41 protein-coding genes, 1 tRNA gene, 1 other RNA gene and 6 pseudogenes (2 of these 49 cut by a window edge) are annotated in these 57,671 nt (G+C 39.1%); 34 read left to right on the top strand and 15 right to left on the bottom strand.

What is annotated here, in order from left to right; translation table 11 throughout:
- The 4 genes from AT575_RS07805 to msr(I) form a co-directional block, all read left to right on the top strand.
- Positions 1 to 149, top strand: the 3' end of a protein-coding gene (locus tag AT575_RS07805; protein ID WP_102777860.1) for a site-specific integrase. It extends 982 nt beyond the left edge of the window; the window shows 149 of its 1,131 coding nt (coding positions 983-1,131); its start codon lies off the left edge, out of view; its stop codon occupies positions 147 to 149.
- Positions 150 to 171: 22 nt separating this feature from the next.
- A complete protein-coding gene (locus AT575_RS07800) occupies positions 172 to 291 on the top strand; it encodes a hypothetical protein (RefSeq protein ID WP_004347051.1) in 120 nt (39 codons plus the stop codon).
- Between the two features lie 339 nt (positions 292 to 630).
- Positions 631 to 1,824 (top strand): MFS transporter, encoded by a 1,194-nt coding sequence (locus AT575_RS07795; RefSeq protein WP_004347048.1) that lies wholly within the window; start codon positions 631 to 633, stop codon positions 1,822 to 1,824.
- 113 nt (positions 1,825 to 1,937) lie between these two features.
- Positions 1,938 to 3,395, top strand: a complete 1,458-nt coding sequence (gene msr(I), locus AT575_RS07790; protein ID WP_004347046.1) for an ABC-F type ribosomal protection protein Msr(I) — start codon at positions 1,938 to 1,940, stop codon at positions 3,393 to 3,395.
- Between the two features lie 215 nt (positions 3,396 to 3,610).
- Here the strand turns inward: msr(I) and AT575_RS07785 are convergent.
- The 3 genes and pseudogenes from AT575_RS07785 to AT575_RS07775 form a co-directional block, all read right to left on the bottom strand.
- Positions 3,611 to 3,683 (bottom strand) — tRNA-Lys (locus AT575_RS07785).
- 6 nt (positions 3,684 to 3,689) lie between these two features.
- Positions 3,690 to 3,885: non-coding RNA, 6S RNA (gene ssrS, locus AT575_RS07780), on the bottom strand.
- Positions 3,886 to 3,978: 93 nt separating this feature from the next.
- A pseudogene (locus AT575_RS07775) lies at positions 3,979 to 5,249 on the bottom strand (replication-associated recombination protein A).
- 571 nt (positions 5,250 to 5,820) lie between these two features.
- Between AT575_RS07775 and AT575_RS07765 the strand changes: the two are divergent.
- Entirely contained in the window at positions 5,821 to 6,000 is a 180-nt protein-coding gene (locus tag AT575_RS07765; protein ID WP_129587073.1) for a hypothetical protein, read from the top strand.
- Between the two features lie 402 nt (positions 6,001 to 6,402).
- Here the strand turns inward: AT575_RS07765 and AT575_RS07760 are convergent, their stop codons facing one another.
- The 3 genes from AT575_RS07760 to AT575_RS07750 all read right to left on the bottom strand — a co-directional run bounded on the left by AT575_RS07760 (position 6,403) and on the right by AT575_RS07750 (position 7,405).
- Positions 6,403 to 6,684, bottom strand: coding sequence for a hypothetical protein (locus tag AT575_RS07760; protein WP_129587072.1), 282 nt, complete (start codon positions 6,682 to 6,684; stop codon positions 6,403 to 6,405).
- Between the two features lie 50 nt (positions 6,685 to 6,734).
- Complete coding sequence (locus tag AT575_RS07755) at positions 6,735 to 7,013, bottom strand: hypothetical protein (protein ID WP_102777857.1); 279 nt, start codon at positions 7,011 to 7,013, stop codon at positions 6,735 to 6,737.
- 197 nt (positions 7,014 to 7,210) lie between these two features.
- Positions 7,211 to 7,405: a hypothetical protein gene (locus AT575_RS07750; protein ID WP_102777856.1), complete on the bottom strand. Its 195-nt coding sequence runs from the start codon at positions 7,403 to 7,405 to the stop codon at positions 7,211 to 7,213.
- Positions 7,406 to 7,618: 213 nt separating this feature from the next.
- Between AT575_RS07750 and AT575_RS07745 the strand changes: the two genes are divergently transcribed.
- The 6 genes from AT575_RS07745 to AT575_RS07720 all read left to right on the top strand — a co-directional run bounded on the left by AT575_RS07745 (position 7,619) and on the right by AT575_RS07720 (position 14,091).
- The gene (locus tag AT575_RS07745; RefSeq protein ID WP_102777855.1) at positions 7,619 to 8,089 is read left to right on the top strand and encodes a DUF3013 family protein; all 471 of its coding nucleotides are present in this window, start codon (positions 7,619 to 7,621) and stop codon (positions 8,087 to 8,089) included.
- A 9-nt stretch (positions 8,090 to 8,098) separates the two neighbouring features.
- Positions 8,099 to 9,052 carry a 50S ribosomal protein L11 methyltransferase gene (gene prmA / locus AT575_RS07740; protein WP_102777854.1) on the top strand — a complete coding sequence of 318 codons (954 nt, stop codon included), beginning with the start codon at positions 8,099 to 8,101 and terminating at the stop codon, positions 9,050 to 9,052.
- Positions 9,052 to 9,795 (top strand): 16S rRNA (uracil(1498)-N(3))-methyltransferase, encoded by a 744-nt coding sequence (locus AT575_RS07735; RefSeq protein WP_102777853.1) that lies wholly within the window; start codon positions 9,052 to 9,054, stop codon positions 9,793 to 9,795. The genes prmA and AT575_RS07735 overlap by 1 nt, the downstream gene beginning before the upstream one ends.
- 40 nt (positions 9,796 to 9,835) lie before the next feature.
- Complete coding sequence (locus AT575_RS07730; protein WP_102777852.1) at positions 9,836 to 10,828, top strand: LacI family DNA-binding transcriptional regulator; 993 nt, start codon at positions 9,836 to 9,838, stop codon at positions 10,826 to 10,828.
- 181 nt (positions 10,829 to 11,009) lie between these two features.
- Positions 11,010 to 13,190, top strand: a complete 2,181-nt coding sequence (locus AT575_RS07725; protein ID WP_102777851.1) for a PTS transporter subunit IIBC — start codon at positions 11,010 to 11,012, stop codon at positions 13,188 to 13,190.
- 76 nt (positions 13,191 to 13,266) lie between these two features.
- Positions 13,267 to 14,091: an endonuclease/exonuclease/phosphatase family protein gene (locus tag AT575_RS07720; RefSeq protein ID WP_102777850.1), complete on the top strand. Its 825-nt coding sequence runs from the start codon at positions 13,267 to 13,269 to the stop codon at positions 14,089 to 14,091.
- A gap of 13 nt (positions 14,092 to 14,104) precedes the next feature.
- Here AT575_RS07720 and AT575_RS07715 read toward each other — a convergent pair whose 3' ends face one another.
- The 4 genes and pseudogenes from AT575_RS07715 to AT575_RS07700 form a co-directional block, all read right to left on the bottom strand.
- A complete protein-coding gene (locus tag AT575_RS07715; protein WP_102777867.1) occupies positions 14,105 to 14,608 on the bottom strand; it encodes a kinase in 504 nt (167 codons plus the stop codon).
- A gap of 19 nt (positions 14,609 to 14,627) precedes the next feature.
- Positions 14,628 to 15,665 (bottom strand): M42 family metallopeptidase, encoded by a 1,038-nt coding sequence (locus AT575_RS07710; RefSeq protein ID WP_102777849.1) that lies wholly within the window; start codon positions 15,663 to 15,665, stop codon positions 14,628 to 14,630.
- A 90-nt stretch (positions 15,666 to 15,755) separates the two neighbouring features.
- Positions 15,756 to 16,216: pseudogene (gene nrdI, locus AT575_RS07705) on the bottom strand (class Ib ribonucleoside-diphosphate reductase assembly flavoprotein NrdI).
- Positions 16,217 to 16,376: 160 nt separating this feature from the next.
- Positions 16,377 to 18,847 (bottom strand): annotated as a pseudogene (locus AT575_RS07700) (bifunctional 2',3'-cyclic-nucleotide 2'-phosphodiesterase/3'-nucleotidase).
- 265 nt (positions 18,848 to 19,112) lie between these two features.
- Between AT575_RS07700 and AT575_RS07695 the strand changes: the two are divergent.
- From AT575_RS07695 to AT575_RS07605, 19 genes and pseudogenes are all read left to right on the top strand, one after another.
- Entirely contained in the window at positions 19,113 to 21,332 is a 2,220-nt protein-coding gene (locus AT575_RS07695; RefSeq protein WP_102777848.1) for a RelA/SpoT family protein, read from the top strand.
- A gap of 11 nt (positions 21,333 to 21,343) precedes the next feature.
- A complete protein-coding gene (gene dtd / locus AT575_RS07690; protein WP_102777847.1) occupies positions 21,344 to 21,787 on the top strand; it encodes a D-aminoacyl-tRNA deacylase in 444 nt (147 codons plus the stop codon).
- A 20-nt stretch (positions 21,788 to 21,807) separates the two neighbouring features.
- Complete coding sequence (locus AT575_RS07685) at positions 21,808 to 22,656, top strand: helix-turn-helix domain-containing protein (RefSeq protein WP_102777846.1); 849 nt, start codon at positions 21,808 to 21,810, stop codon at positions 22,654 to 22,656.
- A 141-nt stretch (positions 22,657 to 22,797) separates the two neighbouring features.
- Entirely contained in the window at positions 22,798 to 23,931 is a 1,134-nt protein-coding gene (locus AT575_RS07680; RefSeq protein WP_102777845.1) for an ABC transporter ATP-binding protein, read from the top strand.
- 85 nt (positions 23,932 to 24,016) lie between these two features.
- Positions 24,017 to 25,624, top strand: a complete 1,608-nt coding sequence (locus tag AT575_RS07675; protein WP_102777844.1) for a glycoside hydrolase family 13 protein — start codon at positions 24,017 to 24,019, stop codon at positions 25,622 to 25,624.
- Positions 25,625 to 25,787: 163 nt separating this feature from the next.
- Entirely contained in the window at positions 25,788 to 26,027 is a 240-nt protein-coding gene (locus AT575_RS07670) for a hypothetical protein (protein WP_102777843.1), read from the top strand.
- A 47-nt stretch (positions 26,028 to 26,074) separates the two neighbouring features.
- A complete protein-coding gene (locus AT575_RS07665; RefSeq protein ID WP_102777842.1) occupies positions 26,075 to 27,154 on the top strand; it encodes a hypothetical protein in 1,080 nt (359 codons plus the stop codon).
- A 178-nt stretch (positions 27,155 to 27,332) separates the two neighbouring features.
- The gene (locus AT575_RS07660) at positions 27,333 to 33,686 is read left to right on the top strand and encodes a pullulanase (protein ID WP_102777841.1); all 6,354 of its coding nucleotides are present in this window, start codon (positions 27,333 to 27,335) and stop codon (positions 33,684 to 33,686) included.
- A 176-nt stretch (positions 33,687 to 33,862) separates the two neighbouring features.
- Positions 33,863 to 34,858, top strand: a complete 996-nt coding sequence (gene galE, locus AT575_RS07655) for a UDP-glucose 4-epimerase GalE (protein WP_102777840.1) — start codon at positions 33,863 to 33,865, stop codon at positions 34,856 to 34,858.
- Between the two features lie 60 nt (positions 34,859 to 34,918).
- Positions 34,919 to 35,275, top strand: a complete 357-nt coding sequence (locus AT575_RS07650) for a DUF6568 family protein (protein ID WP_102777839.1) — start codon at positions 34,919 to 34,921, stop codon at positions 35,273 to 35,275.
- Between the two features lie 74 nt (positions 35,276 to 35,349).
- Positions 35,350 to 35,754: a preprotein translocase subunit YajC gene (gene yajC, locus AT575_RS07645; RefSeq protein WP_102777838.1), complete on the top strand. Its 405-nt coding sequence runs from the start codon at positions 35,350 to 35,352 to the stop codon at positions 35,752 to 35,754.
- A 173-nt stretch (positions 35,755 to 35,927) separates the two neighbouring features.
- Positions 35,928 to 36,676, top strand: a pseudogene (locus AT575_RS07640) (isoprenyl transferase).
- A gap of 12 nt (positions 36,677 to 36,688) precedes the next feature.
- Complete coding sequence (locus tag AT575_RS07635) at positions 36,689 to 37,483, top strand: phosphatidate cytidylyltransferase (RefSeq protein WP_102777837.1); 795 nt, start codon at positions 36,689 to 36,691, stop codon at positions 37,481 to 37,483.
- Positions 37,484 to 37,512: 29 nt separating this feature from the next.
- Entirely contained in the window at positions 37,513 to 38,772 is a 1,260-nt protein-coding gene (gene rseP, locus AT575_RS07630; protein WP_102777836.1) for an RIP metalloprotease RseP, read from the top strand.
- A gap of 23 nt (positions 38,773 to 38,795) precedes the next feature.
- Entirely contained in the window at positions 38,796 to 40,649 is a 1,854-nt protein-coding gene (locus AT575_RS07625) for a proline--tRNA ligase (RefSeq protein WP_102777835.1), read from the top strand.
- Positions 40,650 to 40,933: 284 nt separating this feature from the next.
- A pseudogene (locus AT575_RS07620) lies at positions 40,934 to 45,336 on the top strand (PolC-type DNA polymerase III).
- 106 nt (positions 45,337 to 45,442) lie between these two features.
- Positions 45,443 to 45,868 (top strand): MarR family winged helix-turn-helix transcriptional regulator, encoded by a 426-nt coding sequence (locus tag AT575_RS07615; protein WP_102777834.1) that lies wholly within the window; start codon positions 45,443 to 45,445, stop codon positions 45,866 to 45,868.
- Positions 45,869 to 45,978: 110 nt separating this feature from the next.
- On the top strand, positions 45,979 to 46,593 hold the full coding sequence (locus AT575_RS07610) for a nitroreductase family protein (RefSeq protein WP_102777833.1): 615 nt from the start codon (positions 45,979 to 45,981) through the stop codon (positions 46,591 to 46,593).
- A gap of 169 nt (positions 46,594 to 46,762) precedes the next feature.
- Positions 46,763 to 47,365: an NADPH-dependent FMN reductase gene (locus AT575_RS07605; protein ID WP_102777832.1), complete on the top strand. Its 603-nt coding sequence runs from the start codon at positions 46,763 to 46,765 to the stop codon at positions 47,363 to 47,365.
- An 80-nt stretch (positions 47,366 to 47,445) separates the two neighbouring features.
- Here the strand turns inward: AT575_RS07605 and def are convergent, their stop codons facing one another.
- Both def and AT575_RS07595 read right to left on the bottom strand, forming a co-directional pair.
- A complete protein-coding gene (gene def, locus AT575_RS07600; RefSeq protein WP_102777831.1) occupies positions 47,446 to 48,060 on the bottom strand; it encodes a peptide deformylase in 615 nt (204 codons plus the stop codon).
- 85 nt (positions 48,061 to 48,145) lie between these two features.
- Entirely contained in the window at positions 48,146 to 48,781 is a 636-nt protein-coding gene (locus AT575_RS07595) for a phosphatase PAP2 family protein (protein ID WP_102777830.1), read from the bottom strand.
- A 246-nt stretch (positions 48,782 to 49,027) separates the two neighbouring features.
- Between AT575_RS07595 and AT575_RS07590 the strand changes: the two genes are divergently transcribed.
- On the top strand, positions 49,028 to 49,360 hold the full coding sequence (locus AT575_RS07590) for a hypothetical protein (RefSeq protein ID WP_102777829.1): 333 nt from the start codon (positions 49,028 to 49,030) through the stop codon (positions 49,358 to 49,360).
- A gap of 261 nt (positions 49,361 to 49,621) precedes the next feature.
- Here the strand turns inward: AT575_RS07590 and AT575_RS07585 are convergent, their stop codons facing one another.
- The 3 genes and pseudogenes from AT575_RS07585 to AT575_RS07575 all read right to left on the bottom strand — a co-directional run bounded on the left by AT575_RS07585 (position 49,622) and on the right by AT575_RS07575 (position 53,526).
- Positions 49,622 to 51,751, bottom strand: a complete 2,130-nt coding sequence (locus AT575_RS07585; protein ID WP_102777828.1) for an RNA degradosome polyphosphate kinase — start codon at positions 51,749 to 51,751, stop codon at positions 49,622 to 49,624.
- A 17-nt stretch (positions 51,752 to 51,768) separates the two neighbouring features.
- Positions 51,769 to 52,637 (bottom strand): annotated as a pseudogene (locus tag AT575_RS07580) (Ppx/GppA phosphatase family protein).
- A 223-nt stretch (positions 52,638 to 52,860) separates the two neighbouring features.
- Positions 52,861 to 53,526, bottom strand: a complete 666-nt coding sequence (locus AT575_RS07575) for a cyclic nucleotide-binding domain-containing protein (RefSeq protein ID WP_102777827.1) — start codon at positions 53,524 to 53,526, stop codon at positions 52,861 to 52,863.
- An 89-nt stretch (positions 53,527 to 53,615) separates the two neighbouring features.
- Here AT575_RS07575 and AT575_RS07570 point away from each other — a divergent pair, with 89 nt between their 5' ends.
- From AT575_RS07570 to AT575_RS07560, 3 genes are all read left to right on the top strand, one after another.
- Complete coding sequence (locus AT575_RS07570) at positions 53,616 to 54,773, top strand: MFS transporter (protein ID WP_102777826.1); 1,158 nt, start codon at positions 53,616 to 53,618, stop codon at positions 54,771 to 54,773.
- Positions 54,774 to 54,921: 148 nt separating this feature from the next.
- Positions 54,922 to 55,191, top strand: a complete 270-nt coding sequence (rpsO, locus tag AT575_RS07565; protein ID WP_071794466.1) for a 30S ribosomal protein S15 — start codon at positions 54,922 to 54,924, stop codon at positions 55,189 to 55,191.
- A gap of 464 nt (positions 55,192 to 55,655) precedes the next feature.
- Positions 55,656 to 57,671 carry the 5' portion of a BglG family transcription antiterminator gene (locus AT575_RS07560; protein WP_102777825.1) on the top strand. Its footprint extends 36 nt past the window's final position, so the window shows 2,016 of its 2,052 coding nt (coding positions 1-2,016); the start codon lies at positions 55,656 to 55,658; its stop codon lies beyond the right edge, outside the window.

Here is a 57,671-nt window from a genome sequence, read left to right as displayed (position 1 = left end):
GCTTCCTATGGCATAGAGGATATGATTTAGGAATTATTGCGAAAATTCTAGGTCATAAAGATATATCTATGCTAATTGAAGTATACGGTCACACGCTTGAAGAAAAAATTCAAGAAGAGTACAATGAGATTAAACAGTTATGGCAGTAATTTAATTAAGAGGTGCTAATAGATGACAGATGAAGAGTTTTCAGATTTGGTTGAACAAAATAGTATTGGTAAAAAATTAAATATCCATAATAAAGAAGTTATTGAAGAATTTTTTATCACTAGGATTCTGTTATTAAAATAAATATACTTTTTAGATTGGAATAAATCATGAACAAGTTTAGCCGTATTATAAACATTAGAAAAAAATGATTTCAACTGATTTTTGACATATATATAATGTTTATTTATAATTATCTTTAAGACACAAATATCTAACTTTTAAAGTAATTAGTAAAACTACTATATGTAAATTAGAGTGACAAGTGGAAAAACTAATTAGTTAGTGTATTTTAACTCTTGAAATTTGATAAGGAGATATCATTATGATGACGTTACTTTTTTATTGATATGAGTTTTGTTCGCTAAACAAACTCGTATCGATTTATATCGATACATAATTTTTTTGGAGGTATCGATTATAATGGAAAACAACAAATGGAAGCAGAAGTTTTTTGCAATATATACAGGACAATTCTTTTCACTATTAAGTAGTGCGGCCGTTCAATTTGGTATTATTTGGTGGCTAACTGATAAAACTGGTGGTTCACCATTGCTTCTAACACTAGCAGGACTTGCAGGTTTTTTACCACAAGCATTAGTAGGACCTTTTGCTGGCACGATTACAGACCGTTATTCACGGAAGTTTTTGATGATTTCAGCAGATATGACTGTTGCGCTAGGTAGTTTAATTTTATTTTTAATATTGCATTTCTATGAGGCTAATATCATTTTTGTAATTCTGATTTTAGCACTTAGATCATTAGCAACTGCTTTTCATATGCCAGCAATGCAAGCATCAATTCCTTTACTTGCCCCTGAAGAAGCATTGACAAAGGTCGCTGGTTGGGGGCAAATGGTAGCATCCGTTTCTAATATAGTAGGACCAGCTGTAGGGATGTCAATTCTTTCAGTGAGCTCAATTAAATGGGTACTACTTTTAGATATACTTGGAGCTGTAGTTGCAAGTGGGATTTTACTTTTTATAAATATACCTAAAGTACAAAAAACTGAATCTGTTGAACTTACAAGTTTTTTTGTAGAAATGAAAGAAGGGTATAATGCCCTTGTTAATCATCCTATCTTGTTGAAACTTACAATACTTATGACAATCGTAGCAGTCCTATACATACCACTTGGAACTTACTTCCCACTTATGACAAGAAATCATTTTGGGAAAGGTGTTGTTGAAGCTGGTACAGTAGAGATTGCATTTGCTATCGGTTTAATAGTAGGCGGTTCATTGTTAGGCATAATAGGTGATAAATTTGAAAAAGTGAAGACAATGGCAATTGGAATGCTATTGATGGGACTGGCACTATTTTTCTCTGGTCTTCTCTCACCATCACTTTTCTTTATCTTTATAATTTTGTCCGGATTGGTTGGATTTTCAGGACCTTTATTTTCTGCACCATTCTATGCTTATATTCAAACTGAGATTGAGTCACAATTATTAGGAAGAATTTTCAGTTTTGTAACAAGTCTCTCACTTTTAGCCACGCCAATTGGATATGCATTATCTGGTTTACTGATTGAATTTACTAGTGTTTCTATATTGTTTTCAATCATTGGTGTATTAGTAATACTAAGTGGTCTTATTACTTTAAAAGTGAAATAGGAGGACAAACAATATGCAGTTTTTATTATTTTATTGATATGTGCTTAGTTTAATGGCACGTATCGATTAAATGCTATCGATACGAAATCACTAAATTTCGAGAGGTAGCTAAAATGGAACAAATTTGTTTTGAATTAGAAAAAATTGAAGTAACTTATTTAGATAAAAAAGTATTAGAGATAGATCGTTTAGCAGTTCATCAATTTGATAGAATTGGTATTGTTGGAAAAAATGGTGTTGGTAAGAGTACTCTGCTAAAATTACTTGCAGGTCATATTCAACCTACAGTTGGAAAAGTAAAGCGTCAAGTAGAATATGGTTATTTTGAACAGGTAGAAGGTCCTAAAGATATATCAACAGATCCTAAGTTACTTAGCCAATTACATGTTGATGAGAATTCGAAAGGGCTAAGTGGTGGTGAACAAACAAGATTAAAACTTGCACAGTTATTTACGGACTATTATGAATCTTTATTAATTGATGAGCCTACTACACATTTGGACCAAGAAGGTATATCATTTTTAATAGAAGAGTTGAAATACTATTATGGGGCACTGGTATTAATAAGTCATGACCGTTATGTTTTAGATGAACTTGTGACTACAATTTGGGAAGTTGATGATGGGAAAGTAAAAGTATATTCAGGAGATTACAGTGAATATATCGAGCAAAAGAAACTTGAAAGATCAAAACAAACTCAGGCTCATGAACAGTTCTTAAAGGAAAAAAAACGTTTAGAAAAAGCAGCAGAAGAAAAAATGAAAAAAGCAGAAAAAATTGCTAAATCTTCTGCTAAATCAAAAGACTCTAAAGTAAAAGCAAATCGTATGTTTGAATCAAAATCAAAGGGTACAACTCAAAAAGCATTACAACGTGCTGCTAAGGCTGTTGAACAAAGAGTAAAAAAACTTGAAGTTATAGATGCGCCTAAAAAAGAACAAACTATCCGTTTTCATCAAACAAATATCACACTTGAGTTACATAACAAGTTTCCAATTATGGCTGATCAATTAACGATTACAGTAGGAAATAAGATACTTTTAAACAATGTTAACTTTCAATTTGCATTAGGTGAAACGATTGCTATTACTGGTAAAAATGGTTCTGGGAAATCAACATTAATTCACCACATATTACAACGTGAAAAAGGAATTACTATTTCTCCAAAGGCTGTTATAGGCTCTTATGAGCAGATGGGATATCAATTTAAAACTGATGAAACTGTAATGGACTTTATGAAAAATAGAAGCGATTATGGAGAAAGTAAAATACGTTCTGTACTATATGCTATGAGTTTTACTGGGAATGATTTAAAAAAGAGTGTTCAAAAATTAAGTGGTGGCGAGGCGACTCGTTTAGTCCTATGTCAATTATTTCTAGGAAGATACAACATTTTGATTTTAGATGAACCTACTAACTTTTTAGATGTTTTTTGTATTGAAGCTTTAGAAACATTTTTAAAAGGCTATGAAGGAACAGTTATACTAATATCACATGATAAAACATTTTTAGATCGTGTAGCTGATAGTGAATACGTTCTAGAAAATCAGAACCTTAAAAAAAATAGATAGCTGTACATTACTGTGTATCTTACACTTATCATGCAAACATCTGATAAATAATTTGTATATCTTGTTTAATATCTTGTTTGGTTACATGCTAAAAATAAATAATATATTATCAGTTTAAAATTATAGTAAATAATTTCGGGGACAAATGGTGGGACAAGTTCTCTTAATACAAGCGAAAAAGCCTTTAAATAAAGGCTTTTTCTTCTATAGTTTAATGCCCCCTACAGGGCTCGAACCTGTGACCCATAGATTAAGAGTCTACTGCTCTACCAACTGAGCTAAGGAGGCACAAAAAAGAAAGCTGTATTGGCACCGGTGGTTCACGATTTGTATTGACACCGCACATTATGAGCAGGTGGGTAACGTAATTTCTCTTTGCAGTTGCTTCCGCGTGATACGGCTTGCATACTAGAGAAATGCTTTGTTTCCCGAAAATACAAAGAAATAGTCGGTCAACACATTGATGTGAACTCGTATGCCACAGCGATTCTTGTTTTTCTATGCTTTTATCATACCACTTTTTGGGAAAAATTCAAGCTAAAATCCCATTTTTTTGGAAACGGTTGCCTGTTTCCAGTCTTTTTCATGATTGCGACAGTTTGTCAATCCGTTCCTTATTAGCGGCTAGGGCCCGTTCGTACTTGCCGGTCTCATTGGCCTCGAAGTAGTTCTTGTGCACCAACTTATCGGGCAGGTATTGCTGCTTGACCCATTTTTCTGGGTAGGCATGAGGATAAAGGTAGTCTTGGGCATTTCCCAGTTCTTTGCTGCCGGAATAGTGGCCATCGCGAAGGTGTCTTGGAATAGGGAGATTGCCAGACTTTCTCAGATCGCTGAGTGCAGCATCCATAGCGATGTAGGCTGAGTTTGACTTTGGCGATAAAGCCAAGTCAATAACTACGTTGGCGATTAGGATTCGGGCTTCCGGAAAACCAATCTTTTGGGCGGCTTCCAGTGCCGTAACGGTGTGAATTTGTGCGTCTGGGTTGGCTAAGCGATATCTTCATAGGCAATGACGGTCAAGCGTCGAGCTAAACTTGGCAGGTCGCCAGCTTCAACCAAGCGAGCTGCGTAATGGAGACTAGCATTGACGTCGGAGCCACGGATGGCCTTTTGCATGGCAGAGAGAACATCATAGTGGCCGTCACCATTTTTATCCATGGTGATGTAACTGCGTTGGAGACTGTTTTCAACGGTGTCCAAAGTGATATGGCGGAGACCATTGGCATCCGGTTCGGTTGACATGACTGCCAGGTCTAGTGAATTATAGGCAGATCTCAGATCGCCATTTGTGGCAGTGGCTATAAAATCAAGAGCATCCTGATCAAGCTGGATGTCAAAAGCAAAGCCTCTTTCTTTGTCGGAGATAGCTGTCGCGATAGCTTTTTTGATAGCCTCATTGGTCAAAGGCTCCAACTCGAAGATTTGCACCCGGCTACGAATAGCGGGAGTAACCGAGAAGAAGGGGTTTTCGGTGGTGGCACCAATCATGATGATATTACCATTTTCCAAAAGTGGTAAGAGGAAGTCCTGTTTGGTTTTGTCCAGGCGATGGATCTCGTCTAGGAGCAGCACCAGACCACCAGAAAACTTGGCTTCTTCAGCAATTTCTTGCAGGCGCTTTTTAGTGTCGGTCGTGGCGTTGAAGGTCCGGAAGGCAAACTTAGTGGTCCCTGCAATCGCACTAGCAATCGAGGTTTTACCAATTCCCGGCGGTCCATATAGAATCATTGAAGATAGCATGTTTGCGTCGACCATGCGCCGAATAATCTTCCCAGGTCCAACCAGGTGTTCCTGTCCAATGACTTCATCAATAGTTCTGGGACGCATTCTCAAGGCTAAATTATCAGGCATCAGAGCCTCCTTTATCGTGTTCTTTAGGCTCTATTGTATCAAAAAATCCCTTTTCTTTCAGGAAAGGGGGATGTGACTAAGGGAAGATTTGGTATCTAAGCCAGATGATCATCACTAATAAGACGAAAAGGATACTGTTTATAACAATATTTTCTTTAAATGGTGTCATCTGATGAAAGAAGACCGTTTTTTGATAAGGTCACGAGTACCTTTGTATTCTTTGGGGACAAACCACTCTATTAGCCAATAGGTTAATAAGATGATAAAAAATGATAAATTTGCATCTTTTAATAATACAAAAAATATGCCTATAAATAAGATGAAGAATTGACAAATTTTTGCAACTTGTACTTGTCTTAATGTTTTGAGATTTTTCATAGTCTTCTCCTTAGTCTACCTATAGGGTCATTTTACTGCTAAGCTATTCGAAATTCAAGATTTGTTCTTGATTATGAGAAATGTTTTTATCTTTAATCAACGATAGTTTTCTGAGACCGATTTATGCTACAATAGTGTCATTATTAAAGGAATTGAAGAAAAATCTATGAAACGACAAGCAGTGTCCGCGCGAATGGTAAAATCGCTGGGCTGGGAAGATGGGATTATGGAAGTGGAATACATTTCTGGACTGATTCACCAATACCACCAAGTTACCGAGGCAGAATTTGTTCGAGCAACGACGGGAAATATCGATAAAAAAGTTCGTTTAATCGGGAAATCTCACCCCTTTACAAGAGTAGAGAAAGACTAATAGACGCCCTTTGAGGGGCGTCTATTACTTATTGATTGGAGTACTGAATCATTCATTCCCTTGGGACTGATGGTCCTTATAAAGTGAACCACCAATACCACCGAGGAATCCAATTAAGATTAAGAGAATAACGTTACTTATTTTTTTCATCTAAACGTTTCCTCCTATCGATATCATCTTGTAAATTCTTGGCTAGTTTTGACCAAGACCAGGCAAAGACAACTAATAAGATAATGATTACGATTCCCATACATTTTTCCTGATTTCTATTGGATAAGTGCATGATAACACTACCAGCTTAGCCAATCAATGAAAAAGTGGAAAATGTGAAAAGACTATACTTTTAATGAAAACTTAGTGGGCTATACATTACTTTATTTAGAATCTGCAATTTTAAGTTGACTATATCATGGATCCCCATGTTCCACTGATGTCTCGAACAGAAACTTGTTCCTTACTTAGTCCATATTCTTTCCTAAATAATTGTTGGATTTGAGTAAGACTTAATGTGGATTCTCCTTTATAACCTTTCAAGTGGTCGGTATAGGTCCAGTCACTTAGTTTAGCTATTTCTGGGAAATTATCAATTTTGGCATTGTCATCTTTAAAGACAATGAGTAGGCGATGCTTAAATTGTTCTGGCACACCTAATTTTGTAAATAAGTTATTGCTGACTTCAATCATATTTATCACACTTTCTTTTAAGAAAACAGACACCCTTTGGGGTGTCTGTTTTACATTGCTCCTAGGGGACCTGAATTTTGTAATGGGGTTAAAATGACTTGGTTGAGCTCAAGATTATATTCTGACATAATCAATTCACGTAGTTTTTTATCGCTGATGTGAGAAAGAACGGTATAGACATTATTTCCTTTAGCATGTGAAATAATCTTTATATGCTCCATCACAGTAGGATTCTCTGCTAATTCAATAATCTGATCCGTATGTTTGATTGCGATTGAATAATTATAGCCACGCATTTTTGTAGCTGGGATTTGTCCGATAATTGCCATATTTATCACACTTTCTAATAAGCATTTTTTAAAATTGAGATAATTATAAGCTTTCCCCCACTTAAAGTCAATCAAATGAAAGCAGTATAGTTTTTTAGTATAGTAGCGCTAGATGTAGTGGTAATAACATTTTTAAGGTCTACTAATAGTGGTCAATAGCAGACCTATAGGATTGGGCTATAAGGTTGATACTATTTTTAATCATTAGCAAGTACACTTTCTTTTTCTAGCTCATATATAACATCATCAATAGAGTGTTTGACTGGGTTTTCTAGATATTGCTTTAAGGATTTGATCCCTAATTCATAATCTATTTGGTCTTCAATTTCTTCAAATTTTAGTTGATTAATGGTATTGGATGAAGGCAAGCCCTCAATTGTCAACATAGGCATAGATTTTCTCCTCAACTTTTAATTTTAATATTTACTTAAACTAGGGCTTTTTGCAAATCTTTTTATTTCATAAATTGTCTAATATTGAAAATCGAAAGTCAACCTACATTTTTGTCTGCTTTCTACCTCAATCTTAGGCTGACTTCTAAAGAAAAATCACTGCTTTTATGCTACAATAGGGTCAAGTACATTAGAACGGAATAGGTATATTTTATGGCTAAATTTGGCTTCTTATCAATTATTGAAGAAGAAATGGACAAGCATTTTAATTATGACTACGCAATGGATTGGGACAAGAAAAACCATGCGGTGGAAGTGACCTTTGTTTTGGAGGCTCAAAACAAGGCGGCGGTTGAAACCATTGATGACAAGGGTGAGGTATCGCAAGAGGATATTGTTTTTGAGGACTATGTGCTCTTTTACAATCCTGAGAAGAGTCAATTTGATAAGGAAGACTACTTGGTGGCTATTCCTTATGAGCCTAAGAAGGGCTTGTCACGTGAATTCTTGCAGTACTTTGCGCAGTTTCTCAATGATGTTGCGACTGAGGGGCAGAGCGATCTCATGGATTTCTTAGAAGATGATTCTAAGGTTGATTTCGGTCTGGATTGGGACGCGCAAGCTTTTGCCAAGGGGCAAGAGGAGCTTGTCGAGTCTGAATTTTTTGCTTATCCACGTTATTAAGGAGAGTTTATGAATACTTGGCAAGAGTTGACGGTTTCGGTCCATCGTGAGGCTGAGGAAGCTGTTTCTAATATTTTGATTGAGGCTGGTAGTCAGGGTGTGGCTATTAGTGATAGTGCGGATTACTTGGGGCAGGAGGATCGTTTTGGCGAGCTCTATCCTGAGGTCGAGCAGTCGGAAATGGTAGCTATTACGGGCTATTTTCCTGATAATATGGATGTGCAGGCTTTGCGGGCGCAAATTGAGCAAGATTTGCAAGCCTTGAAAGCTTCTGGTTTGGAGACGGGCGAGATTAGCCTGTCTGCTCAGGACTTGGCTGAGGAAGATTGGGCTGACAATTGGAAGAAATACTATGAGCCAGCTCGGATTACCCATGATTTGACTATTGTGCCTTCTTGGACGGATTATGAGGCTAAGGCTGAGGAAAAGGTTATTCGTCTGGATCCGGGTATGGCCTTTGGGACTGGGACGCATCCAACAACTAAGATGAGTCTTTTTGCCTTGGAGCAGGTTCTGCGTGGGGGCGAGACGGTGATTGACGTGGGTACCGGGTCTGGTGTTCTGTCTATCGCCAGCTCTTTATTAGGGGCCAAGGAAATTTTTGCTTTTGATTTGGATGATGTTGCGGTGCGCGTGGCAGAGGAAAATATCGCCTTAAACCAAGGGACGTCTAATATTCATGTGGCTGCTGGTGACCTTCTAAAAGGTGTCGAACAGAAAGCGCAAGTTATTGTTGCTAACATTCTTGCCGACATCCTCATTCATCTGACTGCGGATGCATACCGCCTGGTTGAAGATGAAGGCTATTTGATCATGTCTGGTATTATTTCTGAGAAATGGGACATGGTCCGCAAGTCAACTGAAGATGCTGGTTTCTTCCTGGAAACCCATATGATTCAAGGGGAATGGAATGCCTGCATTTTTAAAAAAACCGATAATAGAGCAGGAGTGATTGGTGGCTAATGCAACAGTATTTTATTAAAGGTCCTTTTCAAAATCCAATTGTGATTGATGACAAAGAAACCTTGAAACACATGTTTCAGGTTATGCGGTTGACGGATGGCGATCAGGTTCACTTGGTTTTTGAAGATGGTATTAAACGTTTGGCCGCTGTTTCTGATAGCGCAGCCCATGCTTTTGCCATTCTTGAAGATCTGGACCAAAACGTTGAGTTGCCGGTTCAAGTGACCATTGCCTCTGGCTTTCCCAAAGGCGATAAATTAGAATTGGTAACGCAGAAAGCGACAGAATTGGGTGCTCATGCCATTTGGGCCTTCCCCGCAGACTGGTCGGTGGCTAAGTGGGACGGCAAAAAATTGGTCAAGAAGCAGGAAAAATTGGAGAAAATCGCTCAAGGAGCGGCGGAACAGAGCAAACGCAATCTGATTCCTGCCATTCAATTATTTGAGCAAAAAGCAGCTTTTCTCAAGACCTTGTCGGACTTTGATCAAATATTCGTAGCCTATGAAGAATCCGCAAAGGCCGGCGAACAAGCTACCCTGGCAAAAGGTTTGAAGGCCTGTCAAGCAGGCGACAAAATCCTCTTCATTTTTGGACCAGAAGGTGGTTTGTCCCCCCAAGAAATCCAAAACTTTGAAGCAGCTGGTGCCCAGCTTGCAGGCTTAGGTCCCCGCATCATGCGGACTGAAACAGCACCTTTGTATGCCTTAAGTGCTGTCAGCTATGCGCTGGAGTTAGATAAATAAAAAGATTCTCAAAAATAGGATTATTAGTGAGAGAGAACATATGGTAACTATTAAAGATGTTGCAAAGTTGGCTGGGGTCTCGCCCTCGACAGCCTCGAGAGCTTTGCATGACAATAATATGATTAGTCAGGCGACCAAGGACAAGGTCAGAAAAGCCATGGAGGAATTGGATTATTCCCCCAATTATTCAGCACAAAACCTAGTCAAAAAACAATCCAATACAGTTGGCATTATTTTACCATTTAGAGGAAATGCTGAAGAACTTGGAGATAACCCATTCTTTATGCAGATTATTCAAGGGATTTCGGAAATTTGCAGTAAAGAAGGCTATTTGGTCAGTCTTGCAACAGGACATTATGAGGAAGAACTTCTAGCAACAGTCCAGAATATGGTTCGAAGTGGACGCATTGCAAAGTTCATTTTTCTCTACTCAAAGACACATGATAAAGTTTTTGATTATATCATGTCTGTAAAAAGTGAATGTGTGGTTGTAGGCCAGTCTTATAATGATGACAATAAGCATGTTCGTTATGTTAATAATGATAACCTTCAGGCAGGTAAGGATGCCACATCTTATCTTTTGAAAAAAGGATACCAACACATTACATATCTCTATACAGATATGGACGAGTTAGTGCAAGCAGAAAGATACATGGGCTACGCTGAAGAGATGAAGAAAAAAGGCTTAAAAGCCCAGACGGCTCATCTGAAAGAATTATTAAGTGAGAGTTCCTCAAGTAATCAGTCATTGAAAGAATACTTAAATCTACATCCGACAGAAGCTTTTGTCACCTGCGATGATATTTCAGCTATTCAATTACAAGGTCTCTTGAATGAAGAAGATGCTTCGAAAGCAATCATTAGTTTCAATAATTCCATTTTGGCAAAAATTGCTAATCCAGCACTAACTTCAGTTGAGATTTTTCCTTATCAGTTAGGAGAGGAAGCAGCTAACCTCCTCTTAAAAGGTGAAACAAATTATCAAAAACCGATTATTGTTTCCCATGCTATAATTGAACGACAATCAAGTTAATCTTTCCCGTTTTTGGGGAAGATTTTTATTTTTTTAAAAAACGTCTTTACAAAAATATAAAAGGAGCATATAATATAGTCAAGGAAACGCAAACGTTTGCGTAAAACGTTTGCATTGTTGTTTATTCTGTGTTTTGTCATTTTTCATGATAAGCACTTTTGAGAGTAATAAGGAGAAAAAAATGAAGACGTCTGTCAAACAGATTTTTAGTTTTGAATTTTGGCAAAAATTTGGCAAATGCTTAATGGTCGTTATTGCAGTAATGCCTGCTGCTGGTTTGATGATCAGTATTGGAAATTCAATTCCAATGATTAACCATGATTCAGCTTTTCTTGCTTCTTTAGGTAATATTGTTGCTCAAATTGGTTGGGCAGTTATTGTTAACTTGCACTTACTTTTTGCTTTAGCGATTGGTGGTAGTTGGGCTAAAGAACGGGCTGGTGGTGCCTTTGCTTCAGGTTTAGCTTTCATTCTCATCAATCGTATTACAGGTGCCTTTTTCGGTATTAATGCTGCCATGTTAGCGGACCCTGCTGCTAAGGTAACGAGTCTTTTTGGGACAGACATGGTTGTTAAGGATTACTTTACTAGTGTCTTAGAAGCACCTGCTTTAAATACTGGAGTATTTGTTGGGATAATTGCTGGTTTTGTTGGAGCTACTGCTTACAATAAATATTATAATTATCGTAAATTACCAGAAGTGTTAACTTTCTTTAACGGTAAACGCTTCGTACCATTTGTGGTAATTTTACGTTCTGTACTAGTAGCCCTAGCTTTAGTTGTTATTTGGCCTCTTATTCAGTCTGGTATCAACGGTTTTGGTAAATGGATTGCTTCATCTCAAGATACAGCACCGTTTTTCGCACCATTCTTATATGGAACTTTAGAACGTTTACTTTTACCATTTGGTTTGCACCACATGCTAACGATTCCAATGAACTATACGGCACTTGGTGGAACTTATGAAGTGATGACAGGTGCCAGTCAAGGATCAAAAGTATTTGGTCAAGACCCACTTTGGTTAGCTTGGGTAACAGACCTTGTTAATTTAAAAGGCACAGACTCAGGTGCTTACCATCAATTAATGTCTGATGTCACACCGGCACGTTTTAAAGTAGGACAAATGATAGGTGCAACAGGAACACTTATGGGTGTTGCTTTAGCTATGTACCGTAATGTTGACCCAGATAAAAAATCAAAATATAAAATGATGTTCTTCTCTGCTGCGGCAGCAGTCTTCTTGACAGGAGTTACTGAGCCACTTGAATACATGTTTATGTTTGCGGCTATGCCTCTTTATATTGTCTATGCTGTTGTACAAGGGGCTTCATTTGCCATGGCAGACTTGGTAAATCTTCGTGTGCACTCTTTCGGTAATATTGAATTATTGACGCGGACTCCTATGGCACTTAAAGCTGGCTTAGGTATGGATTTACTTAACTTCGTATGGGTATCACTCCTCTTCGGAGCGATTATGTACTTTATCTCTGATTTCATGATTAAAAAAATGAACTTGGCAACAGCTGGTCGTTTGGGCAATTATGATTCAGATATGCTAGATGATGACAAAAAGTCGGTTTCTTCAGACACAGTAAATGCTGACGCACAAGTCGTTCAAATCATTAATCTCCTTGGTGGTGCTGAAAATATTACTGATGTAGATGCCTGTATGACACGTTTGCGAGTGTCAGTAAAAGATCCACATGCTGTTGGAACGGAAGATGCTTGGAAAAAAGCAGGTGCTATGGGACTCATCGTTAAAGGTTCAGGGGTCCAAGCTGTTTATGGTCCAAAAGCTGATATTTTAAAATCGGATATTCAAGATTTACTTGACTCGGGTGTCGCAATTCCGCAGTCTGATTTCTCAGCTAAAGCATCAGAAGAAACAAATACTGTTTCAAAAGGTATTTCAGAGGACATCCTTTCGGTGGCTGATGGTCAAGTCATTCCAATCACAGAAGTGAAAGACCAAGTATTTGCTGGTAAAATGATGGGTGATGGATTTGCGGTTGAACCAAGTTCTTCTGAAGTATTTGCTCCGGTTACAGGTACTATTACCAGTATTTTCCCAACTAAACATGCCCTAGGTATCTTAACGGATTCTGGTTTGGAAGTTTTAGTACATGTTGGCTTAGATACTGTCGACTTGGACGGTGTTCCATTTGATTTGCAAGTTGCGCCTGGTCAAAAAGTTGAAGCTGGTGACCTTTTAATCAAAGTTGACTATCAAGCAATCACATCTGCAGGGAAAGAATCAACCATCGTTGTGGTTTTCACTAATCAGGAACTTGTCAAAGAAGTCACATTGACTGCCCAAGGGCAACAAGCTGCTAAAAAACAAGTAGCTACTGTTAAAATGTAAGAGATAATAGAGTCATTCTCACCTCATTTAAAAGGGATGAGAATGACTCTCTTATCCGTTTAGAGAGAGGAAAATGATGGCAAAGTGGTTAACGCTTAATACGCATTCATGGATGGAAGTTAATGCTTTAAAGAAATTATTTGACTTGGCAGAACATATCTTAGCTGAAAAATATGATCTGATCTGCTTACAAGAAATCAATCAGTTAATGACCAGCGAAGTAGCTCCTGAAGACTATTACTATCAAGAAATTCCTGGGACGCCTGAATTGCATAAGGATAATTTTGCTCTCTTATTAGTTAATTATTTAGCAAAGCGGGGCCAAAATTACTATTGGTCTTGGGCTTATAATCATATTGGTTATGACATTTATCATGAGGGCGTAGCGATTCTTTCAAAAAATCCAATTAAGGTTGAAGATCTTTTGGTAACTGAGGCAAACGATGAGTATGATTTCCACACAAGACGAGTCCTTTTGGCAGAGACGATAGTTGAAGACCGTCCAGTTGCTGTGACGTCTCTTCATTTGTCTTGGTTTGGTAAAGGTTTTGAAGAAGAGTGGGCTGTTTTGGAAGGACGCTTAGCTGACCTAGATCTTCCTTTAATGCTGATGGGGGATTTCAATAATCCCACTGATGGTCCGGGTTACCAAATGGTAATGGCTAGTCCTTTGAAGCTGCAAGATAGTCATAAGCTTGCTGAGCATGTCTTTGGAGATCATAGTATTGTGGCTGATATTGATGGTTGGGAAGAAAATGATCAGGCCTTTAAAGTGGACCATGCTTTTATGAGCAAGGATTTTCTGGTTAAAAATTCAGAAATTACTTTTGAAGGTGGTACTGCCCCTGTGGTTAGTGACCATTTTGGCTTATCAGTCGAAACAGAGTGGTTAAGTGATTAAAAAGGTCAGGAAATTATTCCTGACCTTTTTTAATATCTTGCAAAATGTTATTGAGAGCTTCTTGAAGGGTGACTGTTTTGTCAAAAGTCTTTTCGGGGATTATTCCTAGGTAATCTTTTTCATTCCACCACCTTTTCAGAGCCTCCTCGCCAAACTCTTCGGCCTTACTTCTGGCTGAATGGCGCTTTAATGTTTCTTCGAATGGAACATCATAATAATAAGCAAAGACTTGAAGTTGATTTTGTTGGCTGATAAAATCCCAAACAGGAGCGTACCAATCTGCTTTTAGAATACCTTCTAAAATGATATAGTCACAGTATTTAATTCCATAACTTAACAAGGATATTAATAGTGGGATTGTTGGCGTGTCAAAACCATCATGAGCCAGTAACATTTCTCGACGGAGCTTGTCTTGGGAAAGAAGCAAGGTATTCTCGCCCAATTTAGCTTGAAGAACATTAGCCAAACTCGTTTTTCCACTAGCAGAATTTCCTCTTATCAGAATGAGTTTGGTCAATCTATCTTCCTCTTTTCTACTAATCAATCATTTGGCTCTTGAGGTAAGCATCTACTAGTTTTTCAGTTGCTTCAACAGAGTCACGGTGGGTGCGTTCGTATGAGTGGCTTGATTCAATACCTGCTCCGAGGAGGGCGTGTTTGACTTCAGCTCCTGAACGCATGGCTGCTGAGGCATCTGAGCCATAGTATGGGTAGATGTCTAATTGGTAAGGGATATTATTTTCCAAACAAAGGGCTACCATATGTTGTCGTAGCTCATAGTGGTAAGGTCCTGATGCATCTTTGACACAGATAGAAACAGTATATTCATCTGTGGTTTGGTCATCTCCCATTGCTCCCATGTCGACAGCTAGGTACTCAACGGTTTCTTTGGGAAGGCTTGAATTAGCCCCGTGTCCAACTTCTTCAAAGGCTGAGAAGTAGAAGTGAGTGGTGTATGGTAGGGTAATATTATTTTCTTTGTATTCTTTGAGCAATTCAATCAGAATAGCTGCAGACACTTTATCATCTAGGTGACGTGATTTGATAAAGCCTGAGTCTGTGAGAACAACACGTGGATCGAAAGAAATGAAGTCACCCACTTCGATACCTAATGCGCGTGTTTCATCTGCAGTACGAACTTTTTCATCTAGACGAACTTCCATATTTGCTTGATTACGTTCAGCAGTTCCGGCGTCTTTATAGACATGGACTGAGGTTTGGTGAATCAGAATCGTTCCTGAGATTTCTTTACCATTTTTGGCCACATGGACAATACAGTTTTCCCCTTCAATGGCGTTATAGACGAATCCACCTACCAAATCCATCTTGAGACGACCATCAGGTTTAATGGCACGAACCATTGCACCCAATGTATCTAAATGGGCAGTTACCACTCGGTGTTTGCTGTCATCTTGACCTTTGACGGAAACCATGAGGCCACCTTTATTGGTGCGAACAGGTTCATAACCAAAGCTACTTAACTCAGCTGATACATAATCCATGATGGTTTTGGTAAAACCGGTTGGTGATGGGATTTGTGTTAATTTGGTAATGTAGTCAACAGTTGTTTTCATAATTGCTCCCTTTTCATTAGTTCAATACCCCTATTATAACATGCTAAAGCCAAAGACAGAAGAAAAGCCCAGAGATTTTCTGAGCTCTTATTATGGTTGCGATTCAAATGCGGCTTTTCTTTCCAAAATAACCTTGGCTAAGCGCTCGATATCGGAAATGGTACCTCGCAACTCAAAATCGCCAATCATGGGGAAACCAAAGCGTTGTTCATATTGTTTGGCTGTCAGGCAATATTGGTTGTTAAAATTTCGGTTTCCAGATCCGATGATGCCAAAACAGCGTTTGTAGTTGTCGTGGCTTTGATGAAATCACCCAAAGGGTTAGTGAGGATTTCGACATCGCCAGAATCAAGCCCGTTACCCCCTTCAAGGTAGGTTGGTAAGATGGCGACATAATTATCGTCAACTGGGAAAGTTTCATGCTTTAATTCTTTAATATTGATTGTTCTGGTCCCAATACCATGATTTTCCTGTAAATAAAGGCCTAAGCGTTTAACGAAACTTAAGGTGTTACCACTTAAACTGATAAAGACAATGGTTAAATCAGACATTTGCTCTCCTAATACTATATCTTGTAATCTGTTTACTAGTTTAGCACAAGATATAGTTATTAACAAGACAAAAAGAGAAAGCTCCAAACCAATCTTTGGTTAGAACTTTCTCTCTTTTACTTATTTTCTCAATAGAATGGTTGAGTGAGATAAGCTCTCATTATTTGCTTTCTTTTTTGCGTAAGATGCCTGCGAGGCCAAAGAAGCTAAGTCCCATCATGAGAAGTCCACGAGATTCTTTAACGCCTGTGTGTGGCAATTGAGCTTCTTTAGAAGCTTCTGCTTTCGCACTTGTTTGTTGGTAAGCATTTGCTGCCAATTGGTAAACGTATTGACGCTGACTTGGTGTAAGTCCAGTATTTGTTTGGCCAGGTGTTGCTGGTTTTGGAGTTTCAGGTGTTTCAACTGGAGTTGTTGGAACTTCAGGTTTTACATAAGTGAAGACGAAGTCTCCGAATCCTTCAACAGTAGAAGGTGCAACATAGGCAATATCTTTAGCATTTCCGATTAAGTCTTTTGCTTTTTCAGCACTTAAGAAATGAAGGTCAAGACCTTTAATAGTGTCAGCAAAATACCAGTTGTTGTCAGCACTTGGATTAATTGTTTTTTCAGCAACAATGTAATTAATGATGGCTTGACGGTTTTCTAAGTTAAGCAAACGATTAATTGTTGCGTTTTTAACACCAGGGAAAGTACCGCTAGCACGGTAATTGTTGGTAACAACCATGAATTCTTGGTTAGGATCAATGTCTTTACCTTGATATTTCAAGTTGATAACGCGGTTAGCATCTGGGTTAACCAAATTACCTTTGGCATCATATTTATTGGCTTGAGTAACGTCGAATTCGTAAGTGACACCATCGATAACATCGAAGTTGTAAGTACGGTATTGTGTATTTACCAAGTCTTGTGGACCAGCATTGTTAGGGTCGATAGTATTGAATTGTCCAGCAGACATTTCTAACCATTCTTTAATGTCAGCACCAGTTACTTTGAGGATTGCTGTAACGTTATCATAAAGGTAAAGGTCAGCAACGTTTTTAATAGCAATTGGTCCAGCTGGGATATCAGTGTATGCAGTTGGGTCATTACGAGTACCTGCTTTAAATGGAGCAGCTGCTGATAATAATGGTAAGTCTGCTTCAGGAGTTCCTGCTAATTGTTGCTTAGCATACCAAAGTTGAGCATTGTTAACAATTTGAACTGATGGATCATCTTTTACAAGAGCGAAGTAAGAGTTGATTGGAGCTGTTGTTTCACCAACTTGTTGGCGAACGTAATCAATTGTTCCTTTATGTGCTTCTTGGGCAAGGGCAATAATATCAGGATCAGCTACTGTTGATTTAGTATCAATTTTACGGATTTCAGCATGGTTTTGGTCTTTATTAACTGTCCATTGACCACCAGTGAAGGTAAGGTCTAAGTCAATAACACCGATATGGTCGCCGTATTTACCAGCCATTGTAACTGGAGTACCATTGATAAGACCTGAGATTCCATCAACGCCATTGTAAGCTTCGTAGAAACCAGTATCTTGACCTGAAGGGAATTCAGCGTGAGAGTGACCTGTAACAACAGCATCAACGCCTGCTAAGCTAGCAATTTGGTAACCAACGTTTTCTTCGCCAACTTCATAAACATCGTCACCGATACCTGTGTGGCTAGAACGAGAACGATGTCAGCGCCAGCGTTTTTCATTGTAGGAATGATTTCTTGAACAGCTTGAACGGCATCTTTAACGGTAACTTTACCTTCCAGGTTAGCCTTATCCCAAGCCATGATTTGAGGGGGAACAATTCCGGTAATACCGATTTTTACAGTTGCTGCTTGGCCATTCGCATCAGTAAAAGTCTTGGTAATGATGTCGTATGGTTTGAAGAGGTTTTGACCAGTTGCTGCATCGTAGACATTGGCATTAAGAATTGGCAAGCCAGCAGAGGCAATGACGCGTTCGAGGTATGGTAAACCATAATTGAATTCGTGGTTTCCAAGAGTAGAGGCATCAAAACCGAGTTCTTTAAGGGCAGCATACATTGGGTGTACTTCGCCGGCTTGAACTGGGTCAATAAGGGCTGTGTAAGTTCCAAGAGGTGTCCCTTGAAGAATATCACCGTTATCGACAATAACTGTATTAGGATTTTCAGCTTTTGCTTGGTCAATAAGGACCCCAGCTTTTGCTAATCCAATCATTTGTGATTCTTTATCTTGGTAGTAGTCGTAGTTAACAAGGTTTGAATGAAGGTCAGTTGTGGAGATAATACGCACATCGACATTTTGTCCTTCGACAGGAGTTGTAGCTGCTTGTTTGGCTACAGGTGCCAATTGTGTGTTTGTTTTTGTGCTTGTACTTGGAGCTGCTGCTGGAGCAGTTGTTGTCGCTGTGGGTGCTACTGTTGTAGCAGTTTGACTAGTTGTTGCTTCCGCTGCAGGTGCACTTGTTGGAGCTGCCACCGGAGCAGGTGCTACTTCACTTGAAGTAGGTGCAGTAACAGTTGTTGTACTTGCTGCAACAGGACTGGTTGTCGTAGATGCACTTGTAGTAGGAGTTTCAGCTTTTACCATTTGTGCTGAACCAGCTGCAACTAACATAGCTAAAAAAAATGCGCTCTTCGATACGTAATGTTTCTTCATTCCTAAAAAATCTCCTTTAATGTAAAAAGTGGTAAAAAAAGAACTTGGACTTTTATTATAGCTTGAAAAAGGGTTTTCATCAATGGATTTTACGAACGTTTTAACAAAAATTTACAAAAAATATACATTATATTACATGAATTTTCTCATAATTATAAAAATTGAAAAATCAATAATAGGCATTCCATACGATGAAAGTGATTCCTCCTTTTTCTTTTTGATTGAAAGTGTTAAAATAGGGAAAAGAAATTGACTGAGGAAAAGAATGGCAAAAGAAATCAACTTATCTGGTGACGAAGTTGTTGCTTTAGCAGCAAACTATATGACAAAAAAAGATGTGGCCTTTGTACAAAAAGCGCTTGATTATGCCACTGAGGCTCATTTTTACCAAGCACGAAAATCAGGTGAGCCCTACATTATTCATCCCATCCAAGTTGCGGGGATTTTAGCTGACTTACATCTAGACGCGGTCACTGTGGCCTGCGGCTTTTTACATGATGTGGTTGAAGATACAGAAATTACCATTGATGATATTGAAAAAGAGTTTGGCTCAGATGTAAAGGATATTGTTGATGGAGTTACCAAACTTGGTAAGGTTGAATACAAATCACATGAGGAACAATTAGCTGAAAATCACCGTAAGATGTTGATGGCTATGTCTAAAGACATTCGGGTTATTTTGGTCAAATTGGCTGACCGTCTTCATAATATGCGGACGCTAAAACATTTGCGCAAGGATAAGCAAGAACGCATTTCCCGGGAGACCATGGAAATCTACGCTCCTTTAGCCCATCGTTTGGGGATTAGTCGTATTAAATGGGAATTGGAAGATTTAGCCTTCCGTTACCTTAATGAATCAGAATTCTATAAAATTTCACACATGATGCGGGAAAAACGTCGTGAACGTGAAGCCTTAGTTGATGAAATTGTTGATAAAATCATTACCTATACCAATGATCAAGGTCTCTATGGAGATGTTTATGGTCGTCCTAAGCACATTTATTCAATTCACCGTAAAATGCGTGATAAGAAGAAACGATTTGATCAGATTTTTGACTTGATTGCCATCCGTTGTGTCATGGAGACCCAGAGTGATGTTTACGCCATGGTTGGCTACATCCATGAATTATGGCGGCCTATGCCTGGTCGCTTTAAAGACTACATCGCTGCGCCTAAGGCCAACGGTTATCAGTCTATCCACACAACCGTCTATGGACCTAAAGGCCCCATTGAGATCCAAATTCGCACTAAGGAGATGCATCAGGTCGCTGAATATGGGGTTGCCGCTCACTGGGCTTACAAAAAAGGTGTCAAAGGCAAAGTGAGTCAGTCTGACCAAAAGGTCGGCATGAACTGGATTAATGAATTGGTGGAGCTTCAAGATGCCTCCAATGGGGATGCTAAAGACTTTGTCAATTCCGTCAAAGAAGAAATCTTCTCGGAACGCATTTACGTCTTCACGCCAAATGGTGCCGTGCAAGAATTGCCTAAGGAATCAGGTCCTATCGACTTTGCCTACGCCATCCACACCCAAGTTGGTGAAAAAGCGACAGGTGCTAAGGTTAATGGTAAAATGGTGCCCCTTACGGCCAAGTTGAAAACCGGCGATGTCGTTGAAATCGTGACCAACCCAAATTCCTTTGGGCCAAGCCGGGACTGGATTAACTTGGTCAAAACCAATAAAGCCCGTAATAAAATTCGTCAGTTCTTTAAAAACCAAGACAAGGAATTGTCGGTTAATAAAGGGCGCGAGCTTCTGGTCAATTATTTCCAAGAGCAGGGCTATGTTGCTAACAAGTACTTGGAAAAGAAAAAAATTGAAGAAATTCTGCCTCGACTTAGTGTTAAGAGTGTTGAGTCGCTCTACGCTGCTGTTGGTTTTGGTGACCTGAGCCCCGTTTCGGTCTTTAATAAATTGACAGAGAAAGAACGGCGCGAGGAAGAAAGAGCCAAAGCTAAAGCAGAAGCCGAAGAATTGGTTAAAGGTGGCGAAGTTAAGCATGAGAATAAAGACGTGCTTAAGGTTCGCAGTGAAAATGGGGTTATCATTCAAGGGGCATCAGGTCTCTTGATGCGCATTGCCAAATGCTGTAACCCAGTGCCGGGTGATGCCATTGAGGGTTATATTACCAAAGGTCGTGGGATTGCTATTCACCGCGCCGATTGTAATAATATCAAGGGTCAAGAAGGTTACGAACAGCGCCTGATTGAAGTTGAGTGGGACATGGAAAACTCAAGCAAGGATTATCAAGCAGAAATTGATATTTATGGCTTGAACCGTAGTGGTTTGCTCAATGATGTCCTCCAAATCCTTTCAAACTCAACAAAAAGTATTTCTGCGGTCAATGCCCAACCGACAAAAGACATGAAATTTGCCAATATTCATGTTAGTTTTGGTATTCCTAATTTAACCCACCTAACAACAGTCGTTGAGAAAATCAAGGCTGTACCTGATATCTATAATGTCAAACGGACAAACGGTTAAAGGAGTCTAGAATGAAAGTAGTGATTCAAAGAGTCTCAGAAGCTTCCGTTACTATTGATGGTCAAATCGCTGGCGCTATCCAGCAAGGTCTATTGCTCCTTGTGGGCTTTGGACCTGAGGATGGACAAGAAGATTTGAACTATGCGGTGCGGAAAATCACCCAAATGCGGATTTTTTCAGATGCGGAAGATAAAATGAACTTGTCCCTAGCAGATATCCAAGGGTCAATCCTTTCCATCTCCCAGTTCACTCTCTTCGCTGCTACTAAAAAAGGCAACCGACCAGCTTTTACCGGGGCTGCCAAACCTGACTTAGCCAGCGACCTATACGGCCGTTTTAACCACATGTTAGCCCAACACTGCCCCGTAGAAAAAGGTATCTTTGGTGCCGATATGAAGGTGTCTTTGGTAAATGATGGCCCAGTGACTATCATTTTGGATACAAAAGAGAGATAGAGAAAGACAGAAAGGAAGCTATGGACCTGAAAAAGTCATTTCCAGAAATGCAAGAGAGTCATTTTCCGATGGCTGATGATTCTTGGATCAGTATTGAAAAAGATGAACATTATTTACATTTTCCTAAGGATAGCTTGACCGATCGTGAGTTAGAGCTCTTAAAGATGATTGCTCAGGAATCACCTTCTGCTCAGAAAGTGACATCGCCTTGGTATCGCTACTTAGTCAAGCAAGTAGGGTCAGCACCCCAAGAGCTTGCTCATGTTCAATTTCTTTACCTCAACCATCAAGAAGCTCTTTCTGCGGCCTTTCTCCAAGTCTTAGAGGAGATTTTGTCGGAAGCGATAGCTCTTTTTCCAATCTCGCAAAACCGGACAATCCTTTTCTTGGACATTTCTAATCCGTTAGACAGCTTGGCTATTCTCCAAGATATCCTACCAACTTTGGAAAGTGACTTTGGTTTGGCCTTGTCGCTCTTTGTTGGGAATGAGTGGCACCATTTAGACAGTGCGACTTTGCGGGATGTCTTTGAGGAAGAAAATGCTTTGTTTTCGGCTTATTTACTGAAAAAAGGCGGTTCTAAAGTGCAGACTTTTTCGCAATTGATGCTTTGGGCTTTCTTGCAAAATCAGAAGACACCGGTTATTGAAGGACAATTCCAAAGAGTCTTGATGCAAAATAGTGATTTTTCGGCTTTGATAGAAAGTATGTGGGAATCACAGGGCAATTTGGTGCAAACGGCCCAAAAACTCTATATTCATCGCAATTCTCTCCAATACAAATTAGACAAACTTAAAAAGCAGTTAGGCCTTAATCTGAAGGTCCTTGACGACTTGGCTTTTGCCTATCTTTTTATGATGAAACAATAAACTTGTGCAAGGTGCCCAATAAGGTTTGGGCGCCTTGTCTGTATTTTGTAAGCCTTTTCTTTGGTAGAATAGAAGTATCAAAAATGCAGGTGCTTTTCTGGCTAGCTTCAAAGCTAGGAAGCTCAAATCAAGGAGTAAGTCATGGTAGAATTAAATTTAAACCACATTTTCAAAAAATACCCAAATACAACACACTACGCTGTTGAAGATTTCGATTTGGATATCAAAGATAAAGAATTTATCGTTTTCGTTGGTCCTTCAGGATGTGGGAAATCAACAACGCTTCGGATGATTGCTGGTCTTGAAGATATTTCTGAGGGTGAATTAAAAATTGATGGTGAAGTTGTTAATGACAAGTCACCAAAAGACCGTGATATTGCCATGGTTTTCCAAAACTATGCCCTATACCCACATATGACTGTTTACGATAATATGGCTTTTGGTCTCAAATTGCGTAAATATAAAAAAGCTGATATTGACCAACGTGTTAAAGAAGCTGCTCAAATCCTAGGCTTAACTGAGTTCCTAGAACGTAAACCAGCTGACTTGTCAGGTGGACAACGTCAACGTGTTGCCATGGGTCGTGCAATCGTTCGTGATGCAAAAGTTTTCTTAATGGATGAGCCTTTATCGAACTTAGATGCTAAATTGCGTGTGTCAATGCGTGCTGAAATTGCTAAAATTCACCGTCGTATTGGTTCAACAACTATCTATGTTACCCATGACCAAACAGAAGCGATGACTTTGGCTGACCGTATTGTTATCATGTCAGCGACAAAAAATCCTGAAGGTAACGGAACAATCGGTAAAATTGAACAAGTTGGTTCACCGCAAGAATTATACAACCAACCAGCTAATAAATTTGTTGCCGGCTTTATCGGAAGCCCAGCGATGAACTTCTTTGATGTCACTATCAATGGTGCTCGTATTACGAGTGAAGATGGCCTTGATATCGGTATTACTGAAGGCCAAGCTAAAATGCTTAAAGAAGCTGGCTATGATGGCAAAAAAGTGACATTTGGTATTCGTCCAGAAGATATCTCAGCTAACCTTCTTGTTGAAGAAACTTTCCCAAGTGCTAATGTTGAAGCAGAAGTTCTCGTTTCTGAATTGTTAGGTTCTGAAACAATGCTTTATGTGAAACTTGGTGACACTGAATTTGCCTCACGTGTTGATGCGCGTGATTTCCACAATCCAGGTGAAAAAGTTAGCTTAACTTTTAACGTTTCTAAAGGTCATTTCTTCGACTTAGATTCTGAAAAAGCAATCCGTTAATAACTGATTCCTCCTAGAATAATATAAAGTCCTCGAAATCCTGTTTTGAGGACTTTATATCACCCTTATATAGAAAGTGAGACCTATGGAAAAGCATTGGTGGCATCAAGCTACAATCTATCAAATCTACCCTAAATCCTTTATGGACGCTAACGGCGATGGGATTGGTGACTTGCAAGGTATTATTCAAAAGCTAGATTACTTAGAAAAACTTGGGATTACGGCTATTTGGCTATCACCTGTCTATCAATCACCAATGGATGACAATGGCTATGATATTTCGGATTATCAGGCTATCGCAGACATTTTTGGCGATATGGCCGATATGGACCTTCTCCTAGGAGAAGCCCAAAAACGCGGCATTAGAATCATCATGGACTTGGTCGTCAACCATACCTCTGATGAACACGCTTGGTTTGTTGAAGCACGAGAAAACCCGCAAAGCCCAGAAAGAGATTTTTACATTTGGCGAGACCAGCCAAATGGTTTAACATCGACTTTCTCAGGTTCTGCTTGGCAATTAGATGAGGCTTCAGGTCAATATTACTTGCATTTGTTTAGTAAAAAACAACCCGACTTAAATTGGGAAAATGCTGATCTTCGTCAGAAAATCTACGATATGATGAATTTCTGGATTGCTAAAGGCATTGGTGGTTTCCGCATGGATGTTATTGATTTAATCGGTAAAATTCCGGATGCTGAAATTACGGGAAATGGTCCAAAATTACATGACTATCTCAAAGAAATGAACCAAGCTAGCTTTGGCAATCATGATTTACTGACTGTTGGTGAAACTTGGGGGGCAACTCCAGAAATTGCTAAGCAATATTCTCGTCCTGAAAATAAGGAATTATCCATGGTTTTCCAATTTGAGCATATTGGCCTGCAACATGAGCCAAATCGTCCAAAATGGGAATTTGCTAAAGAATTAGATGTACCAGCTCTCAAGGCTATTTTTTCAAAATGGCAGACGGAGTTGAAACTGGGAGAAGGTTGGAATTCCTTGTTCTGGAACAATCATGACCTGCCCCGAGTTCTTTCTATCTGGAGGAATTCGCAAGAACACCGTGTTCAATCTGGTAAAGCCCTAGCCATTTTACTTCATCTGATGCGCGGTACGCCTTATATTTACCAAGGAGAAGAAATTGGCATGACCAACTATCCTTTTGCCTCTTTAGAGCAAGTGGACGATATCGAGTCGGTCAACTATGCTAAAGAAGCTTTGGAGAATGGAGTGGCAGCAGCTGATATTATGGCAAGTATCTGTCAAATTGGGCGCGATAATGCCAGAACGCCGATGCAATGGGATACTTCGACAAATGCTGGTTTTTCAAGTGCGGAGAAGACTTGGTTGCCCGTTAATCCGAATTATCAGGACATTAATGTTCAAGCAGCTTTAGCAGACGAAAATTCCCTCTTTTATACCTATCAGACATTGGTAGCTTTGCGTAAGGAGCAGGACTGGTTGGTGGAAGCTGATTTCCAATTGTTAGAAACTGCAGACAAGGTTTTTGCTTATGAACGCCGTTTAGGACAAGATACCTATTTAATCGTGGTCAACCTTTCTGATCACGAGCAGGATTTTCCTTTGGTCTGCGATACTTATCAAACCATTATTGCGAATAGTGACCCTCAAAAAGTTATTGATTCCGGACGTTTGGCAGCCTGGGATGCCTTCTGTATTAAAAAATAAGTTAATGAGAAGTCTTCATTTTTGAAGGCTTTTTTTCTTGTCATAAACAGAAAAATGACGTCTTTGCTAGATTATTAAAATAAGATTGACAAAACAGACTTGTTTATTATAATTGAATTAGAAAACGTTTTCTGAAGAAAAAAGCAAGAAAGGAGTATTGTTAATGGATAATATTGGTTATTTGTACCTTTCAATAGTACTTCTAATATTGCTATTATTAGAAAATAGATCACGAAAAAAGATAGCAAAAAAATTAACAGGCCTTTTAATCGAGAAGAAAATTCCACTGCTGGAAATTAGAAAATCAATCCATACGGAAGTTGATATTATTAAGGAAATCAATTCAATTTATGGAATTGGAATAAAGAATGCAAAAGAAGTCTATGACTGTTTATATAAATAGAAAGAAGAAACTTGTAGTCTTTTGACGAACTAAAGGTATAAAAATAGATGATTTTTAGTAAAAATAGTATTAGTCGGTTTTTGGTATTAGTGAGTGTGTTCCTACTTTCTGGTTGTCATGCTTATCAGGCAAAAAAGGATTATCAGTTTGCTATCTTTGATAAAAAAGATGTTCAAACGTTTAGTGTATCTAAGGGTCAGTTGCAGCCGTTGGAAAAACTTCGCCGTAAGAATACGAAGTTTTTTGAAAAGGAATCTTTTAAACAAGCGGGTCATCGCTATTTAGCTAAGACTTTGGAAGGTGATGGTTTAAAGGTTTTCTTGGAAAGTATCGATCAGAAAACTTTGGAAGAAAAAATCCAGCCAGCCTTGGGTAATGATGCCTATGCTTCTATTACGGATGGTAAATATTTTTATGCGACAGCTGTTTTTACTGATCGTATTGACTTCTACAAATATGATTTAAACCTGAAAAAAGTTCTCAAGAAGTCCATTCCTAATGATGAGCATATAAACGCCAGTAATCAATTTCTACTGATTGATGATCAACTCTATCTCTTAGTTTCCTATGTGGATAAAGCAAGTGGCCTACCTGGTACCTGTCTTTGGCTGATGGATAAAGCCTTTAACATTAAGGAAAGAATTGATTTAGAAGACACCTCAGCCTATTTGCGAATGGCCAATGTCGGACATACCTTGTATTTACCAGCATCTTTCAGGGGAAGAGATGCTAATGGAGAGCCTTTGTCTGGTCGACAAGTTATGGTCTTTGATCTTGATTCTAGACAAAAATACTATTTTCCTTCATCCGCAAAGTACCCTAAATCTATTTTTTATCATCAAGGTAGCAAGCAACTGATTATTGAAAATGATGCTTTCTATAATAAAGATTTTTCTTGGACACTTATTGAAATAAGTGCCATGAAGGAAAAAATGGTTAAGATAAAGCCACAAGGGAAGAGGGATTATTTACCGCCTTTTTTGGCTAATGATAAATCAAGACTTTATTTTCTATTTTCGGATCAATTGCTCGATTACCATTTGAATACTGGTAAATTAAAGCGGACGGATTTAAAGCTTTTCGGCATCAAGGATGCCCATGCTTTGATAATAAAAAAGAAAGAGTGATTTAAAAGACCATATGCTTTTAAGTGGTAAAATAAGGCAATTCATGACAAGCGATTGCACTACCTTAATTACACAAATATGGCTCACTGTATAATTGTTTATAATTATTTAAGAAAACGGTTGCATAAATGGTTTTTCCTTTGTATACTAGTTATGAAAAGGATCAAAGGAGGATCATATGTTACATTCAATGATTAAAAAACCTGAAGCCTTCAGACCTGAAAAACGGCAAAAATTTGGGATTCGTCGTTTGAAGGTTGGAGTTGCTTCGGTAACTATTGCAACAGCTCTCTTTTTCTCGGGAGGGCATGCTGTTCAAGCCAATACGGTTGATAGTCTGACAGATGCTACTGGGACAAGTCTCGTCACAGATACCAATTCGTCTAGTGATCAAATTCCAACATCGACTACTCCAACAAGTAGCGAGACTCCGATTGCTGTTAATGCTAGTCAGACTTCTGAAACCAGTAATCCAATTTCTACCGTATCGAATCAGGATGCAACTGTTAATTCGACAGTAGAGACACAGCCAGTTGAAGTTGTCAATCCAACTTCGCTTGATACAAGCACTTCAAATGATAGTGTTATTACATCAACTACCCCGACTGTGGAAACGAATGTAGCAGAGACTCCAATTGCTGCTGGTGATATTCGTTTGCATTTTCAAAATGTAACTGATGCCAATGTTGCCAATGCGGCGATTTGGACTTGGGGAGCAGTTGCTAATCCTTCATCGGGGACTTGGCCAACAGCCGCAACACCTTTTAATAGTCAACAAAAAGACGCCTATGGCTACTATATTGATATCACTAAGTCAGCTAGTGGAACTGGTGATATTGGTTATGTTCTTTTAGATAATGGTACTAAAATTGGTGGTGATGGTGACAGGAAACTTCCTGTTATCGACCCTAGTATGAATGAAGCTTGGATTGATGCGCAATTCAATTGCTATACTTATCAACCGATTGCTGATGAATCTATCATTCGCATTAATTATAAACGAGCAGACAATAATTATGATGGCTGGGGTGTTTGGATTTGGGGTGATGTGACCACTGCAAGTCAAAAATGGCCGACTGATGCTTTAGATTTTGTCAATGTGGGACCAAATGGTCGCTATGTTGATATCCCGCTTTCAAAAGGATTGGCTTCGAATTTCGGATTCTTATTAGTCAATCAAAATAATCCTGATGCCCCTGGCAATAAAACTGTGGATTATAGCTTCACTGATCGGGAAAGTCAGAGTCAGCTCTTTTTGAAGAGTGGCGATGATAGCTTGTACACTAATCCTTACTACATTAAAACTCAAACTGAGCAAGATTTCAGCAAAGCGATTCCTGGAACTAAGAACATTAAAGCTCAAGCTAGCAGTTTGCGTCCTTTTAATTACAATGAAACTGGCATTATTGATATTGCTTTGACGAATCCTGATAATGCCAAAATCACGCGCATGGAGGTTGACACTGCGCAAATCGGTGGTGGCAAGATACTGATTTCACCTGAATTGAATCGAGTGACGATTACGGCTAGTTCGACAACAGCAGCGGGCACTTACCAATTGCCAATTCGGATTTACGATGCTGATAATGGTTATTATGATAGTCAAGTGACTGTAACCATTAATCCTCGGAACAAGAAGCCTGGTGAAAAGGACTGGGATGAGCAAGTTATTTATTTTGCTGTGACTGACCGATTTTATAATGGTGATCAGAGCAATGACAATCCTTTTAATCAACCTTATGATAGTGCAGTCAATCAAGCTGGTGTCTATAAGGGTGGTGACTTTAAAGGAATTACTGCTAAATTAGATTACTTGAAGGCTCTTGGTGTTTCCAGTGTTTGGGTGACACCGATTGTCGAAAACGTGCCACAAAATGTTAGTACTGAAGCTGGTAAGGAATACTATGCTTATCACGGTTACTGGGCTGATGATTTTGAAAAATTAAATCCACATTTGGGGACCTTGGATGATTTCCATGACTTGATTGACCAAGCTGCGGCGCGTGGCATTAATATTATTGTCGATGTGGTCCTCAACCATGCGGGTTATGGTTCAGAGACTAAATTCAAGGATATGATTCGTACAGGGGACCAGATTATTGCTGGGGATGACCAGAAAGATTCTCTTGCCAACCTTCCGGATTTCCGGACTGAAGATCCTTTGGTTCGTGATCAATTAGTGGCTTGGCAAACACAATGGTTAGAAAAAGCCACGACAGCAAATGGCAATAGCATTTATGCTTTCCGTGTTGATACGGTCAAACATGTTGATGACACTACATGGCAAGATTTTAAAAATGAATTGGCTTTAAAAGATGCTGACTTCCACTTGGTGGGTGAAAGTTGGGGAGCAAATTATAAAGATACCAAGGGTGATTTAGGCACTGGTACTATGGATAGCTTGCTTGACTTTGGCTTTAAAGACATTGCTAAACTCTTCGTAAATGGTCAATTAACAGCTGCTGGAAAAGAACTTGTTGCTCGAAACAATTTCTTGACTAGCAATCAAACATTAGCACAGTTTTTGGGCAGTCATGATGAAGATGGCTTCCTTTACAGTATTGGCGATGATCTTGATAAGTACAAGTTAGCTATTAGTCTTTTATTGACAGCTAAAGGTCAGCCAGTTATCTATTATGGGGAAGAATTAGGTCAATCAGGAGCTAATAACTGGCCTTATTATGATAACCGTTATGAATTAGATTGGTCAAAAGCTGATACCAGCGAACTGTTAAACCATTATAAAGCTCTTTTAAATTTCCGTAACACTCATAGTGATTTGATGGCCAAAGGTGATTTAAACCTTATATCTTCTAGTGACAGTCAAAGATGGTTATTGACAAAGCGCAGCCATGGCAGTGATGCAGCTTACTTCCTATATCACATGGGAGATGCTAGCCGCACTTTCAAGGTAACCCTTTCCTCCGAAAAAGCTACAGTTTTTGACGCTTATTCTGGCAAGTCTTATCAAGCCCAAAAAGCTGCTGATGGAAGCTTCTTTGTTGAGCTTTTAGCGCCAAATTCTAAAGATGGCGGAACTATGATTTTACAAGTCACTGATGGCGATATTGTTAAGGTGGATACCGTACTTGATGCGGAAACGCCTATCGCAGCAGGCTATATTCGTATGCATTTCAAGACTTTACCGTCTACAGATTTGTCTAGTCTAGGGCTTTGGACTTGGGAAGATGTGGCTAAGCCTTCTGAGCAAAATGGCGCTTGGCCAACAGGTGCGACCAACTTCAAATCGGCTAAGCAAGATGCCTATGGCTTCTACCTTGATATTCAAATGGCAGAAGGTCCTCGAGATTTAATTAAATGGCTTATTAATAATACCGGAGGCCAAAATATTACTGGCGACCAATCTTTTGATGTGCTGAGTCAAAGTATGAATGAAGTTTGGTTTGATGAAAACTACAAAGCACATTATTATGCGCCTCAAGCTGTCGGGACTCTTCGCATCAACTATTTCCGGACTGATGGGAACTATAGCGACAAATCATTATGGCTTTGGGGCAGTGTCGACCCAGCTCAATTACAACAATTAGGAGCTTGGCCAGATGGTATCAATTTTACTGACTTAGGTAAGTATGGTGTCTACCTTGATATTAAATTGACAGATTTACCAAGTGATTTAGGCTTCCTCTTATTGGATGAAAGTAAGAGTGGCGACGCTGTTAAAATTAATCCAACTGATTACAAATTTACTGATTTTAAAAATAACACACAGATTTTCTTGAAAGACGAGGATTCAACCATTTATACAAACCCTTACTTTGTTAATAATGTTCGCATGTTAGGTGCTCAACAAATAAGTCCGACAACTATTGAAGCTAGCATGACCAGTCTTGAAGGTGCTGATGAGGCGACAATTCTTAAAAACCTAACAGTGACTAATGGGTCTAAAGAATTGGTGACAGTAGACTCTATTACTCTAAATGCAGCTCAAAAAACAATCCTCATTACTGGTAATTTTGCTGCCGATAAGGGACCTTTTACAGTCACTTATATTTCAGAGGAATTTCTAGCCAAAGGCAATTGGGAGTACAAAGATTCTCTTTATGCCTATGATGGATTCCTAGGTTCAAAAGTCAATGAAAATGGTCAATCTGTTGACTTGGCTATTTGGTCACCAAGTGCTGATAATGTTTCAGTGGTTGTTTATGATAAAGATGATCAATCTCTTGTTCTTGGTACTGTTGCTATGCAAAAAGGAGACAAAGGCCAATGGACTGGACATCTGGATAGCAATTCTGGTTTGGGTGTGACTGACTATCGGGGCTATTATTACCATTATCAAATTCAACGTGGTGATAAGACGGTGCTTGTTTTAGATCCTTATGCTAAGTCATTGGCAGAATGGAATTCTGATTTAGCCGCTAAAGGACCTGAATATGCAGTTGCTAAGGCAGCCTTCATTGATCCGAGTCAATATGGTCCAAAAGACTTAGATTATGCTCACATTCCAGGCTTCACAAAACGTGAAGATGCGATTATCTATGAGGCGCATGTTCGTGACTTTACATCTGACCAGGCTATTTCTGGTGATTTGAAAAATCAATTTGGAACATTTGCGGCCTTTGCTGAACGCTTACAATATTTGAAAGAATTAGGGGTTACCCACATTCAATTATTGCCTGTTATGTCTTACTATTTCATCAATGAAATAAATAAAGACAGAATGGATAACTATGCTTCAAGTGATACCAATTATAACTGGGGTTATGATCCACAATCTTACTTTGCTTTGACAGGTAATTATTCTTCAGACCCAACTGATCCAAGTAAACGCATTTCCGAATTCAAGAATCTAGTTAATGAGATTCACAAACTTGGTATGGGTGTCTTGCTTGATGTGGTTTACAATCATACTGCTAAGGTTGCTATCTTAGAAGATTTGGAACCAAACTATTACCATTTCATGGATGCTGACGGGACTCCTCGGACTGCCTTTGGTGGCGGTCGTGTTGGGACAACCCATTATATGACGCATCGCCTCTTGCTTGATTCTATTAAATACATGGTTTCAGAATATAAAGTTGATGGTTTCCGCTTTGATATGATGGGTGAACATGATGCGGCAACGATTCAAGCTGCTTTTGATGCAGCGAAAGCTCTTAATCCGAATATCCTGATGTTAGGAGAAGGTTGGATCACTTATGCTGGAGATGAGAACAAGAAAGTTCAGGCGGCAGATCAAACCTGGATGAATCAAACAGATTCTGTTGCTTCATTCTCTGATGATATCCGTAACTTATTGAAGTCAGGTTATCCAAATGAGGGGCAACCAGCCTTCTTAACAAATGGTAGTCGTAGCATTAATGGCATCTTTAGCAATATTAAAGGACAACCAACTAACTTTACGGCTGATGATCCTGGTGATGTGATTCAATATATTGAAGCCCATGATAACTTAACCCTTTTTGATATTATTGCGCAATCTATTAAGAAGGATCCAAGTATTGCGGAAAATAATGCTGAAATTCACCGTCGTTTACGTTTAGGTAATCTGATTATTATGACTTCGCAAGGGACAGCATTTGTTCATTCAGGTCAAGAATATGGCCGTACCAAACAATTTCGTGATGAAGCCTACAAACAGCCAGTAGCAAGTGAATTGGTACCTAACAAATCTCATTTATTAGTGAATGAGGATGGTACACCATTTGAATATCCTTACTTTATCCATGATTCTTATGATTCTACTGATGCTATTAATCACTTTGATTGGACTAAGGCAACTAATAGTCAGTTATATCCTGAAAATACTAAGAGTCACGACTACATGCAAGGCTTAATTGCAATTCGTCGTTCGACGGATGCTTTCCGACTTGGTGACAAGGCACTTGTTGATCAAAATGTGAGCTTGTTAACCATCCCTGGTCAAGATGGTGTAGCTGAAAATGATCTTGTTATTGGTTATATGGTTACTGCAACAAATGGCGATCGTTATGTGGTTCTCGTTAATTCGGACAGTAAGGCACGTCATTTTACTCTACCAGCAGAATGGAGTAGCGCTAGCGTGCTGGCAGATGGTGAGCGTGCAGGCTTAGCCAATTTAACAAATCCTATCGGTTTGCATTTTGATCAAAACGGTTTAACGCTTGATGCTTTGACAGCGACTATCTTGAAGTTGGCGAAAGTGACAGATACAGAACCTGGGGACACAGGTCAGAATCCAGACGCATCAAATCCAGGAGATAATGGCGGAAATCCAGACACACCAGTACCTGGTGATACAGGCCAAACCCCTGATACACCGGTCCCAGGTGATAATGGACAAACTCCAATTCCTGATGGACCTTCTGGTAGTGGCCATGATCAAGGCAAGTACAAAGGTCATGAAAAACATGATAAATCTAATAAGGGACATGATAAGGTAGAAAAAGAGTCAAAAGTTATTGACAAAGAACTTAAAAAAGCCATCAAAGCTGATAAGAGTAAGAATAAAAAAGGCATTCTTGCTTTAGCTGGTGGAGCCTTAATTTTACCGTTTGCTTTATCGGCACGTAAGCATGGTAAAGAAAAATAATTACTCATTCAATCTTTGATTGGCATAGTTGACATACGTAAGAGATTAGATTTAATCTAGTCTCTTTTTTTATATTAGGCTACTTATCTAATCTCAAAGTTGAAATAATTATATGCGATGGTATAATAACAACTACAGAATGTTCAAATAAGGTTTTTAGATACAGGAGAAAAATAATGGCAATTCTTGTACTTGGGGGAGCAGGATATATAGGCTCTCACATGGTTGATTGGTTGATTGAAAATGGAGGTGAAGAGGTTGTCGTTGTGGATAACTTAGTTACTGGTCATCGCCAAGCGGTTCATCCAGAGGCTTCTTTTTATCAAGGTGACTTAGCGGATCAAGACTTTATGCGTCGGGTATTCCAAGAAAATAAAGATATTGATGCGGTTATTCATTTTGCTGCCTTCTCCTTGGTTGGTGAATCAATGACAGATCCTTTAAAATACTTCGACAATAATACCGTTGGTATGGTTAAGCTTTTAGAAGTTATGAATGAAGTTGGCGTTAAGAAGATTGTTTTCTCATCAACTGCAGCGACATATGGTATTCCTGAAGAATTGCCGATTAAAGAAACTACTTCTCAAGCACCGATTAATCCATATGGCGAAAGTAAGCTGATGATGGAGAAAATCATGGATTGGTGTGATAAAGCTTATGGCATCAAATTTGTTGCCCTTCGCTACTTTAATGTGGCGGGTGACAAACCTGATGGTTCAATTGGTGAAGATCATAAGCCAGAAACCCACTTAATTCCGATTGTCCTTCAAGTGGCTAATGAACAACGTGAAAAAATGATGATTTTTGGGGACGATTATGAAACAGCAGATGGTACAAACATTCGCGACTATGTTCATCCTTTTGATCTAGCGCAAGCTCACCTTTTAGCTGTAAATTACCTTCGCAAAGGAAATGAATCTTCTGCCTTTAACTTGGGTTCATCAACTGGTTTTTCTAATCTTCAAATCATTGAAGTGGCCCGTAAAGTGACAGGTAAAGAAATTCCTTGTGAAATTGGCCCTCGTCGCCAAGGGGATCCGGATGTCTTAGTGGCTGATTCAACTAAAGCGCGTGATATCCTGGGCTGGAAACCAGAATTTGATAACATTGAAAAGATTATTGCCAGCGCTTGGACTTGGCATTCAAGCCACCCAAATGGCTATGAAGATTAAAATAAGGGCTTGGGCCCCTGTGTCCTTGCCTTTAACTATTTAGATTTAAGGAGAGACAAAATGGATTTTCAAGAAGCTATCAGCTACTTTACCGAAATAACAATGGCGCAATTGAATGAAAAGCTCGAGACTAAGGAAGATTTTATCCTTTTTCTAGGGCGACCTACCTGTTCTTTTTGCCGCCGTTTCGCACCGAAATTAGCTCAAGTCAGTCAAGAAAAAGAATTAACTGTATACTATATCCCCAGTGACTCCATAGCCGATTTTGATGCTATTCAAGAATTTCGTGCCAGCCATCAGATTCAAACTGTTCCGGCTTTGGTTGTTGGAAATGCTGGAAGTGTTAAGGTGGTTTGTGATTCCAGTTTGTCACCATCAGAAATAGCCGATTTTATCTTGGGCGGTAGCGGAAAATAATTAGCCTCTCCTTGCTATGTTATGTGAATTTTGATATAGTTAAGCAAGACTTTTAATTAAAAGAAGGAGCAATTATGGGATTTTCAACAATAATCATGTTTGTCGTCTTTATTGGACTCATTTTCTACATGCAACGCCAACAAAAGAAACAAGCACAAGAACGTCAAGAACAAATGAACGCCTTACAAAAAGGTGATGAAGTTATCACAATTGGTGGGATGTACGCCTTAGTCGATGAAGTTGACCAAGTAGCAAACAAAATCATCTTAGATGTCGATGGTGTTTATTTACCATTTGAGTTAGGAGCAATCAAACGTATTGTTACTAAAGCAAGTGCAGAAGCAGTTACAACAAGTAATGAAGTCGTAGAAGATAAACAGACTGAAGAAGTCGCACCAGCAGCTGAAGAAGTAACTCCAGTAGCTGAAGAATCAGTAATTCAGACAGCTGAAACAAGTGATTCAGCTATTCAAGAGTAAGCAAATAGTTGAAAAATTAAGTAGCTTGACTTGAAATCAAGAAAAAGTCCTCTAAAATCGCCATAATTTGGCTATTAGAGGCCTTTTTTTGTGGATTTAGACGCTAAAAGCTAAGTCAAATAGCTCTAATTATGGTAAAATAAAGTAAGTACGCTTAAAATTAAGGAAATGACATGTTACGATTACAGCTAAAACCAAAAGAAGTAAAACTCGAAAAAATTCCTAAACATATTGGCATTATCATGGATGGTAATGGTCGTTGGGCGAAAAAGCGCTTAAAACCACGTGTTTTTGGTCATAAAGCCGGAATGGATGCCCTTCAAGAAGTGACCATTGCAGCATCAGAATTAGGCGTAAAAGTCTTAACCGTTTATGCCTTTTCAACCGAAAATTGGACCAGACCTCAAGATGAAGTCTCTTTTATCATGAATTTACCAGTTGAATTTTTCGATAAATATGTTCCGGAGCTTAACAAAAATAATGTTCGCATCCAAATGATTGGTGAAACCAATCGATTACCAGAAGCAACTTTAAATGCTCTGAATCGAGCTATCGAAGCTACTCGAAAAAATTCAGGACTCGTCTTAAATTTTGCTTTGAATTATGGTGGTCGTGCCGAAATTACTAGTGCTGTGCGGATGATTGCACAAGATGTTTTGGACGCCAATTTAAATCCCGGTGATATCACCGAAGAATTAATTGCCAATTATTTAATGACCGATCACTTGCCTTACCTATATCGTGATCCAGATTTGATTATAAGAACCAGTGGCGAATTGCGTCTTAGCAATTTCATGCCTTGCAATCGGCCTATAGTGAATTTTATTTCACACCCATTTTATGGCCAGACTTCAAGCGAGCTGAGTTAATTGCAGCCTTGGAAGATTATAACCGCCGTCACCGTCGTTTTGGTGGCGTTTAGAGGAGTAAATTTATGAGAGAACGAATTATCTGGGGGGCAATAGCAGCAGTTATCTTTTTGCCATTCTTAATTATTGGCAGCCTTCCCTTCCAGCTTTTTGTAGCTGTTTTAGCTATGATTGCTGTATCCGAAATGCTTAGAATGAAACAGTTAGAAGTCTTTTCATTTGAAGGCGTCCTAGCCATGTTGGCAGCCTTTGTTTTAACTGTTCCAATGGACAATTACCTCAATTTTCTACCAGTTGACTCAAGCTTTGCTTGTTTTGGTCTTATTGTCTTCTTCTTTTTAGCAGGGACAGTCCTAAATAGTGAGCGTTATTCTTTTGATGACGCAGCCTTTCCAATAGCAGCAAGTCTTTATGTGGGTATTGGTTTCCAAAATTTGGTCAATGCTCGCATGTCTGGAATCGACAAAGTCTTGTTAGCACTTTTTATCGTCTGGGCAACCGACATGGGGGCTTATTTCATCGGACGTAAGATTGGCCGTCGAAAATTATTGGCTAAAGTATCACCAAATAAAACCATTGAAGGTAGCTTGGGTGGTATTGCTTCTGCAGTTCTTGTTTCTTTGATATTTATGCTTTTTGATAAGGCTGTATATGCACCGCATCACTTTTTAACCATGTTAGTATTTGTTATTTTCTTTTCGATTTTTGCGCAATTTGGCGATCTTGTTGAAAGTTCTATTAAGAGACACTTTGGTGTTAAAGATTCAGGAAAATTAATTCCAGGTCATGGTGGTATATTAGACCGCTTTGATTCCATGATTTTTGTTTTCCCTATCATGCATCTTTTTGGACTTTTTTAAAATCAAAAAAGTAGACTGAAAGGAAATTTATGCTAGGCTTATTAACCTTTATCCTTATTTTCGGCATAATTGTTGTTGTCCATGAATTTGGGCATTTCTATTTTGCCAAGAAATCAGGTATTTTGGTTCGTGAATTCGCAATAGGTATGGGCCCCAAACTCTTCGCTCATACTGATAAAGAAGGAACCTTATATACTGTTAGAATGCTCCCCTTAGGTGGCTATGTTCGGATGGCTGGCTGGGGTGATGATGAAACGGAAATTAAAACCGGCACGCCAGCTAGCTTGACCCTTAATCAAGCTGGCTTGGTTAGTCGTATAAATCTCTCGAAAACCAATATCGATCCGACGAGCTTGCCAATGAATGTCACCTCATATGACTTAGAAGACAAGCTGTCTATTACTGGATTAGTCATTGATGAGACAAAGACCTATGCGGTCGACCATGATGCCACCATCGTAGAAGAAGATGGAACAGAGATTAGAATTGCCCCTCTGGATGTTCAGTATCAGAATGCCAGTGTCTGGGGGCGTCTAATCACCAACTTTGCTGGTCCAATGAATAACTTTATTCTTGGATTCTTGGTCTTCATCCTGCTAACTTTTGTTCAAGGTGGTGCGCTTGATTATTCAAGTAATCATATCAGAGTCGCTGATGGTGGTGCTGCCCAGGCTGCAGGAATCAAGACCAATGACCAGATTTTGAAAGTTGGTAAATACAAAGTTGCTAACTGGGAAGATTTAATAAAAGCTGTTGATCAATCAACAAAAAGCCTTAAAGAAGGACAAACCATCCCTGTGACTGTAAAGTCTAAAGGGGACAGTAAGATTGTCCAAGTCAAACCCCAAAAAGTGGCTAAGAGCTATGTCATTGGCGTTCAAGTGCCATTGAAAACTGGGCTTATGGACAAAATCTTAGGCGGCTTCCAAATGGCTCTTAGCGGAGCAACACTCATTATCACTGCACTGAAAAACCTTATTCTGAGCTTTAGTTTAGATAAACTGGGTGGTCCGGTAGCCATGTATCAGATGTCTAACCAGGCGGCTCACAATGGTTTAGAATCTGTACTGACTTTGATGGGCATGTTATCCATCAACCTTGGTATTTTCAACCTTGTGCCCATCCCGGCCTTAGATGGTGGGAAAATTTTAATGAATATCATTGAAGCTATCCGTCGCAAACCACTCAAACAAGAAACAGAAACTTATATTACCTTTGCAGGAGTTGCCATCATGTTAGTTCTTATGGTAGCAGTGACCTGGAATGATATTATCCGAGCTTTTTTCTAAGTTAAGAGGAGAAAAATAATCTAATGAAACAATCAAAAATGTTAATCCCAACCTTACGGGAAATGCCAAGTGATGCACAAGTTATCAGCCATGCCTTGATGTTGCGTGCTGGTTATGTTCGTCAGGTCTCAGCTGGTATTTATGCCTATTTACCACTAGCAAACCGTACCATTGAAAAATTAAAAACAATCATGCGTCAAGAATTTGATAAAATTGGTGCCGTTGAGATGTTGGCTCCAGCTTTATTAACAGCTGATTTATGGCGTGAGTCTGGTCGTTACGAAACTTATGGAGATGACCTTTATAAATTAAAAAACCGTGAATCATCAGATTTCATCTTGGGGCCAACTCACGAAGAAACTTTCACGACTTTGGTACGTGATGCGGTTAAATCTTACAAACAATTACCTTTAAACCTCTATCAAATCCAAGCTAAATACCGTGATGAAAAACGTCCACGTAACGGACTTTTAAGAACCCGTGAATTCATCATGAAAGATGGTTATAGTTTCCACCAAAACTACGAAGACTTAGATGTCACTTACGAAGACTACCGTAAAGCCTATGAAGCTATCTTTACGCGATCAGGTCTTGAGTTTAAAGGGATTATTGGAGATGGCGGTGCAATGGGAGGTAAAGATTCCCAAGAATTTATGGCTATCACACCTGAACGGACTGACCTTGACCGTTGGTTGGTATTAGATAAATCCATTCCATCAGTCGATGATATTCCAGAATCAGTTCTTGCAGAAATCAAGGAAGAGCTAAGCTCATGGTTGATTTCAGGTGAAGACACCATTGCTTACTCAAGTGAATCTAGCTATGCGGCAAACCTTGAAATGGCCAGCAATGCCTTTGCCCCAACCACTAAAGTTGAAGCTCAAGAAGATTTGGTTGAAGTGGCGACACCAGACTGCAAAACTATTGACCAAGTGGCTGAATTCTTAAATCGTCCAGCTGAAACGACTATTAAAACGTTACTTTTCATGGCAGATGGTCAACCAGTTGTGGCTTTATTAGTTGGTAATGACCAAGTCAATGATGTTAAATTGAAAAACTATTTAGAAGCTGATTTCTTAGAAGCAGCAACTGAAGAAGAAGCCTTTCAAACTTTTGGAGCGCATTTTGGTTCACTTGGTCCAGTTGGTATTTCTGAAGACATTAGAATCGTTGCTGACCGTAATGTCGAAAACTTGGCTAATGCTGTTGCCGGTGCCAATAAAGATGGTTTCCATGTGACTGGCCTTAATCCAGGTCGTGACTTCCAAGCAGAATATGTTGACATTCGCGAAGTTAAAGAAGGGGAAACATCTCCTGATGGCCATGGTGTTCTTCAATTTGCTCGTGGTATCGAAGTTGGGCATATCTTCAAATTAGGGACACGTTATACTGAAAGTTTTAATGCCAATATTCTTGATGAAAATGGCCGAGCAGTCCCGATTGTCATGGGTTGTTATGGTATTGGTGTTTCTCGAATCTTGTCTGCAGTCATTGAACAACATGCCAGATTATTTGTTTCCAAAACGCCTAAAGGTGATTTCCGTTTTGCCTGGGGTATTAACTTCCCAGAAGAATTAGCTCCATTCGATGTTCATCTCATCACTGTTAATGCTAAAGATCAAGAAGCTCAAGACTTAACAAGTAAAGTTGAAGCTGATTTGATGGCTAAAGGCTACGAAGTATTAACTGATGACCGTAATGAACGTGTTGGTTCTAAATTCTCTGATAGTGATTTGATTGGCTTGCCAATTCGTATCACTGTTGGTAAAAAAGCAGCTGAAGGTATTGTCGAAATCAAAATCAAAGCAAGTGGTGATAGTATTGAAGTTCACGCTGATAATATTATCGAAACACTTAATATTTTAACCAAGAAATAAAGTTTAACAGCAGGTGTCTTTGGTCACCTGCTGTTAAGATAAGAGAACTAATCCAATTGATACCCCAGTAGTAGCTACACCTTGTACCAGATAACAAAGTTCTTCAAGAAGATGACCAAATAGGCTCTATTCGGAGTTCTTATGAATAAGATGTTAACGACCATGAATCCATGGTCGTTTTTTTGAACCAGAATAGGATCTGAGGATTGCCAAGGCTTATTTTGACAGTCGAAATTTATTAAGAATTATGGTAAAATAGAGCCTAAGAAATTCAGGAGAAATTTATGTCAGACTTATTCGTAAAACTAATGGAACAAATAGAAATACCACTTGAAATGCGTACTTCAAGTGCTTTTTCGACTGCTGACATTATTGAGGTTAATGTACATTCCCTTTCACGTTTATGGGAGTTTCACTTTTCCTTTGCAGAGATTTTACCCATTGAAATTTTTCGAGAATTGCACTATCGCTTAACCCATACCTTTAAGGCGGCTGATATCAAAGCGACTTTTGATATTAAAGTGGACAAGGTGGATTATTCAGATCAGGACTTGTTGCAAGCCTACTATCAGGAGGCTTTTGAACACGCGCCTTGTAACGCGGCCTCTTTTAAGTCTTCTTTCGCCAGCCTCAACGTTTCTTACCAGGATGGCCTTCTGATTATTGATACGCCTCAATTTGTCAATAATGATCATTTCAAGAAGAACCACATTCCTAATCTGGTTGCCCAATTTGAAGCCTTTGGCTTTGGCCAAATGGCCATAGAAATGGTAAGCAATCAGGAAATGACCGAGGCGATGAAGCATTCTTTTGTGTCCAATCGCCAAGCTATTCTAGAGAAGGCGGTACAGGAGAATCTTGAGGCGCAAAGATCATTAGAAGCCATGCAGCCACCTGCGGAGGAAGCTAGCGACAAAAAACCAAGCTTCGACTATAAAGAAAGAGTTGCCCAAAGGCAGGCTGGTTTTGAAAAGGCTCCAATAACTCCGATGATTGAAGTGGAAACTGAGGAAAACCGCATTGTCTTTGAGGGGATGGTTTTTGATGTGGACCGCAAAACGACGCGGACAGGCCGTCATATCATCAACTTTAAAATGACTGACTACACCTCAAGTTTTGCTATGCAAAAGTGGGCCAAGGATGATGATGAACTACGCAAATTCGATATGATTGCCAAAGGTTCATGGTTACGGGTTCAAGGGAATATTGAAAACAACCAGTTCACTAAGAGCTTGACCATGAATGTGCAACAAATCAAAGAAATTGTTCATCACGCTCGGAAAGATTTAATGCCTGAGGGGCAAAAACGAGTTGAACTCCATGCTCATACCAATATGTCAACTATGGATGCCTTGCCGACTGTTGAATCCTTGATTGACACAGCTGCTAAATGGGGTCACTCGGCTATTGCCATTACTGACCATGGCAATGTTCAATCTTTCCCTCATGGTTATCACCGTGCTCGTAAAGCCGGGATTAAAGCTATTTTTGGTCTAGAAGCCAATATTGTGGAAGACAAGGTTCCAATTTCTTATGACCCTGTTGACATGGACTTGCATGAAGCAACTTACGTCGTATTTGACGTTGAGACAACGGGTCTTTCAGCCATGAATAATGATTTGATTCAAATTGCAGCTTCAAAAATGTACAAAGGAAACATTATTGAACAATTTGATGAATTCATTAATCCTGGTCACCCACTTTCAAGCTTTACAACAGAATTAACGGGGATTACCGACAATCATTTAGTTGGTGCTAAGCCACTTTTACAAGTACTGGAAGAGTTCCAAGCCTTTTGTCAAGATACAGTCTTGGTTGCCCATAATGCTAGCTTTGATATTGGCTTTATGAATGCCAACTATGAGCGTCATAAATTGCCTTTAATCACGCAACCTGTTATTGATACACTAGAGTTTGCCCGTAATCTTTATCCAGAATACAAACGTCATGGTCTGGGACCATTGACCAAACGTTTCCAGGTCTCTCTTGATCACCACCATATGGCCAATTATGACGCGGAAGCCACTGGACGCTTGCTTTTTATTTTCTTAAAAGAAGCTAGGGAAAAACATGGCATTACCAATTTAATGGACCTAAACACAAAACTGGTGGCAGAAGATTCCTATAAAAAAGCTCGTATCAAACATGCGACAATTTATGTGCAAAATCAGACCGGTTTGAAAAATATTTTTAAACTTGTCAGTCTTTCTAATGTCAAGTATTTTGAGGGTGTGCCAAGGATTCCAAGAACTGTTTTGGACCAATATCGTCAGGGGTTACTTTTAGGAACGGCTTGTTCTGAAGGTGAAGTTTTTGATGCCGTTTTGACTAAGGGTGTCGATGCTGCTGTTGAAGTGGCTAAGTATTATGACTTTATTGAAATTATGCCACCGGCCCTGTATTACCCACTGATTGCGCGTGAATTGGTTAAGGACCAAGCTGGAATTGAACAAGCTATTCTTGATTTGATTGAAGTGGGTCGCCGTCTTAATAAGCCTGTCATTGCCACAGGAAATGTTCATTATATCGAACCAGAAGAAGCTATTTATCGTGAAATTATTGTCCGCGCTCTTGGACAAGGAGCCATGATTAATAGAACTATCGGCCGGGGAGAAGGGGCCCAACCAGCACCATTACCAGAAGCCCACTTTAGAACCACTAATGAGATGCTTGATGACTTTGCCTTTTTGGGGAAAGACCTGGCTTACCAGGTTGTGGTTCAAAACTCGCAAGATTTTGCTGAACGGATTGAGTCCGTAGAGGTCGTTAAAGGGGATTTGTACACACCATTTATCGACAAGGCTGAAGAAACTGTTGCGGAATTAACCTATCAGAAAGCTTTTGAAATATATGGAAATCCACTACCTGATATCATCGATTTGCGGATTGAAAAAGAATTAACCTCTATTTTAGGTAATGGCTTCGCCGTGATTTACCTGGCCTCTCAGATGTTGGTTAACCGATCAAACGAACGGGGTTACTTGGTAGGTTCGCGGGGTTCTGTTGGATCTAGTTTCGTTGCCACCATGATAGGGATTACGGAAGTTAATCCTATGCCACCGCACTATGTTTGTCCAAATTGTCAGCATTCAGAATTCATCACAGATGGTTCTGTCGGTTCCGGTTATGACTTAGCTGATAAAAACTGTCCAGAATGTGGCACAGCCTATAAAAAAGATGGACAAGATATCCCATTTGAAACCTTCCTTGGTTTTGATGGGGATAAGGTTCCCGATATCGATTTGAACTTCTCTGGGGATGATCAACCCTCAGCCCATTTGGATGTTCGTGATATTTTTGGTGCCGAATATGCCTTCCGTGCTGGTACCGTAGGTACGGTTGCGGAAAAAACAGCCTATGGTTTTGTTAAGGGTTATGAGCGTGATTTCGGTAAAATGTACCGAGATGCCGAAGTTGATCGCCTAGCAGCCGGTGCAGCCGGTGTTAAACGGACAACAGGTCAGCACCCAGGTGGTATTGTTGTTATTCCAAACTACATGGATGTTTATGACTTTACCCCTGTTCAATACCCAGCTGAGGATGTTACGGCTTCTTGGCAAACCACCCACTTTAACTTCCATGATATTGATGAGAATGTCTTAAAACTTGATATCCTGGGTCATGATGACCAACCATGATTAAAATGTTGGAAGATTTAGCAGGAATTGACGCTAAAACAATTCCAGCAGATGATCCAGGAGTTATGGCGCTCTTCTCTGGAACAGAGATTCTAGGGGTAACGCCTGAACAAATTGGGACACCAACAGGGATGTTGGGTATTCCGGAATTCGGAACCAACTTTGTTCGTGGTATGGTTAATGAGACTCACCCAACTACCTTTGCGGAGCTTTTGCAGTTGTCAGGACTGTCACATGGTACCGACGTTTGGTTGGGGAATGCGCAAGACCTTATTAAAGAAGGCATTGCTACCCTTAAGACCGTTATCGGTTGTCGGGATGACATTATGGTTTACTTGATGCACGCTGGCTTAGAACCCAAAATGGCCTTTACCATTATGGAACGTGTGCGTAAGGGAATGTGGTTAAAAATTTCTGAAGATGAACGCAATTCTTACATTCAAGCCATGCGTGAGAACAATGTGCCCGACTGGTATATAGAATCCTGTGGGAAAATCAAATATATGTTCCCGAAAGCCCATGCGGCAGCCTATGTATTAATGGCCTTGCGGGTTGCTTACTTCAAGGTGCATTACCCAATCATGTATTATTGTGCTTATTTCTCCATTCGGGCTAAAGCCTTTGAGCTGAAAACCATGAGTGGTGGCCTTGATGCTGTTAAAGCAAGAATGGAAGATATTGCCCTTAAACGCAAAAATAATGAAGCAACTAATGTTGAAAATGATCTCTTTACGACTCTGGAACTGGTTAATGAAATGTTGGAACGTGGGTATAAATTTGGTAAGTTGGACCTTTATAAGAGTCATGCCCTTGAATTCCAGATTGAAGGAGATACCCTTATTCCACCTTTCGTGGCCTTAGAAGGCTTGGGTGAAAACGTGGCTAAACAAATCGTTAGAGCACGTGAAGAAGGAGAGTTCTTATCGAAAATGGAGTTACGTAAACGTGGCGGAGCTTCACAAACGATTGTTGAAAAGATGGATGATATGGGAATCCTGGGGAATTTACCGGAGGATAATCAATTAAGCCTTTTTGATGATTTCTTCTAATAGTAACATTCAACTTAAAAAATCTCCTATGAGTAAATAAAAACAAGATAATTGCATTTATTACTAACTAGTTATAAAATAAGTCCATAATAGGAAAGGAGGCAAGATGGGAACGTTTAAAAATTCAGCAGTAAAATCAATGGTCGTTATGCGTAAAGCTTTCCGGACGATTGATGCTAAAGTATCTGAAAGCTATAAAGACTTTGATTTGACACCAACACAGTTCGCAGTATTGGATGTCTTAAGTGCAAAAGGAACCCTTAAAATTGGTGAACTCATCAATAGCATGTTGGCAACTTCAGGTAATATGACCGTCGTTATCAAGAACATGGAGAAAAAGGGTTGGGTTGAACGTATCATGTGTCCAAATGATAAACGCTCTTTCCTTGTGAGCTTAACAGAGGATGGTAAGGCAGTTATTGAGAAAGCTTTACCAGAACATATCAGACGTGTTGAAGAGACCTTTTCTGTTCTGACAGAAGCAGAGCAGGAAGAGTTGATAAGACTTTTAAAAAAATTTAAAAATGCCTGAGTCATTTCTTTTGACTTTACTAACTAGTAATCATATAATTACTACATAGTAATAAATACAAAGAATGTTCAGGCATTCTTTTGTAGCCACAATTTCATAGGAGAAAAAATATGTCATTTTTACAAGAATTAAAAAATCGTCGCACAATCTATGCATTAGGCCGTAATGTTGAAGCTTCAAACGATCAAATTGCTGAAGTTATTAAAGAAGCTATCCGTCAATCACCATCAGCTTTTAATAGTCAAACAACACGTGCTGTTATCTTGTTTGATGAACAAGTGACAAACTTCTGGAATACTTTAGTAGCGACTGACATAGAAGCTACAATGAAAGAACAAGGTGTTCCTGAAGAAGCTATTGCTGGTACTAAAGAAAAATTAGCGAGCTTTGGAGCTGCTAAAGGTACAGTTCTATTATTTGAAGATCAAGACGTTGTTAAAGGTTTACAAGAACAATTTGCTCTTTATGCTGATAACTTCCCAGTTTGGTCAGAACAAGCGTCAGGTATCTCAACTGTTAACGCTTGGACTGCACTTTCAGCTGAACTTGGTTTAGGCGCTAACTTACAACATTACAATCCAGTAATTGATGCTTCAGTTGCTAAAGCCTATGATGTCCCAGCTTCATGGAAACTTCGTGGACAATTGAATTTTGGTTCAATCGAAGCTCCAGCTGGTGATAAAGAATTCATGGCTGACGAAGACCGTTTCAAAGTTTTTAACTAAGTTTTAGTAGTCTTCTATAAATAGTAACGCCTATTGATAGGAAGTTGGGAAATTTGGCCAACTTCTTATTTTTATGAGTTAAATCAATTGACTTTACTAATTAGTAATAATATAATTACTACATAGTATTAATAAGTTGCTAGTATGTAACGAAATATAAGGAGACACTATGTCTATCATTGCTAAACTTAAAGGTTTTTTTAAAGGAGAAAAAGAAGTGAAAAATATTCTATTTATCGACGGTTCTTTACGTAAAGGGTCATTCAACCATCAGTTAGCTCAAGCAACTGAGGAAATTTTAGCTGGTAAAGCTAACGTGACTTATTTAGATTGGGCACAAGTTCCTGTTTTCAGTCAAGATCTTGAAGCCAATGCCCCAGAATCAGTCGTTAAAGTTCGTGAAGCTATCCAAGCTGCAGACGCTATTTGGATCTTCTCACCAGTTTATAACTTCTCAATTCCTGGTTCAGTGAAAAACTTACTTGACTGGGCATCACGCGCACTTGATTTATCAGATACAACTGGTCCTTCAGCAATCGGCGGTAAAGTCTTAACTGTTTCATCAGTTGCTAACGCAGGTCATGAACCAATGTTCGCTATCTACAATGATTTAATCCCATTCATCCGTACAACAGCAGCAGGTGAGTTCACTAAAGCAACTGTTAACCCAGAAGCATGGGCAACTGGTGTGCTTGAAATATCTGATGAAACGAAAGCAAGCTTGTCAGCACAAGCAGATGCACTTTTAGCAGCTATTTCAACAGAAGCTTAAGTATAATCCTCCCTAAATAATCCACAAATACTTTCCCCTCAAAAAGAAAATCTCAGTTCAAGTAAACTGAGATTTTTTCATTATTCAATAATTAACATGCCTTCTTTAATGGCAAATGGATTGTCTTGATTAATGCGGTCATAGAACATAATGCCGTTAATATGATCGATTTCATGTTGGACAACAATGGCATTGTAACCTTTGAGTTTGATGCGTTTTTTCTCACCGTTTTTAGTGAAGTAGTCAACAGTGACACGTGCATGTCTGACTACATAACCTTCCACTAAGCGGTCGACAGACAAACAGCCTTCTCCATCAGCAAGGGCAGCATCTTGAACAGCATGGGCCACAATTTTTGGGTTATACATAATTTCTTGCAGGCTATATGCTTCTTTGGGAGGATTGCCTTCGGCGTCTTCCATATTAGGTACGAGGACTGCGATGATACGTTTTGAAATATCTAATTGCGGTGCAGCCAGTCCAACGCCTCCCCGTAAGTCTAATTTCTCAGCCATGACAGGATCTTGAGAATGCTTCAAGAACTGCATCATTTTTTCACCTAAGATGATATCCTCATCACTTAAGGGGAAGGCAACTTCTTGAGCATTTTCTCTGAGGGTAGGATTACCTTCGCGGATAATATCATCCATGGTAATCATGTGACTAGCTTTTATTATTTTATCTTGTGCGGACATTATTACTCCTTTAATGTTTCATGGAAATACTATATCACAAAATAACTGATTTATAAAGCACAGCCAAGGATAAGTTAGCCAACTTTCAAGCTTTCCTCTCTTCCTTTGATAACTTTAAAGTTTCTATTTTCCCAGAAAAGAGGCTGAAAAAAAGAGTATGAGCCATGGCCAGGCATAAGGATCCCAGGATGTCTGTTGGGAAATGATCCCGGAGGTAGACACGCGAGAAAAGAAGTGCCAAAGTCATGAGTAGTGCGCCCCATCTCATGAGAGTGGCGGAAGTGTCTTTACGGCCAGCTAGAAGGACTAAGAGGACTTGGTAAAAAAGAATCATACAGATGCTATGACCACTTGGAAAGCTAAAGCCAGTATCGGGGAAAAGTTGAAAATGTGGTCTAGTTCTATGCACCAAATGTTTCAGCAATAAAGCTAGGGTACTGGTTCCGAAATAAAAAGTCACCAAGTAGATACTTTTAGAGAGCTGATGACGGTTAAGGATGAGTAAGATGGTCGCCAATACACTAACGATTAATGGGCTAGCAATGCTGGAAACATAAATCATGAAAGTGGTTAGGCGATGGCTGTCACTCATAGCGACGAGATTAAAGATAGCATTGTCTAAATAGTGAATAAGGGCAGAGTTACTGCTGACGCCAAGTACCAGTAAGATAAAGAGACCACTATAAACTAAGGGTGTCTTTCTGAAAATAAGTTTGGTCATGTTTGCTCCTTTGATTGCTATAGCATATCCCAGTTAGCTTAAATAAAACCAAAATAATAGAAAGTAGCAAAAACCTTTAAGATTCGTTTTAGGAAGCGCAATATATCCATTAGAATAGGGATTTTTGGTCCCAAAGATTTACAATCAAACCAACCTGATTTGATTGACAAGGCTTCCAAAGAAGCTTATAATGTGCTTATCATTTTAAGAAAATCCGTCAAAAAATAGATAGAAAGTAGGCTAAGAATGGAAGGAATTATTGCACTTGTTTTTATGGTAGGCTTGGGCTATGCTTTGTATTCAGCCTTTAAAGCAAAGCTTTGGGTAACCAAAACCTTAGGTTATGATTATTACATTCGTTTTGTCGGCATGAGTGAGGGTATCGATTTAAATGAGAGTCCGAAAATCATGAAAAAAATCAAAATTGTTTCAGGGTCTAAGTCGCAAATGTCTTATTCTGTCCAATCTTTACTCAACGATCATGCCTTGAAAGAATTAATTATGGCTGAATTTGACTTACGTAGTGATCAAGTGATCATCCAATCTGAACAATTATCTGGTGTTCTAGGTATGGTTTAAAAGCTTGTTTGTTTTATGCCATACAAGTTGTTATTAGAATAGACAAGTTATCATATTTTTTGCAAAAGCTATTGTTTATTAGATTGCCTTTCGTTATAATACTAGTATCTCCAAACAATATAATCCTCAGTTGAGAGAGAGGATGATAAGACAAATTTTAAAAGGTCCTTCTTGAGGTCCTTTTTATTTTTTCAGAAAATGGCGTAATAAATCGTGGTATTATATTACCTGAACAAAAAAATGAGGCTTAGCCTCATTTTTTTATTTTAGACGATTGCGTAATCTGTTAAAGAACTGATTGATTGGTTTATTGTTGGCTTTGTTTTGAATCTCCTGCAAGCGAAGTTGTTTTTGGAAGTTCTTTTCGGCATCTTTGATAAAAGAATCTTGCGAAGAAAATTCCTTTTGTCCTTTAATAGGTGTTATCTTTTCATAAAGGCCTGCCGAAGATACATTTCGCCCTTTCAAAGTATCTGAAAATTGCCGGTTCATGTAAGTCATAATCCGCTGTTGAATTTTAGGATCATAAACAGGTGCGGCGATTTCTACTCGATCTTCCATATTTCGAGTCATTAAATCCGCTGATGAAATGTACATGCGCATCTCATTATCTTTACCAAAAATATAAACACGAGGGTGTTCTAGGAAACGACCGACAATGCTGTGGATTTCAATATTCTCAGTCATTCCAGGTACCCCAGGTATTAAGCAAGTAATACCGCGGATAATTAATTTGATAGGGACGCCAGCTTTAGATGCTTCCACTAACTTATCAATAAAGACAATATCAGTAAAGGAATTAAATTTGAAGAAGAGATACCCCTCAGGCCCTTTAGCAATTTCACGATCAATCAACTCTAAGAATTGTTGTCGCAAGCTGGTTGGTGCTTGTAAGAGATGCTTGTATTTTCCATTTAAATTACCCAAGGAAAGGTGGGTGAAGAAGTCATTAGCATCCAAGCCAATTTCTGGGTTAGCGGTTAATAATGAAAAGTCTGTGTAGATTTTAGAGGTTTTCTCATTATAATTACCAGTACCTAATTGGGTGATGAAATGAATATTTTCAGACCGATCTTTGAAGATTGCTAAGCAGACTTTAGAGTGGGTTTTATATTCTTCAAAGCCATAGATAACGTGACAGCCAGCTTTTTCCAAGATACCGGCATAATTTATGTTGGACTCTTCATCAAAGCGAGCCTTTAATTCCATCAGAACGGTAACATCAATCCCATTCTCAGCGGCCTTAATCAGCTGTTCAACGATTTTAGACTGTGATGCAAGGCGATAGATGGTTATCTTGATAGCACGACACTCGGGGTCTTCGGCCATTTCTTTTAAGAGTGCAACGAATCCTTCAATATCTTCATAAGGATAGGAAAGCAATTGGTCTTCTTGACGAATCTTGCTAATAATTGAAGGGGTGTATTTGAAGGGGTTATAGGCATTAATCTTTGGATAGAGGAGGTCGTTTTTGACAGCAGAAGGAACGATATCCATCATCGGGAAGACAAAATCCATGCTTAATGGTGATTGGCTGACCATATAATGAGCGTCATCTAGTCCTAATTTTTTAAACAAGAAGGCCTTACTGGTTTCAGACAAAGGACCTTGCGATTCCAGACGAACGATGTTGAGACGTTTGCGCTTTTTAACAATGGCTTTCATAAAGTCCTTGTAATTGTCAAACATGTCATTGTTTTCATTGTCCGTACTTAAGTCAGTATTACGGGTAACAGCAATGATTGTCTTAGTGAGGACATTGTAGCCTTCAAAAATTTTTTCAATTTTATGGAGAATAAGATTCTCAGTTAAGATGAAGTCCACCTGGTGTCCTGGCAAACTGAGGACTTGCTGAGATTTTTCCGACATTGGCAATAATCCAAACATGGTTTGGCCATCACGTTCCAATTCTGTTAGGACATAACGCTTGTTATTTTCCAAGAAGGGAAGTGGGTGGCTCATGTCAATGATTTGTGGCGACATCAATTCATCAACGCGTTGCTTGAAGAATTTATTGGCAAATTGTTTTTGTTCTTGATTGAGTTCGGGATAGGTTAAATGACGGATATGATAATTTTTCAAATCATCTAAGATATCTTGATAAATCTGATCACGCTTTTGATAGAGGTCAGGCATCATGCTCAAAATCAAATCCACCTGTTGAGCGGCGGTCATATCCGACTTGTTATCGATTTTATGCTTTTTCATCAGCATTAAATCGTGGAGTGTTCCAACCCGAACCATAAAGAATTCATCTAAATTACTCGTAAAGATGGCTATGAATTTGAGTTTTTCTAAGAGGGGAACTTCCGAAGCTTGAGCTTCTAAAAGAACTCTCTCGTTAAAATGTAACCATGCCACCTCGCGGTTTTGCATGTATTTGTTTGTCATAGTAAAACTCCCCTAGCTCAGACCTTTGAGCTGTCTTTCATTTCTTTGAGACTATTAATGAGGTAACCTTCGCGGATACCTTTATTTGAAATACGGATTGTTTTGATGCCAAAGTCTTTGCAGACTTCCATTAAAATGATGACACCAGGAGTCAAGGTGTGAACACGATCAGGAGCCACTTTAAAGACATTAACCATTGTCTTTTTGTCTTTTTTTAAGAGTTTTTTCGAAAGTGTTTTTAATTGATCTAGACTAAATTCTAGTGGACTAGCATTGTTTTCATTTTTTTGAATGACTTTACCAATGGCCCGTACACTACCCCCAATACCGATAATGGTGTCAAAGTTAGGGAGTTTATCACTTGTCTTTTTGAGTGCCTTTTTCACTTTTTCAGACATCTGGTTGCATTCGTCTTGGCTTGGCAAAATGTCATCAACATACTTTTTATAGAAAGATAAGGAACCATCTGAGAGGTTAAAGTCTTTAACAATGGCTTCATCTTTAAAAATGGCGATTTCAGTTGAACCCCCGCTATATCGATTGAGAGGCCGTCTGAATGACCGTAAACTTCTTCAATCCCGATATGACCTAATCGTGCTTCTTCACTTTGTTTCAAAAGGTCAATAGTAATATCTAGTTCATCTTTAACTTCTTTGATGACAGCATCCTGATTACTAACGTTGCGGAGTGAAGCAGTAGCAAAGAAGTGAACAGCATCAAGTTTAACAAAAGTTGTTACTTTTTGAATGGATTTTAGGGTTGTTTTTAAGGTTTCGATGCCATCTTTGTTTAATTGACCATCTTCCACATAAGAAGCTAAGCTTGCAGTGTATTTTTTGGTAAAAAGAATTGAATAGTCTTTTCCTTCAAGATGGTAAATGTTCATCCGAATTGTATTAGATCCGATATCAATGATTGCAATGTTCATAGTATTCTCCTTTACGTACTATTATAGACGAAAAAAGGCTTGTTTTGTTCGGTTTTGCCTAATTTTTTACAAAAATTTTACAATTGAAAACACCCACTTTTTCAAGGGGTGCTTTGATATGTAAAGCTCAAACATTATAAGGTGACAATTAGCCTAATGACTCAGCAAAGCTTATGTCGGACTAATCCCATTCCGCCAATTCTTTCAGTGCCTTTGGATTAGTAATCTGATAATTCTTAAAGGACTTGGATTCAATAATTTCCGCCTGCTTTAATTGATTGATGACGCGATGCAGATGGCGGTAACTGGTACCAAAAGAATCCGCTAAGAGCGCTAAATTTAATCGGAAAAAGCCATCTGACTGACTCTCTAAGATATGTTTGGCTAAGCGTTCTTTGACCGTATAGGTGACGTTTTGAGTACTTTTAATATTCTGCTTGTAAAAATTTTTGGCTAGCTCATGGCTGATTTGGTATAAAAAGTTGGGGTTAGCTAATAATTTTTCTTTACTGATTTTGTTTAATTGGATAACATAGGTCTCCTCTAGCGCAATAACAGAGGTGACGGCCTTTTGATTGGTTAGGATTTCAATATCACCAATTATACAGGGCTGTTTATAGCTCTCTAAAATATGTTCCTTACCATTGGAAAGGCGCCTTACTATTTTGACATTTCCACCGATAGCATAGGCTAAAAATGATATTTTTTGATCTTGATGGCAAATAATTTCCCCTTTTTGATAGCGCAAGAGTGTCAGTTCTGAATGCAAGGATTCGGGAAAAAAGTTTTCTAGGTCATATTCTTTCAGTAGTTGCTCTAATATTTCTTGATTTGGAATCGTCTTCATGTCAATTTTATGACCTTGGTCCTATTTTTATTGTTTGCTTTTGATTATACTGAAGTAAATGAGAATTAACAAGAAAAAGGACGGTCCCCGTGAAAGCATTTTTAGAAAAAGTCTCATTATTAAGTCTTTCCTTAATGATGATCTCCCCCTTCTCAGTAGCGCCAGCAATTCCCCAAATGATTCTATTCTTTGAAAAGCAGGGCTATGATGAAACTTATGTCAATATTTTATTCTCGCTCTCATCTTTCGCAATCTTGGCTGTTCTATTGGCCAATCCCGTGCTCAGTAAATTCCTTAAAGAAAAGCAAACCATTATTCTAGGCTTACTAATGATTGCCTTAGGTGGCGGAAGTCCTGTTTTTTTCCAAGCTTATCCAGTGCTTTTCTTATCCCGGATTTTGCTTGGCTTAGGGATTGGACTCATCAACGCCAAAGCTATTAATATTATCAGTGAGCGCTATTCCGGAAAAGAAAAAATCACCCTTTTAGGCTATCGGGGTTCAGCAGAAGTTCTTGGCTCAGCGGCCTTCACCTTCCTGGCTGGTTTTCTGATCACCTTTGGTTGGTCAACAGCCTACGCGATTTACTTTTTTGGTTTGATTATTTTAGGGCTCTATCTCTTGTTTGTTCCCCAGATTCCGGAGGTCATTCATGAGCAGACAAGTCCGAAAAGCCAGAAGTTTACCTCCCAACAATTGCTGATGATCATTGGTCTGGCTATATATGCTGGTTTTGTTATTGTTGTCAATACCTCTATCACCATGCGGATTCCTTTAGTAGTTGCCCGTCAAAACCTAGGTTCGCCTGCAGCTGCCAGTCTGGTCCTCAGTCTCATGATGCTGATGGGCATCCTGGCAGGTATTAGTTTTAGTGCTTTCTTGGCCCGTTTTAAGGAGAGCCTGCCGGCAATAGTGGCCATTTTACTAGGCTTAGGAACCTTGATCTTGTGGCTAGCGAATAGTCTGTTTCTGATTGCTATCGGAGCTTTGCTGACAGGATTTGTTTATAGCCTGGGGGTTACCTATGTTTTCCATCACGTGTCAGAAAAGATCCCTGCCCATCAACTCACTAATGCCACAACCTTAGTTTTACTTGGCTGTAATATTGGTGGTGGTGGCGCAGCCTTGGTACTCCAAGCTTTTTCTTACTTATCACCATCGCTGGTTCTCCCTTACTTGGTTTATGGCTTGCTCAGTTTAGGACTTGGTATCCTACTTATTATCAGAAGATTAGGGAAGACCAACTAGACTGGTCACTATTCTAAAAAAGAAGCCTAACCTTGACCATGCCAGATGAATCTGATAAAATAGAAAGGTCGAAAGACACACCAACTTTTTCTTGGTTTTAGGAGTGCCAATCCTAGACTCGGATTAAGCAAAAAAAGGAGAAAATATTATGGCAATCTCAAAAGAGAAAAAAAATGAAATCATCGCTCAATATGCACGTCATGAAGGCGATACTGGTTCAGTTGAAGTTCAAGTAGCAGTACTTACTTGGGAAATCAACCACCTTAACGGACATATCAAAGAACATAAAAAAGACCACGCTACATACCGTGGTTTGATGAAAAAAATTGGTCACCGTCGTAACTTATTAGGTTACCTACGTCGTACAGACGTTAACCGTTACCGCGAGCTTATCCAATCTCTTGGTTTACGTCGTTAATTTCAAGTTTAAAAAGCCCTCTGCCTTCGTCAGTTATCCACTCGGTAAACTCAAGTTTAACCGAGTGGATACTTCCTCGGCAGAGGACTTTTTTAATTAGTGGGCTTTTTAATGCTTGAAATTTTGTATAACTCAAGTTATTCCTGCGACAGAGGCCTTGTCAGAAGGAGATTTTAAATTTAATCAAAAGGACAGTTCGATTTTGAACTGTCCTTTCATTATGCCTTCGTTGGCTGCGATAAGGTAAACTTAAGTTTAACTAAGGAGAGGCCTTTCCTTTTTCTTAACTTTTGTTACACTAGTATAGTGTCTGTTTGGTATAGACCTGTCTCGGAAAATACCTTGAAAATAAAGGTTTTCGGATATGAGTACAATTGTCAGCTGATTTTCTGCCTTGCTTTTGGACTCAATCAGTCTTGAATATGAAAGCGCTTAAAAATATACTATAAACAGGAGGAGATGAAATGTTATCCCATGAGCTCATAAAAAAATTTCAAATCTTTTCTAAATACCCCAATCGTACTTTGGAGGATTTTGAATCTCTCTTAGGGATCCAAAAACGTAATATTCTTTCGGACATTGACCGGATTAATGATAGTTTGGTCCAGTTGGAACTGCCTCAAATCACTTTTGTAGATGGCCATTTACAGCCAATCTCTTTTTGTGAGGAGGACTTGTATCAGGCACTCTTGCCGAGTTTGAGAGAATATGTTTTTCAGGACGAACGGCCGGATTTGATTACTCTCTATTTGCTAGTGGAGGATGCTTATATCTCCATTAATCACTTCGAGTCTTTTTTGCAGGTAAGTCGCAATTCCGTTCTGTCGGATCTCAAGTTGGTGCGCCAGAAGTTGGCAGCTTTTGGTGTAAGCCTTCACTATTCACGGATGAAAGGTTATTATTTGGAGGGTTCGCCTTTTGCATTACGGCGAGCTTTGGAAGGAACCATTAATCAGCTTCTTTCTTTTGCTTCGGGGAAATGTCTCCTGGCCTATGTCATGCATGAAGTGGGCATTGAGGATGAAAGTGAAAAGTTATCACGACTTTTGATGAATCTGGGCAGCAAGTATCACCTGTCTTTCATTTCTGAGAAACGCAAAGAATTAGCTTATCTCATGAGCTTTCTCATCAGTCAGCCGTTTAAAGCTTATGTCGTTGATCATCAAGTTTATCGTGAATTCAGCGATTCCTATCAATTTTCTGATTTCTTAGAGCATCTTTACTGGCATTTTCCACAGTTAAGACCAGAAAATGATTTTATGACCACTCGTTTAATAGGCTGTATTCAGGGAGACTTGCATCATTTCTACAAAGAAGAAGTCTATCTGATCATGGAAGAAATCATTAATTCGGTCTTGGTAAATACGGGTTTGACACTCAATGATAGTCCGGATTTACGGAAGAATTTATATAGTCATCTCTTGCCAGCTTACTACCGTATCCTCTATGATGTGGAAATGATTAATCCTCTCAAGGAGCAAATCAAAGAGGAATATGCTTCCCTCTTTTACTTAGTCAAAAGAAGTTTATTGCCACTAGAGCGGAATCTAAAAAAGCCAATTAGCGATGATGAAGTTGCCTACTTTACCATTCATTTTGGTTCAAATCTTGAACGTCCCAAGAAGGATAAGGAAAGTCAATTAGTTGCTCTATCCCTTTGTCCTAATGGTGTCAGTTCATCCCTTATTTTGCAGTCGGAATTAAGACGACTCTTCCCCCAGATTCAATTTATTGAAATTCATCAATTATCGGATTTGGCCTTTTTAGATGAATCAACTTACGATTTGGTCTTTTCGACAGTAGCCTTTGAGAGTTCAAAACCAGTCTATGTAACTCAGCCTTTAATGGGCGATGTTGAGAAAATGCTTTTGAAAAAAACAGTGTGCGAGGATTTCAATTTACCCATCTCCAACCCTGTCACTGTTAATGAATTGTTGGCGATTATTAATCGACATGCCACAATTACAAATAAAGAAAGTTTAATACGTGAATTATCCCAATACATTATTGGTAATCATCTCAAAAAAGAATTAGGAGGTAAAGGTCTCTTGGAAATTTTAAAAGAAGAGTACATTCAGCAATGCCAGGAAGTCAGTGACTGGCAAGAAGCCATTCGCTTAGCTGCTCAGCCATTGCTTAAAGAAAAAATCATTGAAGAAAGCTACATTGATGGGATGATTGCTTCAGTCAATGAGCTTGGTGCTTACATTGTACTGGCGCCTAAAGTAGCTGTCCCACATGCGGCTCCAGATAAAGGGGTTAATGACATTGGGATGGCGCTTTTACAATTAGAAAAACCAGTTAGTTTTGATATTGAAGAAGAAGGTGATGAAGACAAGGCGGTTCAATTAGTCTTTGTTTTGGCGGCTGTTGATTCGAGCTCTCACCTCAAAGCCTTGCAGGAACTTTCCTTGATTTTGGATGATGATGACCATATTGAGGCCATTATCGCAGCACAAAGTAAAAAAGAAATCTTAGAC

This window comes from Streptococcus penaeicida (genome assembly GCF_002887775.1).
GTDB classification, from domain to species: domain Bacteria; phylum Bacillota; class Bacilli; order Lactobacillales; family Streptococcaceae; genus Streptococcus; species Streptococcus penaeicida.
Note: the sequence above shows the minus strand (reverse complement) of the source record. Positions and strands in the feature narration are given on the sequence as shown.

Coding starts and splice junctions, on each gene's coding strand:
- AT575_RS07795 (WP_004347048.1), top strand. CDS start 631: ATGGAAAACAACAAATGGAAGCAGAAGTTTTTTGCAATATATACAGGA.
- AT575_RS07605 (WP_102777832.1), top strand. CDS start 46,763: ATGTCTATCATTGCTAAACTTAAAGGTTTTTTTAAAGGAGAAAAAGAA.
- AT575_RS07635 (WP_102777837.1), top strand. CDS start 36,689: ATGAGAGAACGAATTATCTGGGGGGCAATAGCAGCAGTTATCTTTTTG.
- AT575_RS07710 (WP_102777849.1), bottom strand. CDS start 15,665: ATGAAAACAACTGTTGACTACATTACCAAATTAACACAAATCCCATCA.
- AT575_RS07760 (WP_129587072.1), bottom strand. CDS start 6,684: ATGATTGAAGTCAGCAATAACTTATTTACAAAATTAGGTGTGCCAGAA.
- AT575_RS07755 (WP_102777857.1), bottom strand. CDS start 7,013: ATGGCAATTATCGGACAAATCCCAGCTACAAAAATGCGTGGCTATAAT.
- AT575_RS07665 (WP_102777842.1), top strand. CDS start 26,075: ATGATTTTTAGTAAAAATAGTATTAGTCGGTTTTTGGTATTAGTGAGT.
- AT575_RS07680 (WP_102777845.1), top strand. CDS start 22,798: ATGGTAGAATTAAATTTAAACCACATTTTCAAAAAATACCCAAATACA.
- AT575_RS07720 (WP_102777850.1), top strand. CDS start 13,267: ATGGCAAAGTGGTTAACGCTTAATACGCATTCATGGATGGAAGTTAAT.
- AT575_RS07695 (WP_102777848.1), top strand. CDS start 19,113: ATGGCAAAAGAAATCAACTTATCTGGTGACGAAGTTGTTGCTTTAGCA.
- prmA (WP_102777854.1), top strand. CDS start 8,099: ATGAATACTTGGCAAGAGTTGACGGTTTCGGTCCATCGTGAGGCTGAG.
- rseP (WP_102777836.1), top strand. CDS start 37,513: ATGCTAGGCTTATTAACCTTTATCCTTATTTTCGGCATAATTGTTGTT.
- AT575_RS07660 (WP_102777841.1), top strand. CDS start 27,333: ATGTTACATTCAATGATTAAAAAACCTGAAGCCTTCAGACCTGAAAAA.
- AT575_RS07585 (WP_102777828.1), bottom strand. CDS start 51,751: ATGACAAACAAATACATGCAAAACCGCGAGGTGGCATGGTTACATTTT.
- AT575_RS07735 (WP_102777853.1), top strand. CDS start 9,052: ATGCAACAGTATTTTATTAAAGGTCCTTTTCAAAATCCAATTGTGATT.
- AT575_RS07765 (WP_129587073.1), top strand. CDS start 5,821: ATGGTAAAATCGCTGGGCTGGGAAGATGGGATTATGGAAGTGGAATAC.
- AT575_RS07725 (WP_102777851.1), top strand. CDS start 11,010: ATGAAGACGTCTGTCAAACAGATTTTTAGTTTTGAATTTTGGCAAAAA.
- AT575_RS07615 (WP_102777834.1), top strand. CDS start 45,443: ATGGGAACGTTTAAAAATTCAGCAGTAAAATCAATGGTCGTTATGCGT.
- def (WP_102777831.1), bottom strand. CDS start 48,060: ATGTCCGCACAAGATAAAATAATAAAAGCTAGTCACATGATTACCATG.
- rpsO (WP_071794466.1), top strand. CDS start 54,922: ATGGCAATCTCAAAAGAGAAAAAAAATGAAATCATCGCTCAATATGCA.
- yajC (WP_102777838.1), top strand. CDS start 35,350: ATGGGATTTTCAACAATAATCATGTTTGTCGTCTTTATTGGACTCATT.
- AT575_RS07650 (WP_102777839.1), top strand. CDS start 34,919: ATGGATTTTCAAGAAGCTATCAGCTACTTTACCGAAATAACAATGGCG.
- AT575_RS07610 (WP_102777833.1), top strand. CDS start 45,979: ATGTCATTTTTACAAGAATTAAAAAATCGTCGCACAATCTATGCATTA.
- AT575_RS07595 (WP_102777830.1), bottom strand. CDS start 48,781: ATGACCAAACTTATTTTCAGAAAGACACCCTTAGTTTATAGTGGTCTC.
- AT575_RS07685 (WP_102777846.1), top strand. CDS start 21,808: ATGGACCTGAAAAAGTCATTTCCAGAAATGCAAGAGAGTCATTTTCCG.
- galE (WP_102777840.1), top strand. CDS start 33,863: ATGGCAATTCTTGTACTTGGGGGAGCAGGATATATAGGCTCTCACATG.
- AT575_RS07590 (WP_102777829.1), top strand. CDS start 49,028: ATGGAAGGAATTATTGCACTTGTTTTTATGGTAGGCTTGGGCTATGCT.
- AT575_RS07675 (WP_102777844.1), top strand. CDS start 24,017: ATGGAAAAGCATTGGTGGCATCAAGCTACAATCTATCAAATCTACCCT.
- AT575_RS07730 (WP_102777852.1), top strand. CDS start 9,836: ATGGTAACTATTAAAGATGTTGCAAAGTTGGCTGGGGTCTCGCCCTCG.
- AT575_RS07745 (WP_102777855.1), top strand. CDS start 7,619: ATGGCTAAATTTGGCTTCTTATCAATTATTGAAGAAGAAATGGACAAG.
- AT575_RS07625 (WP_102777835.1), top strand. CDS start 38,796: ATGAAACAATCAAAAATGTTAATCCCAACCTTACGGGAAATGCCAAGT.
- AT575_RS07800 (WP_004347051.1), top strand. CDS start 172: ATGACAGATGAAGAGTTTTCAGATTTGGTTGAACAAAATAGTATTGGT.
- dtd (WP_102777847.1), top strand. CDS start 21,344: ATGAAAGTAGTGATTCAAAGAGTCTCAGAAGCTTCCGTTACTATTGAT.
- AT575_RS07575 (WP_102777827.1), bottom strand. CDS start 53,526: ATGAAGACGATTCCAAATCAAGAAATATTAGAGCAACTACTGAAAGAA.
- AT575_RS07670 (WP_102777843.1), top strand. CDS start 25,788: ATGGATAATATTGGTTATTTGTACCTTTCAATAGTACTTCTAATATTG.
- AT575_RS07750 (WP_102777856.1), bottom strand. CDS start 7,405: ATGCCTATGTTGACAATTGAGGGCTTGCCTTCATCCAATACCATTAAT.